The 56,522-nt window shown below is 68.2% G+C and carries 47 protein-coding genes and 1 pseudogene (1 of these 48 running past the window's edge); 21 read left to right on the top strand and 27 right to left on the bottom strand.

Annotation, left to right across the window (positions count from 1 at the left end):
• The first annotated feature begins 29 nt into the window (after positions 1-29).
• From G4D83_RS46595 to G4D83_RS38400, 5 genes and pseudogenes are all read left to right on the top strand, one after another.
• Complete coding sequence (locus G4D83_RS46595) at positions 30-425, top strand: type VI immunity family protein (protein ID WP_275902417.1); 396 nt, start codon at positions 30-32, stop codon at positions 423-425.
• 405 nt (positions 426-830) lie between these two features.
• Positions 831-2,762, top strand: coding sequence for a P-loop NTPase family protein (locus G4D83_RS38385; protein ID WP_163869892.1), 1,932 nt, complete (start codon positions 831-833; stop codon positions 2,760-2,762).
• 98 nt (positions 2,763-2,860) lie between these two features.
• Positions 2,861-4,102: a hypothetical protein gene (locus tag G4D83_RS38390; RefSeq protein WP_205522820.1), complete on the top strand. Its 1,242-nt coding sequence runs from the start codon at positions 2,861-2,863 to the stop codon at positions 4,100-4,102.
• On the top strand, positions 4,089-4,979 hold the full coding sequence (locus G4D83_RS38395; RefSeq protein ID WP_163869894.1) for a hypothetical protein: 891 nt from the start codon (positions 4,089-4,091) through the stop codon (positions 4,977-4,979). The genes G4D83_RS38390 and G4D83_RS38395 overlap by 14 nt, the downstream gene beginning before the upstream one ends.
• A gap of 644 nt (positions 4,980-5,623) precedes the next feature.
• A pseudogene (locus G4D83_RS38400) lies at positions 5,624-5,872 on the top strand (YebC/PmpR family DNA-binding transcriptional regulator); the annotation flags it as partial.
• Positions 5,873-5,945: 73 nt separating this feature from the next.
• Here G4D83_RS38400 and G4D83_RS38405 read toward each other — a convergent pair.
• From G4D83_RS38405 to msrA, 5 genes are all read right to left on the bottom strand, one after another.
• Positions 5,946-6,434: a hypothetical protein gene (locus G4D83_RS38405; RefSeq protein WP_163869895.1), complete on the bottom strand. Its 489-nt coding sequence runs from the start codon at positions 6,432-6,434 to the stop codon at positions 5,946-5,948.
• Positions 6,435-6,650: 216 nt separating this feature from the next.
• Positions 6,651-7,823, bottom strand: coding sequence for a hypothetical protein (locus G4D83_RS38410; protein ID WP_163869896.1), 1,173 nt, complete (start codon positions 7,821-7,823; stop codon positions 6,651-6,653).
• Between the two features lie 215 nt (positions 7,824-8,038).
• Positions 8,039-12,502, bottom strand: coding sequence for a galactose-binding domain-containing protein (locus tag G4D83_RS38415; protein ID WP_205522821.1), 4,464 nt, complete (start codon positions 12,500-12,502; stop codon positions 8,039-8,041).
• Positions 12,503-12,939: 437 nt separating this feature from the next.
• On the bottom strand, positions 12,940-13,131 hold the full coding sequence (locus G4D83_RS38420) for a hypothetical protein (protein ID WP_205522822.1): 192 nt from the start codon (positions 13,129-13,131) through the stop codon (positions 12,940-12,942).
• A 208-nt stretch (positions 13,132-13,339) separates the two neighbouring features.
• Entirely contained in the window at positions 13,340-13,996 is a 657-nt protein-coding gene (msrA, locus tag G4D83_RS38425) for a peptide-methionine (S)-S-oxide reductase MsrA (RefSeq protein ID WP_163869898.1), read from the bottom strand.
• 133 nt (positions 13,997-14,129) lie between these two features.
• Here msrA and G4D83_RS38430 point away from each other — a divergent pair, with 133 nt between their 5' ends.
• Positions 14,130-15,731, top strand: coding sequence for a Sapep family Mn(2+)-dependent dipeptidase (locus G4D83_RS38430; protein ID WP_163869899.1), 1,602 nt, complete (start codon positions 14,130-14,132; stop codon positions 15,729-15,731).
• Positions 15,732-15,734: 3 nt separating this feature from the next.
• On the opposite strand, the gene G4D83_RS38435 is transcribed toward G4D83_RS38430, so the two are convergent.
• Positions 15,735-17,798: an ATP-binding protein gene (locus tag G4D83_RS38435; RefSeq protein WP_163869900.1), complete on the bottom strand. Its 2,064-nt coding sequence runs from the start codon at positions 17,796-17,798 to the stop codon at positions 15,735-15,737.
• 279 nt (positions 17,799-18,077) lie between these two features.
• On the opposite strand from G4D83_RS38435, the gene G4D83_RS38440 reads away from it, so the two are divergent.
• Complete coding sequence (locus G4D83_RS38440; RefSeq protein WP_163869901.1) at positions 18,078-19,040, top strand: ornithine cyclodeaminase family protein; 963 nt, start codon at positions 18,078-18,080, stop codon at positions 19,038-19,040.
• Entirely contained in the window at positions 19,037-20,404 is a 1,368-nt protein-coding gene (locus G4D83_RS38445; RefSeq protein WP_163869902.1) for an MFS transporter, read from the top strand. The genes G4D83_RS38440 and G4D83_RS38445 overlap by 4 nt, the downstream gene beginning before the upstream one ends.
• Before the next feature lie 8 nt (positions 20,405-20,412).
• On the opposite strand, the gene G4D83_RS38450 is transcribed toward G4D83_RS38445, so the two are convergent.
• Complete coding sequence (locus G4D83_RS38450) at positions 20,413-20,655, bottom strand: hypothetical protein (RefSeq protein ID WP_163869903.1); 243 nt, start codon at positions 20,653-20,655, stop codon at positions 20,413-20,415.
• 301 nt (positions 20,656-20,956) lie between these two features.
• On the opposite strand from G4D83_RS38450, the gene G4D83_RS38455 reads away from it, so the two are divergent.
• Together G4D83_RS38455 and G4D83_RS38460 are read left to right on the top strand one after the other, a co-directional pair.
• The gene (locus G4D83_RS38455; RefSeq protein ID WP_163869904.1) at positions 20,957-22,897 is read left to right on the top strand and encodes a glycoside hydrolase family 15 protein; all 1,941 of its coding nucleotides are present in this window, start codon (positions 20,957-20,959) and stop codon (positions 22,895-22,897) included.
• Positions 22,898-22,996: 99 nt separating this feature from the next.
• Positions 22,997-23,287, top strand: coding sequence for a hypothetical protein (locus tag G4D83_RS38460; RefSeq protein ID WP_240357063.1), 291 nt, complete (start codon positions 22,997-22,999; stop codon positions 23,285-23,287).
• A gap of 23 nt (positions 23,288-23,310) precedes the next feature.
• Here the strand turns inward: G4D83_RS38460 and G4D83_RS47025 are convergent, their stop codons facing one another.
• Together G4D83_RS47025 and G4D83_RS38470 are read right to left on the bottom strand one after the other, a co-directional pair.
• Positions 23,311-24,042, bottom strand: a complete 732-nt coding sequence (locus G4D83_RS47025; RefSeq protein ID WP_163869905.1) for a hypothetical protein — start codon at positions 24,040-24,042, stop codon at positions 23,311-23,313.
• Between the two features lie 95 nt (positions 24,043-24,137).
• Complete coding sequence (locus tag G4D83_RS38470) at positions 24,138-25,064, bottom strand: NmrA/HSCARG family protein (protein ID WP_163869906.1); 927 nt, start codon at positions 25,062-25,064, stop codon at positions 24,138-24,140.
• A 197-nt stretch (positions 25,065-25,261) separates the two neighbouring features.
• On the opposite strand from G4D83_RS38470, the gene G4D83_RS38475 reads away from it, so the two are divergent.
• Positions 25,262-25,867: a hypothetical protein gene (locus G4D83_RS38475; protein WP_163869907.1), complete on the top strand. Its 606-nt coding sequence runs from the start codon at positions 25,262-25,264 to the stop codon at positions 25,865-25,867.
• Between the two features lie 27 nt (positions 25,868-25,894).
• On the opposite strand, the gene G4D83_RS38480 is transcribed toward G4D83_RS38475, so the two are convergent.
• Both G4D83_RS38480 and G4D83_RS38485 read right to left on the bottom strand, forming a co-directional pair.
• Positions 25,895-26,296 (bottom strand): DUF2203 domain-containing protein, encoded by a 402-nt coding sequence (locus G4D83_RS38480; RefSeq protein ID WP_205522823.1) that lies wholly within the window; start codon positions 26,294-26,296, stop codon positions 25,895-25,897.
• Positions 26,297-26,399: 103 nt separating this feature from the next.
• Positions 26,400-27,266 (bottom strand): hypothetical protein, encoded by an 867-nt coding sequence (locus tag G4D83_RS38485; protein WP_240357064.1) that lies wholly within the window; start codon positions 27,264-27,266, stop codon positions 26,400-26,402.
• A 298-nt stretch (positions 27,267-27,564) separates the two neighbouring features.
• On the opposite strand from G4D83_RS38485, the gene G4D83_RS38490 reads away from it, so the two are divergent.
• Complete coding sequence (locus G4D83_RS38490; RefSeq protein WP_163869909.1) at positions 27,565-28,470, top strand: DUF6310 domain-containing protein; 906 nt, start codon at positions 27,565-27,567, stop codon at positions 28,468-28,470.
• Positions 28,467-29,222, top strand: coding sequence for a DUF5953 family protein (locus tag G4D83_RS38495; RefSeq protein ID WP_163869910.1), 756 nt, complete (start codon positions 28,467-28,469; stop codon positions 29,220-29,222). Before G4D83_RS38490 ends, G4D83_RS38495 begins: the two co-directional genes overlap by 4 nt.
• Positions 29,223-29,270: 48 nt before the next feature.
• Here G4D83_RS38495 and G4D83_RS38500 read toward each other — a convergent pair whose 3' ends face one another.
• The 8 genes from G4D83_RS38500 to G4D83_RS38535 all read right to left on the bottom strand — a co-directional run bounded on the left by G4D83_RS38500 (position 29,271) and on the right by G4D83_RS38535 (position 38,399).
• Positions 29,271-30,446 (bottom strand): alkaline phosphatase PhoX, encoded by a 1,176-nt coding sequence (locus G4D83_RS38500; protein ID WP_163869911.1) that lies wholly within the window; start codon positions 30,444-30,446, stop codon positions 29,271-29,273.
• A 100-nt stretch (positions 30,447-30,546) separates the two neighbouring features.
• The gene (locus G4D83_RS38505) at positions 30,547-32,463 is read right to left on the bottom strand and encodes a beta-propeller domain-containing protein (protein ID WP_163869912.1); all 1,917 of its coding nucleotides are present in this window, start codon (positions 32,461-32,463) and stop codon (positions 30,547-30,549) included.
• A 123-nt stretch (positions 32,464-32,586) separates the two neighbouring features.
• Positions 32,587-33,087, bottom strand: a complete 501-nt coding sequence (locus tag G4D83_RS38510; protein ID WP_275902416.1) for an endonuclease V — start codon at positions 33,085-33,087, stop codon at positions 32,587-32,589.
• Positions 33,088-33,151: 64 nt separating this feature from the next.
• A complete protein-coding gene (locus G4D83_RS38515) occupies positions 33,152-34,438 on the bottom strand; it encodes a DUF1444 family protein (RefSeq protein WP_163869914.1) in 1,287 nt (428 codons plus the stop codon).
• Positions 34,439-34,453: 15 nt separating this feature from the next.
• Positions 34,454-35,179 (bottom strand): c-type cytochrome, encoded by a 726-nt coding sequence (locus G4D83_RS38520; protein ID WP_163869915.1) that lies wholly within the window; start codon positions 35,177-35,179, stop codon positions 34,454-34,456.
• Entirely contained in the window at positions 35,176-36,417 is a 1,242-nt protein-coding gene (locus G4D83_RS38525) for a YncE family protein (protein WP_163869916.1), read from the bottom strand. Before G4D83_RS38525 ends, G4D83_RS38520 begins: the two co-directional genes overlap by 4 nt.
• Positions 36,414-37,040 carry a hypothetical protein gene (locus G4D83_RS38530; RefSeq protein WP_205522824.1) on the bottom strand — a complete coding sequence of 209 codons (627 nt, stop codon included), beginning with the start codon at positions 37,038-37,040 and terminating at the stop codon, positions 36,414-36,416. The genes G4D83_RS38525 and G4D83_RS38530 overlap by 4 nt, the downstream gene beginning before the upstream one ends.
• 12 nt (positions 37,041-37,052) lie before the next feature.
• Complete coding sequence (locus tag G4D83_RS38535) at positions 37,053-38,399, bottom strand: WD40/YVTN/BNR-like repeat-containing protein (RefSeq protein ID WP_163869917.1); 1,347 nt, start codon at positions 38,397-38,399, stop codon at positions 37,053-37,055.
• A 236-nt stretch (positions 38,400-38,635) separates the two neighbouring features.
• Between G4D83_RS38535 and G4D83_RS38540 the strand changes: the two genes are divergently transcribed.
• Positions 38,636-39,841, top strand: coding sequence for a cyclic nucleotide-binding domain-containing protein (locus G4D83_RS38540; protein ID WP_163869918.1), 1,206 nt, complete (start codon positions 38,636-38,638; stop codon positions 39,839-39,841).
• 27 nt (positions 39,842-39,868) lie between these two features.
• Entirely contained in the window at positions 39,869-41,047 is a 1,179-nt protein-coding gene (locus G4D83_RS38545) for a cyclic nucleotide-binding domain-containing protein (protein WP_163869919.1), read from the top strand.
• Between the two features lie 100 nt (positions 41,048-41,147).
• Here the strand turns inward: G4D83_RS38545 and G4D83_RS38550 are convergent, their stop codons facing one another.
• Positions 41,148-42,341 (bottom strand): OmpP1/FadL family transporter, encoded by a 1,194-nt coding sequence (locus tag G4D83_RS38550; protein ID WP_163869920.1) that lies wholly within the window; start codon positions 42,339-42,341, stop codon positions 41,148-41,150.
• A gap of 27 nt (positions 42,342-42,368) precedes the next feature.
• Positions 42,369-45,257, bottom strand: a complete 2,889-nt coding sequence (locus G4D83_RS38555) for a hypothetical protein (protein WP_205522825.1) — start codon at positions 45,255-45,257, stop codon at positions 42,369-42,371.
• Between the two features lie 192 nt (positions 45,258-45,449).
• Between G4D83_RS38555 and G4D83_RS38560 the strand changes: the two genes are divergently transcribed.
• Positions 45,450-45,974, top strand: a complete 525-nt coding sequence (locus G4D83_RS38560; protein ID WP_205522826.1) for a hypothetical protein — start codon at positions 45,450-45,452, stop codon at positions 45,972-45,974.
• Here the strand turns inward: G4D83_RS38560 and G4D83_RS38565 are convergent, their stop codons facing one another.
• Complete coding sequence (locus G4D83_RS38565) at positions 45,975-46,790, bottom strand: OmpA/MotB family protein (RefSeq protein WP_163869922.1); 816 nt, start codon at positions 46,788-46,790, stop codon at positions 45,975-45,977.
• Positions 46,791-46,921: 131 nt separating this feature from the next.
• Entirely contained in the window at positions 46,922-48,916 is a 1,995-nt protein-coding gene (locus G4D83_RS38570) for a patatin-like phospholipase family protein (protein ID WP_163869923.1), read from the bottom strand.
• Between the two features lie 178 nt (positions 48,917-49,094).
• Here G4D83_RS38570 and G4D83_RS38575 point away from each other — a divergent pair, with 178 nt between their 5' ends.
• Both G4D83_RS38575 and G4D83_RS38580 read left to right on the top strand, forming a co-directional pair.
• Positions 49,095-49,412 (top strand): CBS domain-containing protein, encoded by a 318-nt coding sequence (locus G4D83_RS38575; protein WP_163870023.1) that lies wholly within the window; start codon positions 49,095-49,097, stop codon positions 49,410-49,412.
• Between the two features lie 257 nt (positions 49,413-49,669).
• On the top strand, positions 49,670-50,365 hold the full coding sequence (locus tag G4D83_RS38580; protein WP_163869924.1) for a nucleotidyltransferase family protein: 696 nt from the start codon (positions 49,670-49,672) through the stop codon (positions 50,363-50,365).
• A gap of 52 nt (positions 50,366-50,417) precedes the next feature.
• On the opposite strand, the gene G4D83_RS38585 is transcribed toward G4D83_RS38580, so the two are convergent.
• A complete protein-coding gene (locus G4D83_RS38585) occupies positions 50,418-51,341 on the bottom strand; it encodes a hypothetical protein (protein WP_163869925.1) in 924 nt (307 codons plus the stop codon).
• Positions 51,342-51,681: 340 nt separating this feature from the next.
• Here G4D83_RS38585 and G4D83_RS38590 point away from each other — a divergent pair, with 340 nt between their 5' ends.
• Positions 51,682-52,092, top strand: coding sequence for a response regulator (locus G4D83_RS38590; protein WP_163869926.1), 411 nt, complete (start codon positions 51,682-51,684; stop codon positions 52,090-52,092).
• On the opposite strand, the gene G4D83_RS38595 is transcribed toward G4D83_RS38590, so the two are convergent.
• The 3 genes from G4D83_RS38595 to G4D83_RS38605 all read right to left on the bottom strand — a co-directional run bounded on the left by G4D83_RS38595 (position 52,082) and on the right by G4D83_RS38605 (position 55,230).
• Entirely contained in the window at positions 52,082-52,951 is an 870-nt protein-coding gene (locus tag G4D83_RS38595) for a hypothetical protein (protein ID WP_163869927.1), read from the bottom strand. The genes G4D83_RS38590 and G4D83_RS38595 overlap by 11 nt on opposite strands.
• A gap of 202 nt (positions 52,952-53,153) precedes the next feature.
• Entirely contained in the window at positions 53,154-54,656 is a 1,503-nt protein-coding gene (locus G4D83_RS38600; RefSeq protein ID WP_240357065.1) for a hypothetical protein, read from the bottom strand.
• Between the two features lie 193 nt (positions 54,657-54,849).
• The gene (locus tag G4D83_RS38605) at positions 54,850-55,230 is read right to left on the bottom strand and encodes a hypothetical protein (protein ID WP_163869928.1); all 381 of its coding nucleotides are present in this window, start codon (positions 55,228-55,230) and stop codon (positions 54,850-54,852) included.
• 178 nt (positions 55,231-55,408) lie between these two features.
• Here G4D83_RS38605 and G4D83_RS38610 point away from each other — a divergent pair, with 178 nt between their 5' ends.
• Both G4D83_RS38610 and G4D83_RS38615 read left to right on the top strand, forming a co-directional pair.
• The gene (locus G4D83_RS38610) at positions 55,409-56,257 is read left to right on the top strand and encodes an HAD family hydrolase (RefSeq protein ID WP_163869929.1); all 849 of its coding nucleotides are present in this window, start codon (positions 55,409-55,411) and stop codon (positions 56,255-56,257) included.
• A 98-nt stretch (positions 56,258-56,355) separates the two neighbouring features.
• Positions 56,356-56,522, top strand: the 5' portion of a protein-coding gene (locus G4D83_RS38615) for a hypothetical protein (RefSeq protein ID WP_163869930.1). It continues 376 nt past the right edge of the window; the window shows 167 of its 543 coding nt (coding positions 1-167); the start codon lies at positions 56,356-56,358; its stop codon lies off the right edge, out of view.

Here is a 56,522-nt window from a genome sequence, read left to right on the forward strand (position 1 = left end):
TCTCGGGTCGGGCGTGGCCACGTCCCTGTATTTCTAATCCGTCCTCGGTCCACGTCGAGCGGGGTGAGGCCCACCGTTCGCAGCCCAACTGGCCCCTCAGGCGTGCACCACCCCGTGAACGCTTACGTGGCGCCTACTGGCTGACCTTCCTGGGAGAGCCCTTGCTCACACAACTCGGAGGGCTTGAGGCCCTCCAGCAGCGGCTCGAAATGCCAGAGCTGTCCTTCCAGGTGATGGAATCTGAGCGCGTGCTGCTGACCTTGGGCGAGTGGCCTGATGCCATCGATACGGAGACCCAGTCCGTCCCGGTCCAGTACCGGGAGCTGGCGCGAGTTCTCGAACTCTTCCTCTGCGAAGAGGAATCCAGTTGGCCCCCGTTCGATACGGCGATGTGGCACCGCTGGCTTCGCAGGCTGTGCCCGTGACTCCAGCAGGGATGGCCGCGCGAACTTCGACCTGCTGCGTCGTCGAGTGCTTCTCGCTGTCTGAACTTTGGTGTTGGCGGTTTACGTTAAGTGCGGGAGAGCCACGAAACTGGGGCAGGCTCAATGGGTCAATATAACACCAAGGGTCCTGTATAACCCGTGTTGCTATTCCTGGGCTTTACGCCTCTTCGATTTGAGCGAGTGAGTCGTGCATGAAGCCTATAATGGCCCATGCCCTACGAGGGTCTAGTCTGCGGGTGCAGTCAACTGCCTCCAGAGCACGCGGAGCAGCAGGCTTGCCTGTCAACGAAGATGCAAGTTGAGTAACCGTGATTTCCGCAGAACATCTTGCCGGATTGGCTATAATAGCGAAAACCTTAGCGCAAATAGGAGTGTAGGCACCACATGCCCCACCCCAGAAAAAACAACCCAAAGTCGGACACCGTTGCAGAGAGAGCAGCGGTTAAGGCAGGTGGTGCACCTGCCTTGGATAGCATCGACTTTGTAGAAGCGCTCGCAAGAAAGCTGGAAAACAGGAAGTCAGGCAATAAGGCCTTGCTCACCATTCCAATTTGGGGGTGGACTGGTGATGGGAAGACCTGCTCGTTGCTGACGGCTATCCATTTTTGCGATCCAAATCAGCACCCTCTGGGATTCTTTCCTATTACGGATCGCGATGAACTTGTGTCGCTTGAAAATTCCGTTGAGGAGTACAAAGGGCTTAGCTTGGCCGCTACTGCTCAGGCTACTACTGAGAAGTTGAGAGCTTTGGGGGAGTTGTTCATAGACAATAACGAGTGGCCCCCTGGGACTGATGACCCGTCCGCCTATGTGTTGGCTGTGCGAAGTGTCAATTCGACGCTCGGCTATGCGCTGTTTCCAGATATCAAGGGAGGCAGTTTTCGGGAGTTGGATGAAACCGCCCGCGAAGTCCTACGTAATGCCCATGCCGCCATCTTGCTTGTGAATCCTGGATTGTATGTGAGAAATACGACGGATGGGAGGCGGTATAGGAATGAAATACTGGATCGGTTGCAGAAATTTAATGAGTCGCAAACGCCTGTTTGCGTGATGATTACGAAGGCGGATCTTAGTCAAGGGCCAAACGAGGCCACCGATACTACGCACCGACAGTTGTCAATGGCGGTTGATCGGCAGCCACATTTCAATGCCTTGGTGGCTAGGGTGTCGGTTGTTGGGTTAGACAAGAGGCTCGACGACAATAGGCTTCCTCCGGTTGATGAGCGAACGCCAGATGCACTGGTGAAAGCTTGGTTGTGGATTGCGACTCAGGCACTGTGTAGACCAGTTAATTTGAGTCGCGTCGTTCTTCCGCCTGTGAATATGCGTGCGATTGCTGCACGAGTGCCGATTGTTTCCCCTAAAGTTGTGCCCGAACTGCGTCAAGTCGGTGACTACAGTGATTCGCCAGGTGAGGTGTTGTGTGCGTGTGGTGATGATTCGCGTAGTGTTTCTTTTGCGTTTCTTTCGGGTGGTGGGGTGCTTCATGAAACTACGTTGAAGCCTGCAGTCGATGCAGAGCCGGCATTCAAGGAACTGGGGCGACTGGTTGATTGGCCATCTGATGGAGTTAAGGAGATTCAGTCGCACTATCTCAGTGGCGAATTCATGATTGGCCCGAGACAGGAGTGCAATTTTGTATGGCAAGGGGGCAGAGGAGGGCATCTCCCTAAGGTTCCACTGCCATTCGAACTGGCGACATGGGTGCCGGTAAGTCCACAGCGGCTCGTGGGGTTAGACAAGACAGGTCGATTGCATTCGCTTCGTCAACAGGCGGGGAAGTGGATGCAGGACGACTATATTGAGGGATTTATAGGGCAGACCGGTCTGCTTAGAGTGGCGTTTTCAGACGCAGGCTCTCATGTGGTGGCTTTTAATGGCAATGCGGTCGAGGGTATCCTACTCGATGGGAATGGGCGGTTCGGTGCACGGGTGGCCACGGGGCTTGTTTGTGAGTATGACACATATCCTGCGGTGACCAATAGGATGGGGCTTTGTTTGGCTACGACAGAGTCTGCGGAGGCTGTTTTGAGCGGTGTTTCAAGGCAACATCGGTTGGGAGGTGTTGATGGCGAGATGCTGGTGTCGGTTGCATTGGCACCCATGTCAGCTGTCGCTGCGGTTTTTGGTGTTGATAAGAGGTTGTCGGCAGCTGTTGTTGTGGGAATGGAGTTGAAAAAGACAGCCGATGAGTACTCGCCTGAGTTGCATTCTGCACCTGATAGCATGTCGTGGACAAGGAGCGGCGATGCGCTGGTTGCCACCTTTAGTGATGGGACTTGGCGAGTATTTCGGCCTCATGGCTTGACTAGCTAACTGGGGGATCGATGAATCGCGACCCAAGAAACGACCTTCTCTTAGAACTTCCAGCCGGAGAGTGGGCTGATGTGAGGGTTCAGAGTCAGCCCACTGGGATGATGGCCTCTCGCGAATGGGCTATTCTTGCTAAGGCAAGATGGCTTCGCAAGGGAGGGAAGTCTGCGTTTATTAAATTTATAATTCCGGCAGCACGCGGAGCTGGGCCGGACACTGAATGGATCACGGGAAATAGTCGACTCAAACAACTTGAGCAGCGGCTTCTTGCACTTCGTGAGTTGGGTGAGCGGATTCCGCTCGTGCCTCTACTTGAGGTTCGGCTTTCGGAGCGAGGCTTGTTGATCGCGATGGAAGAAATCACCCCACTGCAAGATAAGATCGAGCGAGGGGGGCAGCGCGAGCTGTCTTTGAAGGTCCTTGAATGTCTTGACCCCATGGCAGAGAGGGGCGCAGACTGGTTTCATTTCGACATCTGCCCTAATAATATTGGAGTGCTCCCGTCTGGGCGATGTGTGCTTATTGATGTTGAGAGCCTCTATCTGAGGGAAGATGCCTGTTTTAGTGTGACGGTCCCTGCATGGAAATCGTTCCGGGCACCATCTTTTCTGGCGAATGAGGTGGCTGACGCCCTTGCAGCTAGAGGCCGCCCAGCTTTGCCAGGATTTGATGTTGCGCTGGCGCAAAAGAAGACCTGCTATGAAGTCGCTCTTGCAGCAGCAGAATGCGTGCTTGGTCCGTTGAGGTTGGCTGAGCGGCATCTCAGTGAAAGTGGCCTAGCTCAATGGGTGGCTGATTCTGATGATTCCGACCCAGTCGTCTTGTTCTGGCGACAACAGCTGCATGGCCTGGTGACTGGTGCGCAGACCCCCTCTATTCAGGCTCTTGCTCAGGAAATGCGTCAGGTGCTGTCGTCGAATCGACAAGTTGTCCCGTCGCCGCGTAGTCGGCAGCAGGTAAATTTTCCAAACAATCGACTTGAGGTGCTGCCGCCGACGCAAGAGGTCGTTTCCGCTGTGCTGCCTCAGTCGCAAATGGATGGGTGGGAGGCTGAGTGGAAGCTCATTCAGCCCAGAGCTCGTGCTCTTAGAGCGGGAAGATTAGGCTATGCCGAGGTTGCGGATTATAAGTTAATGCTTGAACAATTGTCGGTTCGATACCCGGACCGAAGGGAGGTCTGGGATGAGTTGCTTCTGCTTTCGATTTCGTATTTGAAAGATCCTGCTGTGGCGGAATGGTTCGTCAAGTCTGCTCTTGAGAGAATCCCTGGTGACTTGGAGTTGGAGCGGCAGAAGACTATTATCCAAAACTGGGCGGCGGAGCGACGCAATGTCAATACATAGTGGCGGGACGGCCAAGATTGCCTCGCTTCAGATTTGGGGGAAGGGATATCGCGTTACCGCGGATTCAGAGGAGTTTCAAAGATACATCCCGCATCAACTCCCTCAAGCTCCATCGCTGGAGGCAGCGGCGAGTGGTCTGTCGTGGGGGAGGGTTCTGGAGTTGCTGTATCCGCTGACAGAACGAGAATTGGCTGGACAGAGATGTCTTTTGGTGGATCCTACAGGGCTCATAGCTTTCTCGTTCTCGCATTCCGAGGATAAGCATCGGCGGCCCAGTCTCGTTGTCACGGCTGCATTTGTTGCCATAAACTGGGAGGAGGATGACGGCCTGGGTGATATTGCGGCGAAGGCGGTTGCTCTTGCTCAGCGACTATCACTTGCGTATGCGGGCGTTTTTAAGGGGAATCCTGAAAATGTTAGCGTCCAATTGCGGCAGGGAGCGTTTTTGCCTTCCAGGTTTTTTGAGTTGATGGAGGAAGAAGCGGATCGAAGTGTTGACTGGCACAGTGTGTTTTCGGCTGTAAAACAGTGGCGTGGAGTTGTTGGGGTTGCGACGACGAAGTTGCTCCCCCTTGGGGCGAACATTGTGTTGGGTACACGCTTTGAGGCCGAGCGTGCGTTGCAGCAGTTTGCTGTTGATGGTTATTTTGATGTTCGGGAGAAGGAAATTCATCCGCTCTCCTCGGGTATTACGAAATGGAAGTCCCCCTCCTCGCGCGAGCCTGTGTCCTTACAGCAGTTGTCGCCGACTGTGACGTCGGTCTCTGATTTGCGCCCTGTGGTTGAGGCTCTTCAGAGTATTAATCGTAGCTTAGATAGGCTGGTTGATGTGGCGACTCAGATTGTTGATGTTTTTCGCGACAAGAGGAAAAAGTAGAGTGTGCGTTTTAGGGTTGCGTGGGTTGGTTCGGAGGTTTGGGCTGCCAAGCGTGGGTGTGGGATGTGTTGATTGCAGTTGAGGCGTGTTGAAATGGCGGTAGGTGTCTCAAGTTTGAGTGGTTCTCATGTCGATTTCGATGATGGGGCTCAGCTCTCTTGCGAGGCGCTGACTGTTTCCACGCCTGGATTAGTCTGCGAAGGAACTGGCGCGGTGCCCAATGCTCCGCCGTGTCAGATCCGCTGGAACCGACCGACGGCCGACGCTCTGAACTGGGGGGGGCCTGCCGGTTTACGCCGATAGGCGTAACCGACCGACGGCGGGCGTCCTGAACCGGGGTGGATGCGCCGGTTCATTCCATCATGCGGCGACCCAATCCGGATGAGTGGACGCAGTTGGTGAAGGAGCTCGAGGCGAGCGAGCTGACGTAAAAGGAATTCGCGGACAGGCACCAGGTCTCGCCCGAGGCCTTTCAGTGCTGGCTGTACAAGAAGTCGAGGGCCACGCCGGTTCGACGGTCCGAGACGGCGGGCAGCCCTCGGGCGGCGTTCCTTCTTGGACTCCCTCCGAAATGCACTCTCACGGCGCGGGAATTGAAGCGCAGCGGCCGACCCATCTCACGCGACATCTCCCTTGATGCTCACCGGTCGATGGGCGAGGGCACCGGCGAGAAGGGTGAGAAGCAGCTCATCATCCGCTGTGACTTCTCCGACTTCGGCAAGCTGCAGGCGGCGATTGAAGCCAAGGGCCTGACGCCCATCTCCGCCGACTCCGAGTACATCGCGGAGAACCTCATCGAGCTGCCCGAGGAGAAGGCCAACGAGGTCCTCGAGCTGGTGGACTCGCTGGAGCAGGACGAAGACGTGCAGCGCGTCTTCCACAACCTGGGCTGAGTGGGTTCGGGGCCCGGGACGGTGTGGGCGCTCCTCGTGAGCGTCCCCGTTGCCGGGCCTTGGCTGTCCCCGCTCACTTCACGTCGTAGACCTTGCGCAGCGGGGCTCCGTCGCGGTGCAGGTCCACCTCCAGCCGGCGGGCGGTCTTCAAGAGAGCGTAGGTCTCCAGCGCCTTCTCCGGCGTGTCGAGCGAGATGCCGTTGACGCGCTGGATGACGTCGCCGTTCTGGAAGCCCAGCTTGTCGTAGAGCGAGCCCTCCCGGATGGAGAAGAGCTTGAAGCCCTGGGACTTGCCATCCTTGAAGGCGGGGACGATGCGCGCCTGCATCGCCGCCTCCGAGTGATTCGCGTGCTTCGCGTGCAAGGAGTCGACGAGCGGATCCTTGCTGGTGATTTCGTAGGCGTTCTCACCCACGCTGCGGATGTCGACGCTGGAGTGGAAGTCGTTGAACGGGCGCCTGGTGAAGTGATGGAACGCGAACGCGGCGGCCACCGCCCCCGCCATGACGAGCAAGCCAGCCACGAACCAGACGGACTTCGGAAAGATGTCGAGCTTCATCATGTCCTGCCTCCTCCCCCTCAGGGGTGAACGGGACAAGAGCAAGCTCGATGCCAGGGCCGTGCGCGTGTCTGGCTTCACTCGGAGACGGCGTCGCGCCTGGGAGGGCCAGCGCCGTCATGCGGGCTCGAGAAGGCCACTCCTGTCACTCGGCGCGGATTCACGGGTGACAGGGTGTCGTGACAGGTTGTCACGCCGCGCGATGGGGACAGCGAACCGTCAGGGGGTGTACGCGAACGCGCCGAAGCCTTGGATGCGCGCGGCCATCGAAATCTGGCGGTCCGTGAGGGTCGTGTTGCACGTCACCGTGGGGGTCTGGTGACACTGGACGATTTCCCCCAGCACTCCCGTGTATTCGACGACGTAGTCATCGGGGTTCGTGGAGTAGCCTGTGGGCGGGCAGTCCTCGGGACCGTGGCAGATGCAGGTGTCGGGGATGGGCCCCTTCCCGCCAATCCGGCACGCCTGGCCGTTGATGCGGTTGATGAGGTTGACCAGGTTCTGCCGCGTCACGTGCATCCGGAAGAAGCGCAGGTCGGAGAACAGGGAGTTCGTCGTCAGCGCGCCCGTGTAGCGCACCGTCGACAGGTCCGTGTTGCAGAGTCCATTCCCCGTGAACCAGGCGCCCGCTGGATAGTCATAGCCGATGTTCCCCCAGCTCGAGGGGCACGGCGGCACGGCGTTGTTCGCATACACGCCCCCCAGCACTCCGATGGGCCTCAGCGTGGGGTGGGACGTGTCTCGCAAGTAGGCGAACATGCTCAGCTGCGCGGCGCCGGAGTTGAAGACATCCGTCGGGCCGGACGGGTTGCTGATGGCATTCCAGGGTGCACTGGCGTGGGCCTGGTTCCAGCCTGTCACCACGGGCACCGCCATGGTGCCCTGGAGGACCAGCTCCGTGGGCACTCGCACCGGGAGTTCACCCACCCACTTCAGCCGATTGAACGCACGGGGTCTGTTCGGCGGGCTCCAGGCGTAGCCATACATGTCATTGAAGCCGCCGCCTTCGACGAAAGTCCGGGGCGAAGTCCACGTGTTGAGCACCATACCCGCGTCGTGGCAGCTGACCTGCGCCGCCGCCGTCCCCAACGAACTCTCCGGCTGCTGCCCCCGCTGCCACGAGGAATAGGGAGCCGGGACGTTCAGCCCCGTGAAGGCCCCCACGTCGTACGAGACGGGGTCCGATGCGTTGATGCCCTGCCACCGCATCAGCATGGACCACGCGTCCTGCCGGACGCCGTTGTTCGGGTCCAGGTACTGGCCCCCCGTGGTGAACAGCGGCGCGACGTTGGTGTGACACGTCGCCGGCGTCAGCGGATGGAACTCTTCCGCAAGCGCGGGGGTGGAGACAAGGACCGCGAGCGCGGCGCGGGCGAACCAAGGCAACTGCATGACCGGGTGCTCCTGACGTGAATCGGCGGAATGCCAGGCACAGCATGCTCCCCGTGCCTGACAGGCCATGGCGTCCGACAAGACGCCACGGCATCGCGCCGTCAGGGATTGCCCAGCCGTGTTGTGAATGCCGGGGCCCATGTTGGCCCCGAGACTCGAAGGGAAGACGGCCGCGAGGTCAGCCGCCGTCTTCCCCTCTGCCCGGTGCGGGCGAACTACTTGGTGAAGGTGATGGGGCCGCTGGAGAGCGTGCTGTTGTTCGCTCCGTCGACCGCCCGCACCCGCCACGTGTGGCTGCCCGTGGCCAGGCCCGTCAGCGTCGTCTGCTCGGTCCCGACGCCGTACACCTCGAACTCCCACAGCGAGTACCCGTAGCCCGTGGCGCGCTGGATGCCCCGCATGCGCACGTAGCGACCCACGCCGCTCAGGTTGAGCAAGTCATCCTGCGCGCCGTTGCCGTTGGCCTCGGTGTACACGGCCCTCCACGTCGTTCCGTCCACGGAGGCCTCGATGGCGTACTGCCTTCCAAACGCCGCCTCCCAGTACAGGTTCACCCGCTTGATGGAGTACACCCCGCCCAGGTCCACGGTGATGGACTCCGTGTCGGGATTGGCCACGTCGTTGCGGCTGGACCAGCGCGTGGCGGTGATGTTGCCGTCCACCGCGTCGTTGGGGCTGCCGAACTCCGAGGACGTCGCGGAGACGTTCTTCCCCAGCGCCAGGTTCGTCGTCGGGCCCACGTAGGCCTTCGGCGTGACATCCGGCGTACGGTCCGCGCCGTCCACCACGAGCACGTACCTGGACACGCCCGCGCCCACGTCCGTCGTCTGCTCCCAGATGAACGTCGTGGACGCTCCCGGCACCGCCGCGCCCGCCGCGGGCACCAGTGCCGCGAAGGCCGCCGGAGGCGCCGTGTCATTCAGCGTGAAGGTCGCCGTGGCGGACTGCGTGACACCACCCGCCCAGTTGTAGGCCCTCACGAACCACGTGTGCGCGCCGTTGCCCAGCGCCGCGTTGATGACGGGCGCGGAGTTCGTGCGCGTCGTGGCGACGGGGAAGGGGCTGCCGTCCAGGAACACCTCGTAACGGTGGATGCCCGTCTGCGGGTCGCTGCTCGCCGTCCACGTGAAGTTCGGCCGCGTGGTGATGGTGGAGCCCGGCGCCGGCGTCAGCAACGTGAAGGCCGTGGGCGGCGTCGCGTCCGTCAACCCGAAGCCCTGGATGCCCGCGCCGTACTGGAACAGCGGGTTGCCGTAGATGGGAAGAATCGGCAGGCCCTGGGCAATGCGGGACTTGATGGTCGCCCGCTCGGCGGCGGTGGCGCCCAGGTCGAACGGCAGGTCCCACTGCTCCAACTGGTTGTTCTCCACGTCGGTGCCAATCTGGTCCATGCCTCGCGGCAACTGCCACGGCAGCTTGCCTCGCGGGAACACGTCGCCGAAGAGGATGTCCGCCACGGCCGGGCCTCCCGAGTCTCCAGGCCGGTACGCCGCCAGCAGCGCGTTGGTCTGCGGGACGACGTTGGTGAGGATGTACGGACGCGGCAGGATGAGCACCGTCGTCGTGGGGATGTTGCGCGCGCGGAAGCCGGTGATGAGGCCGTACTGGTTGCCCCACTTGGCATCATGCGCCGGGCCAATCGGGTCTCCCGGCAGGTAGGGCTTCTCCTTGTCCCACTCGGTGCCGTGGGTGAAGTAGCTCTCGCCCACCACGACGATGGCCGCGTTGGGCGTGACTCCCGCCGGAGCGTTGTCCTTGTAGACGGTGATGCCAGCCGCCTCGGCGCGCTGCTTGATGGCCTGGTAGATGGTCAGGTCCCCGAACTCCGTGCCGTGGAAGTCCGAACGCCACGTCACCATGCAGGGGCCCGAATCCGCGCAAGGCCCCGCGATGACGATGCTCGAGCCCGCGCCCAGCCGCAGCGGCAGCGCGCCGTCGTTCTTCAAGAGCGTCAGCGCGTTCTGCGCCGCGCGCCGCGCCAGCGCCTTGTGGTCCGCCGTGTGCCACTCGGACGTGCCCGCGAGGCCCCTGCGATACGGGTCCTCGAAGATGCCCAGGCGGAATTTGAGGTCGAGAATCCGGCGCACGGAGTCGTTGATGCGAGCGATGGGCACCGCCGTCTCGAAGTCGCCCATCTGCGCGGGGTTCGCCCCGCCCATGACGTCCGAGCCCGCCGTCGCCGAGCGAGTCCACGCACCCGACGGCAGCCAGTCCGAACAGATGACGCCCTGGTAGCCGAGATTCACGCGCAGGTAGTTGAGGATGCCCACGCTGTCACCGGCGCCGTAGCCCTCCGGGCCCAACAGCCAGCTCCCCGCGTAGCCGGGCATGATGCCGCTGGTGCCCGCCTCCAGCGCCGCGTGCCACGGACGCATGTGGTAGTGGATGGTGGTGCCGTCATAGGTGATGCCGGCCTCGCCGCCCGCGCCCTGGCCGGGCCAGTGCTTGGTGGTGACCCAGATGGAGTGCGGGTTCACCTCGGGGCCGCCCTGCAGGCCCGCGATGAGCGCGCGGGTGAGGCCCGCCGACAGGTCCGCGTCCTCGCCGTTGCCCTCCTGGATTCGCGGATAGAGGACCTTGGTGCCCACCTCCGCCAGCGGCGACAGGGTGCCTCGGCTGCCCACCGCGAGCTGCTCGCGGCGCTGCATGTCACCCAGCTCGTAGACGGTGTCCAAGTCGCGAGAGGCGGCCAGCGCCGGCTGCGTGGGCCAGCTCGTCTTGTAGCCGTGGATGGAGTCACCCGCGTCGACGTTGGGGATTCCCAGCCGCGTGCCCGCGGAGGCGCGCTGGAAGCTGACGATGTCCTCCGGGCTCAGGGGGCCCATGGTGAAGCCCGCCTCGGGGAACGTCTTGGCCTCGTAGAACATCTGGAGCGCCTTCTCGCGCGTCGTCATGCGAGCCATCAGGTCGTTGACGCGGGTGGCGATGGGGTTGTGCCAGTCCTCGTACGGGTCGATGACGCCGTTCTTGTTCAAGTCGCGCATGCCGTTGATGAGCGCGACGCCGTCCGCCGCCGTCTCGACTACCGGCAGGTACACGCTGAACTGGCGCAGGTCCGAGCGACTGGTGGCGCCGCTGCCCTGCGTGGCCACGACGTACCACTTGTACGTCCAGCGGTCCGGCAGGTCCTGCGTCAGGGTGAAGGACGTGCCCGTCGTCGTGGTCATCAGCGTGTAGCGGTCCAGCAGGCTGCCGGCGGCCATCCAGTCGTAGTCGACGCGGCTGATGTTCAGATACAGCTTGTAGTTGGCCGCGCCCGCGACGGCGGCCCACTGGAACGTGGGACGGCGGGTGTTCGTCACCATGGCGTTGTTGGCCGGAGCCACGACGGCGAACGCACCGGCGATGGCGGGAGGCGCGGGCGCCTGGTACGGGTCCGGGATGATGGTGCGGTCTCTGCCGTCCGGAGGCCCGCCCGTGGTGAAGATTTCGACCTTCCACTCGGCGCCCTGCACCGCGAGCGAGGTGACGCTCTGGCCGCGCAGCACCGTGCCGCTGGACGTCGTCACCGCCAGCCGGATGTCCGTGTTGGGCGCGGTGGGCGAGAACTGGTTCTTGGAGAGGGTAATCGTCGTGTTGGGCGCGAAGGTCAGGTTGTAGGTGAAGGGCCCGGGCGGGTTGCGCACCGACGGCGTGGTGTTGCCTTCCTCGGGCGTGGGCGTGACGCTGATGGGCGCGGGCGAGACATTGATTTTCGCGTACGCCAGCTCCGGGAACATCAGCTTGATGGTCTGGTTTGTCGTCTGCGGCGGCGGCTCCTGCGGTCCTTCACCGGGCGCGTACACCTCGAAGTCCCAGAGGGAGATTCCGTAGCCCGTGCCTCGGGTGATGCTCCGGATGCGCACGTAGCGAGCGGAGCCGGACACGGTGACTTCGCGTCGGCCCGGCGCGCCGTCGGTGACGTTCGTCGCGAGCGGAGACCAGGTGGAGTCATTCGTCGAGCCTTCAATCGCGTAGCTCGACGGATAGGCGCCTTCCCAGTTCAGCACCACCTTGCCGAGCGTCTTGGCCGAGCCCAGGTCCACGCGAATCCACTGGCCATCCAGCGGGTCCGAGGACCAGCGCGTCGTCGTGTTGCCGTCCACCGCGTAGCCCGGCGTGAGGTGGGCCGCGTTGCCCTCCACGGTGGAGGCCGTGGCGGGACGGTTCTTGGCCAGGTCGCCGGTGGCGGTCGTGCCGCTGTAGACGGCGAACTCCCACAGCGAATAGCCGTAGTCCACCGCGCCGCGCACCGTGCCGAGGATGCGGATGTAGCGACCGGTGCCAGATACCGTCAGGTCATCCACCCCGCCGTCACCGTCGGTGATGGTGCGGATGTCCGTCCAGGTCGCCGCGTCGGGTGACGTCTGGATTTTGTAGCCGATGGCGTACGCCGTCTCCCACGTGAGCACCACGCGACTGATGGTGGTGCTCGCGCCCAGGTCGACGTAGATCCACTCGTTCGCGGTGAAGAGGCTGCCCCACCGGGTGCCTCCATCTCCATCCACCGCGTAGTTGCCCGTGATGCCCTCCTGCGAGGAGGACGTCACTGTCGGCCGGTTGAGGGCGATGTTTCCGGCCTGGGCGTTCGCGTCCGAGCCGAACGCCATCACACCCACTGCTACTGCCACCGAGCACGCCCGCGTCAGGAGACTCCTGACACGGTGCGTGGCCTGCACAAGAGGGGTTGGTAATCGCATGGGGACGAAAAGCGGGCCGCTGGAGAAAGTAGGGGAGGGGGTGAGCCAGCGCATACCGAGACGGTGCTGCGTCCGAGCGGTCCTTTCCTTTCAAGTCACGATTCTATTTCTTCGGACGGCAAAGAAAGTCAAACCAAGGACCGATAACGCGGCAAGTCGTGGAAAGCGTGCGGGCGGTGCCTCGGGCGCCGTGTTGAAGTTTCATCAGGTTACGCGGGTGCCGCGTTGCGTTGTCGACATGGGGTGCTTCGAGCTGGGGCACGCGCGTGTCGTCGGATGCCTTCGCGTCGGTGAGCTCGCTGTCGCGGCGAGGGCTGCATCATCGGCATGGCAGCGCCATCGTGCAGCCCGGGCCGGCGCGTGCGCGCAGGAGATGCCGAGTCAGGATGCAGCGCCGCAGCGCCGCAGCTCACTCCTCAGCGAGCCAAAATCACTGCTCATCCGACCGAAGCGCGCCCGCCAAGAAATTCGCTGAACGAGTCAGCAATCTTGGGGCAGTAGACAGGGTCCGGGAACGCTTCATTGTAGCTGCCCCTGAGCGGATACCGGCCCTCGTGCTGCTCGCTCACGTCGAGCAGGAGGTTGTTCGCGTAGCACTGCTGATGGATGTCCGGCAGCTCCTGGTGCAAGTCGCGCTGGAGCGGGATGATGTTGTTCCAGTCAGCAGTGCGTCAGCCCAAAATGGCTTCCGGCTCGCACGATGGTGCCCTGGAAATTCATCTTCACGTCAGCCAGCCACATGCGGCCTTGAAGCGTGTGTCCGCGCTGTCCGGACGTGGTGACTGACCAGGAGGCACGCGAAGTGCCTCCCGGTGCTCTACGTCACGGCCCCGTGGCTCAGGCGCTGACGCCCACGCCGATGGGGCAGCTCACGCCGGTGCCACCCAGACCGCAGTACCCGCCGGGGTTCTTCTCCAGGTACTGCTGATGGTAGTCCTCGGCGAAGTAGTACTCGGGCGCCGGGATGATTTCGGTGGTGATGGTGTCCAGCCCCTTCGCGGTGAGCGCCTTCTGGTATGCGTCGCGGCTGGCCTCGGCGGTGCGCTTCTGGGCCTCGCTGGTGGTGTAGATGCCGGAGCGGTACTGCGTGCCCTCGTCATTGCCCTGGCGCATGCCCTGCGTCGGATTGTGGCTCTCCCAGAAGACGCGCAGCAGTTGCTCGTAGCTGAGCTTCTTCGGGTCGAACACCACGCGGACCACCTCGTTGTGGCCCGTCATCCCGCTGCACACCTCGCGGTACGTGGGGTTGGGCGTCAGGCCTCCCGCATAGCCCACGGACGTGCTGTAGACGCCGGGCGTCTGCCAGAACTTGCGCTCGGCGCCCCAGAAGCAGCCCAGGCCGAAGATGGCGACCTCGTGGCCCTCCGGAACAGGCCCCTTCAGCGGGGTGCCCAGCACCTCGTGCTTGGTGGGAACGGACATCTCCTCCGTACGGCCCGGCAGTGCCTCCGCCGGGGACGGCATCCGCTGCTTCTTGGTGGAGTTGAAGAACATGCCCCTAGGAATAGCCTCCCGCCCGTCTGGTTTCACCCCTAGAAGGAGCAGGCGGCCAAACAGGCGGTGTTGGGGCCACAGGCCCTCCGCCAGGGTAGGACCGCCTGCCCCGCTGAAATAGGGTCTCCCCCACATGTGCCTCCCCACCGCCACGGCCTTGCTGTGTCTCGTCCCCTCCCTCGCGCTCGCTGGAGCGGACTCCCGCTGCCGCCCCAGCCGCTTCTCCGAGCAGGAGCTGAAGGGCGCCTCCGCCCAGGCGCGTCATGCCGCGTATGTGCAGGCATGTGCGCTCGATGAGGTGGTGGAGCTGACCAAGCAACTGGTGCGCTTCAAGACGGTCAGCAGCGAGGTGCCGCCCGCGAAGAGCCCCGACATCGCCGCCATGGGCCGCTTCCTCCAGAAGTGGGCCAAGGCCCACGGAATGGCGTACCGCGCCGTGGGCGGCAACGACGTGTTCGAGATTGCCTGGGGCGAGGGCGCGCCCACGCTCGGCCTCGTCTTCCACGGTGACGTGGTCCCCGCACCCGCGCACGAGTGGAAGCGCCCGCCCTTCGAGCCCTATGTCCAGGACGGCCGCCTGTTCGGCCGGGGCGTGGAGGATGACAAGGGGCCGCTCGCCTCCGCGCTGGTGGCGCTCGACTTCGCGAAGAAGCTCGGGCTCAAGCCCCAGGGCAAGGTGCTGGTCATCGTCGGCAACGGCGAGGAGAGCGACTGGAACGGCATGACGAGGTACGCGGCCACCGAGCCCAAGCCCACGCACGTCATCTCCGTGGACTCGGGCTACCCCGTCGTCGCCGCGCAGTCCGGCTTCGTCGCGTGGAACCTCGTCGCGCCCGTGGGGCCGGCTGGGAAGTCCTCCAAGGTCGCGCTGCGGCCGGTGGACGTGAAGGCCGGCGAGTTCCTCACGCAGGTGCCCGGCACGGCCACGCTGAAGCTCCTGCCCGGTGAGGAGGGCTCGCTCGCCGTTGCCCTGGAGACCGTCCGGAGCGCCGTTGCCCATGAGCAGCAGACGCGCCCCGGGCTGAAGGCGGACGTGAAGGAGGAGGGTGGGGCGGTGGTGCTCACCGTCCACGGCAAGGCGGTGCATGCCTCCATCGCCGACGAGGGAAACAACGCGCTGTGGGGCCTGTCCGGTGTCGCGTCGTTGCTGCTCATGGAGGACAACGGCATCGCCGCCATGCTGCACGTCCTGGCCACGCGCTTCGACCACGACCACCACGGAGAGAAGCTGGGGCTCGTGTACTCGGATGACGGGCTGATGGGGACGCTCATCGTCGCGCCCACCGTGCTGCGCGTGGCGGATGGCAAGGTGAGCCTGGGCGTCAACATGCGCCGTCCCCGGGGGAAGGACGCGGTGGAGTTCAATGCCTCGCTGGACCATGCCGCGGCGCGCGTGAGCCAGGACTCCGGAGGCCGCGTGAAGGAGGCAGGCGAGCGCTACGTGGGAGACGCGCACGTGGCCGACACATCCGGGCCGCTCGTCACCACGCTCCTGGACATCTACAAGCGCCACAAGAACGTCCCGGACGCGAAGGCGACGTCCGTGCGCGGCGGCACCTACGCGCGCCTGTTCCCCAGGGCCGTGGACTTCGGCCCCGGCTTCCCGGGCGAGGAGTACACCGGCCACGCGCCCGACGAGTCCATCTCGCTGCAGAGCCTGGATTTGGGCACGCGCATGCTCGCGGAGGCCGTCCACACGCTGGCCCTCACGCCCGCCGCCAGCGCGGAGAAGTGACGGCTACGTCCGGAGTGCGCCCTTCGCGCGAGGCCAGTACACGCGGAACGTGGTGCCCTCTTCCTCCGAGGAGCGCACCTCCACGCGGCCCCCGTGCGCGCGGGCAATCTGGTGGACGATGAAGAGGCCCAGGCCCAGGCTGCGCTGCTTCTGGTACGTCGACGTGGACTCTGACGTCGCCACTGGCGTCTTGAACGGGTCGAAGATGCGCGGCAGCAGCTCCGGGGGAATGGGCTCGCCCCGGTTGTGGACCTCCAGCAACACGTCGTGCGCCTCTCCGCGCACGTGGGTGTGCACCGGCGTGTCGCCGCCGCCGTGCTGGAGGGCGTTGGACACGAGGTTCCCCAGCACCTGCGCCACCCGGTCCGGGTCCCAGTCGCCCGACGTGTCTCCCGAGGACTCGAACAGCAGCGGACGCCCCGGGTGGCTCACCTGGAGCTCCTCCAGCGTCGCCTGACACACGTCCGCCAGGTTCATCGGCTGGGGCGAGACGGGGATGCCCTCGCCCAGCTTGCTGCGCGCGAAGTCGAGGATGTCCGTAATCATGCGTCCCATGCGCCCGGCGGACTTGCGGATGCGCTCCACCGCGCGGCGCTCTGGCGCCTCCAGGTCCTCCGCGCGCGCGAGCTGGAAGGCGGATGCGCTGATGGCGTTGAGCGGATTGCGCAGGTCATGCCCCAGCACGGCGAGCAACTGCTCCCGGAAGTCCACCGCCCGCTGGAGCGCGGCCTCCGCCTGCTTGTGCTGGGTGATGTCCACCACGACGCAGCCCATGCCCAGCAACCCCGCGCCCGTGGGCTCACGCACCGGATAGAAGGTCACCTGCCAGATGTGCCGGCCCTTCTTGGGCACCAGCGCGGGCGGCGTGGCGAACTCGAAGGCCTGCAGGGGCTCGCCCGTCCGCAGCACCCGCCACAGCAGGGGCTCCATCAGGTCGGCGACCTCCGGGGGCTGCATCTGCCGGAAGGTCCGGCCCAGGTGGTCCTCGGGTGGGAAGCCATTGATGTCCGCCAGTGTCTGGTTGATGCGCAGGTAGCGCAGCTCGTGGTCCAGGTAGGCCATGCCCATGGGCGTGGCCTCCAGGAGCGCGTCCAAGAGCGCCAGCGAGCGCTGGGCCTCCACGCGCGCGGCGCGCTCCAGGTCCTGCAGCCGCGCCTGGAGGATGTACGCGCCGGCGCGCTGACACATGGTGCGAAACAACAGCAGGTCCGCGTCGGAGAAGCCGAAGGACGTGCGCGAGCCCAGATACGCCACGCCCAACAGCCGCGTGCCTTCCACCAGGGGAACGCCATAGACGGCGAGCAGGCCCACCTCGCGCAGCACCGGCAACACCACGCGCGCGTCGGTGGAGGCCGAGCGCACCCCCATCGCCTCGCGCTTCACGGCGACCTCGCCCACGAGGCCCTGGCCCAGGGCCACCGAGCTGCCCAGGGCCGTGTCGCCGCCCAGTCCCACCGCGGCGCGCACCACCAACTGAGTGCCCTCCAGCATCAACACGCCCGCGGCATCCACCGAGAGCGTCGACTCCATCACCACGTTGAGCAGGCGCGCGAGGAGCACGTCCACGGGAGGGCCGTCCAGCGTGGCCTGCGCCATGCGGTCCAGGGCCTGGAGGCTCCGCTGCCGCTCCTCCGCGAAGCGCTGCACCGTGCGCACCACCGTCCGGTCCAACACGCCTTCCAGGCGCTCCAGCTCTCCAGGAGCCAGGGGCTGGGGCCACGCCTCCAGTCGCCGGAGGACGCACTTGCGCAGGAGCGCGAACTCGGACACCACCTCGCCCAGGTCGAAGCCCTGGTCCAGCCTCACCAGCGCGTGCTCGTCCGCCAGCGCGAGGTCGGCGCCCTGGTCCCCCTGCTCCAGCGTGTCCGCCAGCGCGAGGAGCAGTCCTGGCATGTGGTCCAGGAGCCACGAGGGCTTCTCCCGCACGCCGATGTGCAGCGCATGCATCGCGTGCTCCCATTCCGTCAGGAGCTCCTCTCGATTCGCGCGCAGGAAGTCCGATGCCCTGAGCGGTGTTTCCCGCTCGGGCTCATCGCGCTTCGTGGAGCGTGTTTCCGGCTCCAGCATCACCGACCTCCTGAGGCCCCGCCCGCCCGTGCCGTCCCCGTCTTCAATGTGGGCACGTGGGCAGTTGTATGTATGTCCGAGCCTCCGATTTGGCGGGAGACGCGGACCCGAGGGCCACTCCGGACCCTCGTCGTCCGAGGGGACCGCGCGGCGCTCGCCGGAGTCGTTCGTCGCTCCCCGCTGGACGAGGTGGGCGTCCGTCCACCGCCAATCGCTTGGCCCCCGGGGGCGAAGTCGAGGGCTGGCGGAGCGCACGCGCTCGGTTAGGGTGGGCCGCAGATGCGCACCCTCCTGTTGACCCGCTCCGATGTGTCTCGCAACCTCCAGGCGCTCACCCTGTTGGAGGATTTGCGAGAGGCCTTCCGTACCGACGCCCTGGCTCGCACCGTGGCGCCTCAGCGCGTGCGCGCGCCGCTGCACGCCGAGGGCACCGCGCTGGCGATGCTCCCCGGCTGTCTGCCCGGCATCCCCGCGTACACGGTGAAGGTGCACGCGAAGTTCCCCGCGCGGACGCCCGCCATCCAGGGCGTGGTGCACCTGAACGACCTCGTCACTGGCGAGCTGCTGGCGGTGATGGACTCCGGACACCTGACGGCGGTGCGCACGGGGGTGATGGGCGCGCTGGCGGCGGACGTGCTGGCGCGGGAGGACGCGAGCCGCGTGGCCATCATCGGCGCGGGCGCGCAGGCGGTGATGCAACTCAAGTCGCTGCGACTGGTGCGCTCGCTGTCCCACGTGCGCGTCCACGACACGGACCCCACGCGCGCCTTCGCCTTCGCCACGCGGATGTATCAGGAGCTGAACCTGCCGGTGCGGCCCGCGGATTCGGTGGCGGAGGCGGTGGAGGACGCGGACATCGTCATCGCCGCGACGTGGAGCCGTCAGCCCTTCCTCCACGCCGGCATGGTGAGGCCGGGCACGCACATCACCACGCTGGGCGCGGACGAGCCGGGCAAGGCGGAGGTCTCCGCGGAGCTCTTGCGGCAGGCGCGCTTCATCTGCGACCACCGGGGCCTGTCCGTCGCGAGCGGCGCGGTGGGCAACGTGGGGCTGGGCGAGGACGCCATCCACGCGGAGCTGGGCGAGGTGCTCGCCGGACTGAAGCCGGGGAGGACCTCTCCGGACGAGGTGACGGTGTTCGGCGCGGTGGGGTTGCCCTTCCAGGACCTGGCCGCCGCGTGGCACGTGTTCCAAGCCGCGCAGGGAGATGACACCATCCACGGCATGGACTTCGGCGCATGAGGGTCTGGGACTCGCTCATGTCGCGGCTGGGGCTCACGCGGCCGGAGCTGCGCGCGTGGGCGATGTATGACTGGGCGAACTCCGCCTATGTCACCACCGTCATCGCGGTGGTGTTCCCCATCTATTACGCCTCCGTCGCGTCGAAGGGGCTGGAGCGCGAGGTGGCCACCAGCCGCTTCGCCGCCGTCACCGCCGTGGCGCTGGGCACTGTCGCGGTGCTGTCGCCGGTGCTGGGCGCGCTGAGCGACAGGGCGGGCCGGCTCAAGACGCTGCTGGGCGTGTTCCTGACGCTGGGGCTCTTGTCCACGCTGGGACTCGCGGGCGTGGGGCAGGGTGACTGGGTCTGGGCGCTGGTGTGCTTCGGCGTGGGCAACGTGGGGGTGACGGGCAGCATCGTCTTCTCCGACGCGCTGCTTCGCCACATCGCCAAGGACGAGGAGTTGGACCGGGTGTCCACCGCGGGCTACGCGCTGGGCTATCTGGGAGGCGGGCTGCTCCTGGCCGCGCAGCTCGTGTTGCTGGTGAAGCCCGGCTGGTTCGGACTGCCGAACGCGGCGGCGGCCTCGCGCGTGTCCTTCGTGACGGTGGCGCTGTGGTGGGGCGCGTTCTCGGTGCCGTTGTTCCTGCGCGTCCCCGAGCCTCGCCCCCAGAGTGGCGCGCCCCCGCCCCGGCTGTCGCTCACCGGTGTCTTCTCGCAGCTCGCGGAGACGCTGCGCACGCTGCGGAAGTACCGACAGGCGATGCTGCTGCTGGTGGCGTATCTGCTCTACAGCGACGGCATCGGCACCATCATCCGCCTGTCCACGCTGTATGGGACGGAGCTGGGAATCGGCCAGGGCGCGCTGATGGGGGCGCTCCTGCTGACGCAGGCGGTGGGCGTGCCGTGCGCGGTGCTGTTCGGCCGGGCGGCGTCGAAGGTCGGCGCGAAGCCGGCGCTGATGTTCGCGCTGGCGGTGTACGTGGTGGTGACGTTCCTGGGCTACTTCATGAGCTCGCCCGCGCACTTCTTCGCGCTCGCGCTGCTGGTGGGCATGGTGCAGGGCGGCAGCCAGGCGCTGAGCCGCTCGCTGTTCGCGCAGCTGATTCCCCGGCACCGCGCGGGGGAGATGTTCGGCCTGTTCAGCGTCTTCGAGAAGGTGACGGCGGTGGCGGGCCCGCTGGTGTTCGCGGCCACGGTGGAGTTGACGGGCTCCAGTCGCCTGGCGGTGCTGTCCCTGCTCGCCTTCTTCGGCGCGGGCGCGGCGGTGTTGTGGCGCGTGGACGTGGAGACAGGCCGGCGCGCGGCGCGCGACGCGGAGGCTCGCGCGGGCTGGAATGACGTCCCGCTGACGACCGCCGCTCCCGGGGCCGCGAGCGCGGAGTGACAGAGGGCTCAGTGCTCGACGGGGGGCACCTCGCGGGGCGCGGAGAAGAGGCTGTCGCGTCCATGGCGCAACACCACCTCCCCGTGGAGGACCTCTGTCACGTCGTCGAAGGACACCGCGAAGTCGTGTCGCCGAAGCAGGCCCTTCTCCACGATGAGCTCCTTCTCGGTGATGTCGATGATGCGGCCGATGGCGTGGCCATCATTGCCGCGGACCTTCATTCCCTTGTGAATCTCCGCTCGGCTGAACATGGGAGCTCCCTGGGGGCGCGCGTGGGAAAGGCCCCTCCGCGCGAAGCTGGGGAGTGAGTTCGTCTCCCGCAGCACCCGCACGGTGAAACGGCCCCTCGGGGACTTTGCGGGAGACGGCTGCCCCCGCGACTCGGCGCCCGGCCGTGCGGGTGATGACGCGCGCCGGAGGAGGCAGGCGACCGGCGCATCCCATGGGGAATGCGTCCGCTCGCGAGCCTCCGGTTGCGCTCGCGCTCGCCCGTCCCCATCGGTGAAGGGTGTTGGTTGAAACAGGATGAGCCTTCCCGGGGAGGGAGCGTGGATGCGACGCATCGCCGACTATGCCCTCCTGGGTGACTGTCATTCCGCGGCGCTGGTGGGACTGGATGGCTCCATCGACTGGGCCTGCTTCCCTCGCTTCGATGCGCCCTCGGTCTTCTGCCGCATCCTGGATGAGCAGCGGGGCGGCAGCTTCTGCCTGGCACCCGTGGGCCACTTCACCTCCACGCGCACCTACGTGGAGGACAGCAACGTCCTGGCCACCACCTTCACCACGCCGCGCGGAGTGCTGGAGGTCACCGACTGCATGCCCGTGTCGGCCAGCGGCGCCTCCAGCGGCACGAGCGTGAGTACACGGCATGCGTTGCTGCGACGTGTGCGCTGCCTCGCGGGCGAGGTCCACGTGCGCGTGGTGGTGGCTCCGCGCTTCGAGTATGGCTCCTTCACCCCTCGCGTGCGGCTGACGTCCTGGCGCACCGCTGAAGTCGTCGGTGGCGCGGACGCGCTGTGGGTGTCGTCCACGCGTCCCCTCATGGCGCAGGAGTCCTCCCTGCGCGCCCGCTGGTTGCTGCGCGCCGGAGACGAGGCGTGGATTGAAGCCGCGTGGACGCCGTCCTTCGTCGAGCGGGCGCCCGAGAAGGCGCCGGACCTCCACGACTTCCATCGCCGCCTGGAGGACACGCTCACCTTCTGGCGGCAGTGGATTGGCCGCTGCTCGTACCAGGGCGCGCACTTGAGGGCGGTGCGACGCTCGGCGCTCACGCTGAAGGCCCTCACGTACGCTCCCACCGGAGCGCTCGTGGCCGCGCCCACCACGTCGCTGCCCGAGCAGCTCGGAGGCACGCGCAACTGGGACTATCGCTTCACCTGGTTGCGGGACGCGTCACTGACGCTCATCTCGCTCCTGGTGACGGGCTACCGCGAAGAGGCGGATGCCTTCCGACACTGGTTGCGGCGCACCAGCGCGGGGCGCGCGGAGGACGTGCAAATCATGTACGGCATCCAGGGCCACCGCCTGCTGCCCGAGGTGGAGTTGAGCCACCTGGCCGGACACGCGGGCTCGCGGCCGGTGCGCATCGGCAATGGCGCGGCGAAACAACTCCAGCTCGACGTGTCGGGTGAACTCCTGGAGGCGAGCTGGCTGTACGCGCGCGCGGGCGGGCTGGTGACGCCCACCAACTGGGCCTTCCTCTCCGGACTGGTGGAGGAGGTGTGTCGGCGCTGGCGACAGCCGGACCAGGGGCTGTGGGAGATGCGGGACGAGCCTCGGCACTTCATCCACTCGAAGCTCCTGTGCTGGGTGGCGTTGGACAGGGGACTGCGCCTGGCGCGGGAGCGAAACCTGCCGGCGCCCTTGGTGCGCTGGGCTCGGGAGCGCGCGGAGTTGCGGCGCTACCTCATGGAGTGCGCGGTGGACGGGTGGTTTCCCCAGGCCCGGGGCTCCAGCGCGGCGGATGCGTCCACCTTGCTGGTTCCCGCGCTGGGTTTTCTTCCCCTGGGGCATCCGCTGGTGCGCGGCACGGTCCAGAAGGTGCGCGAGCGGCTGGAGTCGGGCGGGCTCCTGTATCGCTACCTCGCGCCGGATGGCCTGTCGGGAGGAGAGGGCGCCTTCCTGCTGTGCTCCTTCTGGTTGGTGGACGTGCTGGCCCATGAGGGGAAATGGGAGGAGGCGGAGGCGCTGCTGTCGCGGCTCCTGGGCCTCGCCAACGACGTGGGGCTGTACGCGGAGGAGGCCGTGCCCGTCACCGGTGAGGCGCTGGGCAACTTCCCCCAGGCCTTCACTCACATGGCGCTGGTGTCTTCGTGCGCGCAGCTCTCCGCGGTCCGCGCGCTGGAGCAGCGGCGTCCGCCCGAGGAGGCTCGCGACTTCGCGGCGGTCGCCCTGGAGTCCCTGCTGTCGTCACGACGACAGGGTGAGGCAGCGCGCGGGTCCGCGCAGGCCTCGCTCCCGTCCGTCGAGTCGGAGGCCCCGGCGCTCCACTGAGGAGGCGCCTGCCCGGGTGCTCGGCTGGCGTCCGGACAAAGAAGCCGGGCCAGTGGTCGCTCGCCGGAGCGTGTCCATCTTCGCCCTGGGGAGGTGCGCATGGTCGTCGGCTTCATGGCATCGCGAGCGGGACGTTGGCTGCGTATCGTGACGGGCTCCTGTCTGGTGTTGGGCGGGCTGCGTGCCGGGACCTCCCGGGGCGCCGCGGTGGCCCTGTTGGGACTGGGGCCCCTGGTCGCCGCGTCCCTGGACCTGGTGGTGCTGGGGCCGCTCTTCGGCCTCCCCATGCGCGGCTCGGAGGTTCGCCGACGGCTGGGTGTCCCCGAGGAGGCCTCGCTGCTCAACGGCCACCGGCGCGCGACTTCTCGCGCCGACATGTTGCTTCACTGACGAGCGGCCCGCGGCGAAGGCGCTCAGCCCTTTCCCACCTGGAAGGGGATGTCGAGCGTCCCCAGCGACTCGCCGCTGTTCGCGTCCACGGGGTTGGCCCGGAGCACGACGCCGTTCTCCCGGCCGGTGACGACCTGGAAGTAGATGAAGCCCTGCACGGTGCCACCGTCCGCCAGCGTGCCTTCGGGCAGCGCCTTCTGGAGCATGTCCCGCGTGGGCAGGGGCTCCTCGCATTGGTAGGTCGTGTAGGGCCCCGGGTAGCCCCCCCAGCCGTAGCCCGGGTAGAAGGGATTGCCCCACCCGCCGCGCGGCCCGTAGCCGTAGCCGTAGCCGGTGCGCCAGCCAGGTCCCGCGCCGATGTACACCGAGCCGCTTCCCGAGCCGCCCGTGCCCTCCAGCGTCCCTTGCGTCGACGAGGACGACACCATCGACTGTCGCAGGGTGAAGGGCGGCAGCGCGGAGTAGCTGAAGCGCGACTCGGTGCCGACGAGCGAGAAGTCCTCGTAGCGGATGCGCAGCGTCCTGCCGCTCTGGTTCTCCAGGCGGACGTAGACGGGCGTGAGGGTGCGCTCCAGGTTGGAAGGGCTGCCCTTCCACGCGGCGCCATCCGCCACCAGCGTCACCCCCGAGGACTTCGCGATGGCGGTGTCCTTGTCTCCCTGGAGGACCTGGGCGTCCAGGGAGGGTTTCAGCTTCGATTCAGTGACACAGCCTGCCGCCAGCAAAAGCGTGGCGACGGGCACGAGCGCGCGCATGAGAGGCCTCCTTCTGTTCGAAGGTAGGCAGCGGCAATGCGCGGGGTGCGGCGCAAGCGGCGCCACCCTGGGACGTCACCAGGGGGCGCGGGGCCTCACTGTCCGCCAGGCGGGGTGGGCTCGGCGGCGGCGTGCGGCCAGGCGGGAGAGGTGAGCGCGCTCCAGTCCTGTTTGCGCGCCCAGTCCTCGAACGTGTGCCAGTGCAGGTCCGGATAGCTGTGGCGAAGCGTGAGGATGTCCGCGTGGTAGCCCACCCTGTCCAGCCACTCGTACATGGCGGCCAGGTCCTCGCTGCGCTCGCGGATGAAGTCCAGCGGGAGCTGCTCGAAGTGGATGCGGTGGCCGCTCACCATCGACAGGAGGCCCGCCGCCTGCTGGCCCGTCACCTCGTCGGAGGCCACGTCGATGCGCAGGTCCTCGTGGCGCTCCGCGTCCTCCAGCACCCGGACCGCGAAGGCGGCCAGGTCGTTTATCGACACCAGTTGGAGCCCTCGCGAGGCGGGCAGTCCGAAGGCGAGCACTCCCGCCCTGAGGCCCTCCTCGAACATGGGGCTGGTGAGGTTCTCCATGAAGAACGTGGGGCCGAGGATGGTGAAGGGCAGGCCGCTGCGGCGCACGTGCAGCTCCACCCGGTGCTTGCTGTCGAAGTGGGGGATGCCCGTCAGCCGGTCCGCGCCCGCCACCGAGGTGTAGACGAGGTGCTTCACCTCGGCGAGCCGCGCGGCGTCCACCTGGTTCATGCCGTGGCGTATCTCCGCCTCCACGCCTGACTCGAAGGGCGTGGCCATGGCGTAGAACGCATCCACGCTCTCCGCGGCCCGGGCGAGCGCGTCCACGTCGTCGAAGTCACCCACGGCCAGCTCGGCGCCCAGCGACTCCAGCGAGCGCGCGGCGGGCGACTGGGGTTGGCGGACATAGGCGACGACGCGGTGCCCGCGGTGGAGGAGTTGGCGTGCCACGGCGCCGCCCTGGTTGCCGGTGGCGCCTGTGACGAGCACGGAGAGGGAGTGGGCCCTGGGCATGTGTGAACCTCGCGACAGAGGGGTCTGTGGGATGTCGGGAAGTTGGGGACGATGGGAGTCGCTGGCGAGCGCGGGAAAGGGGCCGCCCGTGCCCATGGCCGGGCCCGCCGGGCAGGAGGGCAGGCGGGCCCTGGATGTATCGCCCGTGAAGTCCTCGCCCCGTCGGCCCCTCGCGCGTGCCATGTTCCCGCCCGCCCATGAGCAAGCGAGACAAGCCGCAGGACTCCGCGCTGGTCGAGGCCGCCCGCTCCCTCGATGAGGGACTGGAGCGCTTCGAGGCCCTGGCGCAACAACTCCAGGACGCCCCCCTCCAGGCGGAGAAGCATCTGGAGCGCGCCTCTTCCACCCTGAAGGCCCTGGCCGACATGGACGAGCAGCTCCGCGCCCGCGTCTCCGCGCTGGTGGGAGCCATCTCCCAGGTGCGTGACAGGCAGCAGGCCCAGGCCGAGGCCGTGCACGTGCGCGCGCAGGAGCTCCAGGCGCGCACCGAGATTTTCAAGGACCTGCTCGTGCGCTACGGCGCGTTGGGGCAGAGCGCCGCCGAGCTGAACGTGCGGATGCAGGAGTTCGCCGCCCAGCGCCAGAGCGCGAAGACTCCGGAGGAGCAGGCCGCGCTGGGCGTGACGTTCCAGTCGCTCCAGGACCGCATGTCGGAGGTGGCCGACGAGGCGCAGTCGCTCTCCCAGGCGGCCGAGCAGAGCGAGTTCAACGACATCGCCCGGCAGGCGGACTCGCTGCGCCAGCAGTTGTTGTCCGCGCGCAACAAGCTGGCGCTGTTGCAGAAGAGCTTCACCGGAGGCTGAAGCGCGCGGGGGTGGTGGAGCGCGACTTCAGCTGAGGTAGGTGGGGGCGAACTCCTCCGGACTGTCGATGGGACGTCGCCCCGAGAAGCCGTCGTACATCCCGTGCCAGTGCGAGACGGCGGTTTCTCCGATGCGCCAGCACAGATAGACGGGTTCATCGCCGCGGTGGGCTCGGAAGTCGACGAGCCCCAGCGCGCCTTTGATTTCCAGGCCCATCTCGTGGAAGTGGTGCAGTTCCAGGCGGACCTTCTCGAGCAGGGCGTCGCGCTCCTCGCGCAGCGACTCCTGGTTCGACAGGGCCTTGCCCTCGGGGGTGCCGAGGGTCTCCACGAGTTGCTGCACGCGCTCCACCCAAGGGCGGATGTGCTCGAAGGTGCGGCTGAGCAGCGGCACCAGTCGGTTGGCTTCGTCCACGCTGAAGTAGCGCATGGCCGTGGAGCATGCAGTGCTCCGCCGTGTCGCCGCCATCGCTCGTTTTTCGGAGCGGGGACAACCGCACGGAGTGCGCGCGCGTGTGAAGACGGGACGACGCTCAGCCGCGCAGCAGGGAGGTGTGGTTGTCCTGCAGCCAGCGTTGGGCGGTGTCTCGCAGCGGGAAGGTGTCTTCACGCGCGAGGAACGCGGGCGAGTGGCCCGGAGCGCAGCGGCCCTCGCCGTCGAGGCTGGAGCCGCCCTCTTCGTGGAGGTCGGCGTGCAGCATGGAATGGAAGACGAGGTAGTCCACGACGAAGGCGGGGACGTGGGGGCGGTCCAGGGCGGGGTGGATGCGAATCTCGCGCAGTCGCGCGTCGTAGCCGCCCAGGTGGATGGTGCGCCGCCGTCCCTTGGTGGGGCGGCGTGCCCAGCCGATGTCCACGCCCACGCGGCCGTCGAACCAGTCCGTGTTGAGGCGCGCGTGTACGGCGCGCAGGTCGAAGCAGCGGCCCCGGGTGCGCAGCGCCTTGCCGGGCCTACGCTCGCGACGCACGAGGCCCTGGCGCTCGTGGGCGTAGGCTTCGAGCAGGGCACTGGAGCTGGCGTCGGACCGGACGGCATAGCGGGCGATGGCGCGCACGACGTCGTCAGGGGCTTCGAGGAAGAGGTGGTGCACGCGCAGCCGCAGGCCCTGGGCGACGCGGCGGAAGCTGACCAGCGTGGCTCGGTTGTCGGTGAGCCGCAGGTGGACGGGGGCGCCGAGTTCCAGGGCCAATCGGCGGGCGAGGCTCGCGGCCTGGAGCAGCGCTTCCTCACGCTCGGGCAGACGGCGCTCGGTGGTGGGCTCGTCGTGCTCGGTGGTGCGAGGCGCGGCGGAGGGCTCGTCGAGTTCGGCGATGCGATGCGCTGAAGCGGGCTCCTGTGACGCGGTCCGTTCGGTACGCACCGTGTCGAACAGCCCGAGCTGTGAGGGGGGAACGCCCATTGCCCCCGGAAGGTATGCCTCCAGAGGGGGCGGTTTCCAGGGGAACGCTCGCGAGCCCGGTCACCATCCGACAGGCGGGTGCCGAAGGCACGGGTGGAGCCACCCCTATTCGGGCAAACGGCTGTGGACGCCACGCACGCCGAACGCCACCTCGGAGCAGTGATGCTGCCCTGTGCGTGGTGGCCGCAACCAAGGCCATCGTCACCAGCGCGCGGCGTGACATAACCTGTTCGGCGCTCTTCGGAGAACCCCGCGGCCTTGACCCCGCAGCACCTTGCTTGCTTGAAATGACGTGGCCATGCGTTCCCGAACTTCCTGCGCACTCGTGCTCCTGCTGCTGCTCTCGGCCTGCGCAACGACAGAGTCGAGCCTCGGAGAGTTGGAGGCTCCGAATCCGAGATTCGCCAACCTTCAGCGGGCGGCGCAGTACCCCTGGACGGATGACGGGCATTGCGTGGTGCGGGAGGCGTCCAACGAGTGGCCTGTCCTGGCGGAGCGGTGCTTTCACGCTCTCGAACACGACAGGGTCCAGTTTCGCGATGTCACAGGAAGATGCGCTGTTGCCTATGCGGGTGCGGCTGCCGTGGGCGTGGGGCTCTGCATCTTTTTAGCACCGGAACTCGCCGTCGGTGCCGTGGTTGTTGTTGGCACGGTGATGGTGGCGGCCGCGATCCAGGAGGGGATTGATGCTTATCAACGGAACGCCTCCCGCGAGCGCGCGAAGCCCAAGACTCAAACGCAGCCGGCCAAAGAACCGTTAGCCAACCAGGCGCCTGCGTCAAAGGGTTCGAGCACCGGAGACATCTTCCCCCCACCGCCAGAAACCAATCCGCGCCGTCCGTCGTGCGAGCCCATTCCGGTGCGTCACGCGGGCGAAGATGTCCCGCATAACGAGTGCGCCGATAGGTTTCCGCCCAACCGTCACCCCGGCATGGACGTCTTCGTGGGCGGTGAGCGCTTCGATGCCCTGCAAGTCGGCGCGCGTGTGCTGTGGGAGATCAAAACCCATCGATTCGACACATATCCTGACTTCATCCGGAGGCGGGAGATTGAGAGTGAGTTGGAGCAAATACAAGGGGAGCGAACCGCCGCGGCGGCATGTGGATATGACTTCGTCATTGGGGTGAGCACCCAAGCGCATAAAGACGCGCTGATTGAAGCGGATTTCACACTGAATGTCGTCGTCACGGGGTGCAAGCGATGACCAAACGTCAGGTCCTCACCCTCATTGTCTACGCGCCTGCGCTCGCAGCCAAAGATGGCCGCACGCTCGCTGTCGTCCATGGGATGGAAAAGGCGCTCCCCGGCCTGCGCCTGGAGTGGGAAGTAGGCAAAGGAGGGCGCCCCATCGCATTGCCGCGGCGCGATGCGTGGCTCGTGGAAAGGACACAGGACGGAAGATTCCCTCTTCTGTGCAACGGGGACGAGCGTTACCCCGTGACGGTCAACGGGAGGGGAAGACCTGGACTCCTTAGTCCAGGCGGCCAATCTCTGTCTGAAGTGCATGCGGAGCTGCCACTGGACGAGCCCGTGAGCGCGGCAGCGGCTGCTTTGCTTGAGGGCGTGGCGGAGGGGGCGCGCTCATTCTGGGGGCATGCGTCGCCGTATGGTTACGGCTCGGAAGTCGCGCAGCAGTTTCGCCGTTCGGCTCATGGGCCCGAGAGCTCACCCCGTGGACTCTCCATGCTGAACCTGCCAGAAAAAATCCCCGCGCCTGAGATTCCCTGGTTCCTCGGGTGGCTGAACTATTGGTCCGCCGCTGCCGCGCAGGCCATTGGGTTCCCGGACCTGGCCCGGGATGCGGAGCTGCTTTCACGGGCGTGGCGCACGTCATCGGGCGGGTGGGTCGTGCAGCTCACGGACGCGCCGCTCGACCTGGACAATCCCGCCCACCTGGACGCGCTCCTGCGTGCCTACGCACGGTTCCCGGAGATCGGCGGACGTGCAACGCCTTGACGTGTGGATGGTCTCGACGAAGCGCTGATGCTTTGTCACGAATCGTCCCTAGCCGCGCCGGGTGCGGAAGGGGCCCTTCACTTCGTATGTGACACCGCGCCTGTCCGAGCCGCGCTGGGAGCTGAAGTAGAGCCGCTTGCCATCCGGGCTGAACGCCGCGCCCGCCAGCTCCGAGCCCGCGTGTCCCATCACCTGGAGGAACGGCGTCACCTTCTTGTCCTGCGTCAGCAGGCACATCTGCATGTCATCCCCGTCCTCGCAGATGAACAGCTCACGCGCCTGCGACACGGTGACGTTGTCCACGCCGCGCAGGGGCGCGTTCGGATACGTGGCCGCGTCGTACAGCACCTCCAGCCGGCCCGTCAGCGGCGTGAGCGCCCACACGCGGTTGTCGTGCTTCGTGGTGAAGTACACCACGCCGCCGTCGTACCAACAGCCCTCACCTCCAGGGAACGCCGTGGTCTCCCGCCCCGCCGCCTGCATCGCGGCCGGAGCTTGCGGCGACACGGGCACCCACTGCACCTTCAAGCCCGTGCGAGGGTCTCCCGTCACGCGAGCTGCCTCCAGCGTGCCCTCCTCGAGCGAGGGCCACTTCGCGGAAGTGAAGCGGTAGAACCGGCCCGTGGGCGTGTCCTCCGTGAGGTACAGCCGCCGGCCCATCGGGTCCACGGCCACCGCCTCGTGCGTGAAGGCCCCCAGCGCGGGTCGCGCGACGCCCTGTCCCGGCCGCGACGGCTCACACTCCCAGACGAGCCCCTTCGGGTGCTCCTCGCAGGACAGCCAGGTCCCCCACGGCGTGGGACCTCCCGCGCAGTTGACGTGCGTGCCAGAGAGGATGCGCCACGCGCCGGTGATGTTCCCCTTCGCGTCGAAGCGCACCGAGGACACGCCACCGTCCGGTGACGTCTCGCTGTTGCACGCATAAATCCAACCGCCGTCCGGCTGCGCGAAACAGGCCCCACCATCCGGGGCCATGTGCCACGCGTAATCCGACCCCGGCACCACGTCACCCGTGCGAGCGATGACGCGAGACGTGAAGCCACGCGGCAGCCGGAGCCCCTGGGCATCCGGGCTCTCCGCCATCGGTCCGTAGGGCCCGGTGACCGAGCCCGGCGTGCTCGGCATGGCCGGCGCGGCGTACACGTTGCGCCAGAAACCGAGGCTCCCCAGGGCCAGCGTGCTGCCCCCCAGGGCGGAGAATCGCAGGAAGTGACGGCGGTGCATGACCCGCTTTGTCTCGCAGGTCCCGCTCCAGGGGAAGCGCTTCGGAGTCACGAGCCGATGGACTTTGGCCCCGGCCTCCCTCCACTCCGAGCAACCGGGCTCAGCGGCCCGACCGCAGGTAGCTCACTCGGAAGGACTCCTCCACGGTGCTCCCGGTGACGTGGGCCTCCACCAACTCGTAGCCCATCAGCGCGAAGATGCGCTCCCGGTAGAAGATGGGGCGCGCGTTGCCGTACCAGTCCGTGCACGACTTCCTGCACGCGTCATCGCCCGTCTCCACTGAAGCGCCCAGCGAGCCCAGCGTCGTCAACTCCAGCGTCGGGTCCACCCGCATGAAGGACACCTCCGCGGAGCCGTAGCGCAGCGAGCTCCACTCCCCACCCTCGTACCGCAGCGGGAGCCCCATCACCCCGCCGCCCGCGCCATCCGGCTTGAAGAAGAAGCCATGGCTGCGCGACTCGCCTTGCGTCGCTCCGGCGCGCAGCAGCGTGCCCCTCAACTCCGGGCCTCCTTCTCCGAGCGCCACCGTGGTGAGCCGCAGGCCCGCCCTGTTCTCGCCCACCACCAATGCGCCGCCCGTGCCCAGCGGCTCCAGGCGCGTCACCGTGTGGCCCAGCGCCAGCCGATGTGAATCCAGCGGAGCCCGCACGTCCGTCACCCAGACGGCGCGCTCACCCCGATTGGAGTCGTCGTCGAACCCCTCGCCCGAGCCCCACAGCACGTGGTGGCCCACGAAGCGATTCTGGAGCGTGCCCTCGACGGGCCCGGGCAGCAGGGTGAAGTGCTCCGACCGCAGGCCCGTCAGCTCCGGAGAGAACGCGTCCAGCGGCGCGCGCAGCAGCGCGAAGCGGCCGTCACCCCGGGTCACCTCGGGGCCCCACATCGAATCCCCCTGGCCCGACGTCACGAGCAGCGCATCCAGGTGCCCGTCCTCGTTCTGCCGGAAGGAGAACTGGTCCACCGGACCGCCGCGCGCGCGCAGGGCCCCGGGCTCGCCACCGTCCAACGGCAGCCGGTACACCACCGAGTCACGCGGCTTCTTCGGGTCGTACTTCTCGCCCTCCACCGTCCACGACTCGTAGCCCGGGGAGACCCAGAGGTACACCGCGTCGCGCGACACGTAGAAGGTCCGCGCGGGCGGCGCCATCAGCGAGCGGGCCGTGCAGGTGAACTCCGGCGAGTCCAAATCACAGCGCACCACCGTGTGCAGCGCGGGCCACAGCGTCGTCTGCACGGGCTTGAAGACGTCCATGCGCGTGAGGATGGGCTGCCACGAGGTCGTCTCGTTGCCGCGCACCCAGTTGCGCGTGGACGGCAACGACAGCTCGCTCCCCGACAGGTGGTACGGCATGTAGAAGACGAGGGTGCCGCCCACCAGCCGGCTCGCGTAGTTGCGGCTGGAGTAGTAGTCGTTGGAGCGCAGGAAGTGGGTGCTCTCATGCGTCAGCGCTCCCGCGTCATCCATGCGGAACAGGCTGACCTCCGTCGCGCTCAAGTCGTAGCTGTAGCCGATGACGATGATGCGACGGCCATACACGAGCATCTCGTCGTACCAGGTGCCGTGCGTGAAGCCCGGCGCGTAGGCGTCCGCCTGCTCCACCGGTTCCAACGCACCCTGCACCTGGCGCACGGTGAAGAGGCGGCCCCGGCGCAGCACCACGAACCAGTCCCCCACGGCCTTGACGATGTCGCCCTCGTCAACGCCGGCCTCCTGGTTGTTGGTGATGGAGGGGTCCGCCGGTGCGGGCTCCTGCGGCGAAGGCTCGCCGTCCGCGCTGGTGCCACCGCAGCCGACCACGGGGCCGCCGCCGCTCGACAGGCTCTCGCGAATCGCCTGGAGCTGCTTCACGTGGGCGTCGAATGCCTGCTCCGACTCGAAGCGCTCCAGCCGCGTGAAGGTGATGGAGGCGACCTCCTCACGGGTGAGCGGACGGCGCTCCGGAGGGCACGCCGAGATGACGAGGATGAGCAGCAGACCCGTGAGGAGGTGATGGCGCTGGACGCGGGGTGGGCGCATGGGGTGGACCTTGAGAGCAAGGCCCGTACCAGGGGTATGGCCTCTGTCTTCAGAGGGAAGCGGACCCACGGGCGAGCCGGACACCCGCGCGAGCGCGACGCGCGTGTCAGGGGTGAGGAGGGCTCACGACTCGCGGCACAGCCGGTCCACGCGGCCCAGCAGGGTGGGCATGCGGGAGGGGCCGTGCATGCGCTGGATGTACTCGACGGCGGTGGGGGTGCTCAGGCCCACGGCGCTGACGAAGAGAGGGCGCTGGCTCTGGCCGCGCAGCACGGGGAGGGCCACGTCGCTGGAGTGGAAGGACGTCTTCGCCACACCGATGACGGGCACCGCGCGCCCGAGCGCCTCGTACAGGTGCGCACCCAGGCCGGGCTTGTCCTGGCCCAGCCACACATAGCCGTCGACGACGATGGCCTCCAACTGCTCCGGCACCAGTGCGAGCACGCGCAAGAGGTGTGGCAGCTCGCGGCGGTAGAACTGGCCGGGCTCATAGGCTGCCGCGGGAGGGCCCCGGTCCACGTGGTGCGCGGTCTCCGAGGCATCGGCCCAATCGCGAAACAGGACGCACGCGGCCACGGTGACGTCATCGCGGTAGTCCACGTCCACGCAGGCGAGCATCGTCATCTCCTCGGGAGAACGGCCCCCGGCTGACGCGGAGGCGTTCGGTCGGCTGACGTCGCGAAGGGTCTCAGTCGGCGTCGTACTCCGCCAGGTCCACCTGCGCGGCGCGCAATTGCTCCACCACCGCGTCCGACGGCCACCCGGTGGTGCGGTAGCGCGGCGGCCACAGCTCCGGCATCGGCGCGAGGTACGCGGAGGCCAGCCGCTTCACGTCCGGGAAGGCCACCATGAAGAAGTCCTCTTCGCCCGCCTGGATGGCCACGACCTCCGTCTCCGGCAGCATCGTGTCCACGTCCTTGCTCCAACTGGACCAGCTGATGGGGCGGCCGTCCTTCTCGCGGCCCATGGCGCCGAAGCTGGCGACGAACACGTCCACCTCCTCCGCTTCGTGCTGCGCCTCCAGCATCTGCTTCTGGGTGGCGTACTCACCCATGGCGCAGCGCAGGTGGCCCCGGCGCACCAACTGCGCGAGCTCGTCGTTGCCGGCGCGCCGGTACGGCACCACGCGCCCGGCGTCGTCCACGGTGTAGAGCGCGGGGGAGATGCCGCGCGTGCTGGCGTCGTGCTCGCGCTCGGCGAACTCGCACAGGCGTTTGAGCATGGCCGGGTCTCCATCACCCCCGATGAGGAGCGTGGAGCGCGTGGGAATGACGGCGATGGGGCGGCCCTTCACGCGGTCGGCGAAGGACGCGAGGAAGCCCGGGTGCAGCAGGCGCGAGGCCTCATAGGTGTCGTTGGAGTCCACGGACCAGAGTGGGCTCGGCTCCTCGTCTTGGAGCGCCACGCCAGACTCGTGGATGAGGTCCAGGTTGGCGAAGGCCGACTCGAAGGCCTCCTCCTCGGAGACGCCCCACTCCTGGAGGTGCTGCTGCTGCACGTACATGGTGGCGTCGGGCAGGTCCAACACCAGCAGCTCGCGCAGGAAGGGGATGGTGCGCCGCTCCACCATGGGGCGCGGGCGGGACTCTCCCGGTGGCGCAATCATTCCGAACGTCGCCGAGCGCACCACGGGAAGGAGCTTCTCCTGCGCCTCCTCCCACGACAGCTTGCCTCCGCTGTCCCCGGTGAAGGCCGCCAGGAAGCGGCGGATCTGCTGGGCGCGCTCGTCGGGAGACACCTCGCGCGTCTCCGCGAAGAGGTTGTCCAGGTACATCTGGACGACCTCCCCGTTCTTCAAGAACCGCAGGCCGTAGTCATCCGGCAACCGGGTGACTTCAGTCACCCGGGGGATGGACTTCAGCGCCGCCTCCACCTCGCGCCGCAGGTACTCGCGGGGGCTCACTGACTCAGGCGGGCTCGACGATGATTCCGAACCCGCCTTCTCCAGACCGAAAAGCTTCTTCCAGAAACCCATATGCGGGCTTCCTTACTACAGCCCCAGGTACGTGAGCAGCGCTCCCATGTCCGCGTCTGAGAGGGATTCCAGGCTGTAAGCGGGCATGTTGCCGCCGATGTGGAAGAACTGGCCGTGTCTCACCTTCTCGATGACGACGAGCGAGTGGGGGATTCCCGGAAACAGCTCATCGTAGTCCTGGGTCACTTCCGGGAGGATGGAGGCCATCTCCGTCAGCCGTCCCTCACCGGTGTGAATGGCGCCGTGGCACTCCTGACACGCGGCTTGATACACGGCCTGTCCTCGCTCCGTGCTTCCGCGAGGCACTTCCTGGATGTCCTTCACCACGGTGTACGGCAGCGCGGGGGCCGTGGCATCCGGGCTGATGCTCACCAGGTACTCATACAGCGCGCGACTCTGGGGCGAGTCCTCCGGCAGCTTCTGCACGCCGCGCATGAAGCTGACGTAGCAGAAGTTCACCGCGTCCAGCAGGTTCGTCTCGTAGCCGCCCCACCAGTTGGGCCGTGAGGCCACGTTGTAGAGCGTGTAGCCGGAGTCCATCCGCCCGTTGAGCGGCGTGGGCGTCGTCGCGTGGCACGTCGCGCAGGAGAAGTCGTTGAACTGGCTCTCCGAGAAGCGCGCGTCGCGGAACAGCAGCTCGCCGTACTCCGCCGCGCTCACCGGCTTCGCCTCGTCACCGCAGGCGGACGCGAGGGTGACGAGCGCCACGAAGGGCAGCACCTTCCAGGCCGCGTGGCTCATGGCTGCCCCCGGAGGATGCTCACCGAGTCGGGGAAGATGCCGACCCGCACCGTGTTCACCACCGTGCCCTGCGCCACGTTCACCGAGTGCAGTGTGCCCGGGCGCACGTGGTCACCCTCGCAGACCACGAGCACGTGGCTCTCGTCTGGAGTCAGCCTGGCCTGGTGCGCGTTGAGACAGCCCGAAGGCGCCAGGTCCACCTCGCGCCGGATGAAGCCCGTGGCCGCGTCGATGATGGCCAGCGCCTCCACGCCTTGATACGGCATGTACAACGTCGTCCCGTCCGCGCCGATGTCACCGAACATCGGTGAGCCCGCGAGGCGAATCCGCCGAGTCGCGTTCATGGTGTGCGTGCGCGCTTCGAGCACCTGCACCTCGCGGCTCGCCATCGAACTGACGAAGACATCTCCCGTGGTGGGCGACATCGTCAGCGCGTAGGGCTGGTGCCGGGGCGCCGTGGCGGTGCCCGGATTGGCGGCCACCTTCACGCGTTGAGCCTCCGTGGTGGGCGCCGAGAGGTCGACGATGGCCACCTCGTCCGACCAGCAGGCGATGTAGGCCGTGCGCTCGTCCGGAGACAGCCGGATGGCGTGCGGAGCGGGGCACACGTCCACCATGGCTTTGCGAACCATCGTCTTCGCGTCGATGATGGCCAGCCGCGCGAACATCTCCCGTTCGGTGCCGCCGCGACGCGCCACCTCGGCGATTTTCAGCGTGTCGAAGTGCGTCTGGTACAGCGTGTTCCCGTCCTTGCTGACGATGACGTCGCCGGGGTTCGGGTCCACTCGCACCGAGGACACCAGCCGGTTGTCGCGCGCATCCAGCTTCAGGCAGTAGCCATCATCGGCGCCGCTGCCGTGCGCGCCATGGGGCCCCGAGCCGCCGCCCGGCACGTAGTTGGAGATGCCGACGTAGTAGTGGCTCCCGTCCGGCGACACGGCGGTGTGGTGCGGTCCCTCCAGCTCCACCGGGTTGAGTCCCACCGGCACGCGCGCCAGCTCGCGCCAGCCCGCGCTCGTCGCGCCCTCCAGCTCCAGCAGGCTCAGCGTGTCGTCCAGGCTGTTGGTGATGAGGACGCGTCCACCAGGCCCGGGAGGCGGCACGCTCGAGCCCGCGCCCCACGGCTCCGGGTGCGCGTACTCGATGTCCGCGGGTGGCTTCACGCCGTCGAAGGGATTCGAGTCGTCACTACAGCCCGCGAAGACGAGCCCCAGCGCGCAGACCCACGCGTGTCTCATGGTGCCCCCTGGAGGCGGATGGTGACGGGCTGGGCCAGGGTGTAGGGACCCTCGGTGATGCGGTTCTGGAGCAGGTACGCGCTCACCACCTGGACGGAGAGGTCCTGTCCGGCGCTCGCCTTGAGGGTGTCCCACGTCGCGGCGTCGAGCTGCCACTCCAGATTGGACGTGAGCATCTCCACCGGGCACTCGCGGCCGGGCACCGTGACTTGCACCCAGTGGATGTCTCCGGTGAAGGGCGGCAGGTGCGCATGGGCCGTGGGCAGCACCCACTCGCCCACGCGCGCGAGCATGGAGCGGGCCGTGTCGAAGGGGCTCACCGGCGCGGGGCGCGGCTGCGCGCTCGCCAGGGTCGAGGTCCACGTCCACTTCGGCGGGGCGTCGTTGATGGAGTACGTGGTGCCCTGCGTGGGCAGCGCCAGATGCGCGGCCTCGGTGCTGTCCGTGGGCTTGCCCTTCGCGTCGACGAGCGCGCGCCAGGCCTCGTCGGTGGCGTCACCGCCGTAGAGGGGCTCGCCGCACTTCGACTCCGGCTCCTTGTCGTCGCCACAGGCCGTGGTCGTCAGGGAGAGCAGGGCGACGAGGGAGGTGGTCCAGAGCGTCTTTCGCGAGAGGGGCTTCATGGGGCGACCTGTTCAATTCTGGCGCCGCCGACCACGGCGCGGCAGGGTGAGGGTGGAGAGCAACAGCAGGACGGGCACCATGTTCCCACCCATGGCCTCACATCCGCCCGAGCCCTTGGGGGCAGGCAATGGTTGGGGAGTGGTGCCTGCGTCCTCGGCCGTACCGGCGTCCTCGGGACTGCCCGCGTCGGGGGTGCCCGCGTCCACGGGGGGCTCCTCGACGGGGCCGGCCGGATAGAGCGGCGCCCCGAGCTGCTCCGCGAGCTGCGGCCACTGGGCCGGGCAGAGTTCTCGCACGGGAGTGCCTCGGGGGCAGTGGTGCGCGCCCTGGATTTCGTAGAGGCCGAACAGGGGCTGCCAGGTGCTGCCCTCGTCGGTGCTGCGCGCCAGCGCCCAGTCATGCAGCCAGGTGGAGCCGCAGCCGTAGAGCGTCTGCCCGTCGCGCAGCACGCACGCGTTGCCCGTGGGCAGCGACAGCATCTCCAGCGGTCCGGTGGAAGGGCCCCGGAAGAAGTGGTTGAGCGTCCCCACCCACGCCTTCTTCCCATCCGCGGACAGCTCCATGTTGATGAAGACGTCGTTGATGGTGGAGACGATGTTCAGCGTCTGGCCCGCGTCGTCGCTGCGCAGCAGGTACGTGGCGCCCTGGGAGGACACGCGCGCCCACAGCACGTCCGCGGATACCGGGTCCGCCATCTCCACGAGCAAGTCGTACGGCAAGAGCAGCTCCGACAGCGGGTGGACCACCTCGGTCCACGTCTCGCCCGCGTCGTCGCTGCGCAGCAGGAGCAACCGGCTCTCCTCCTTGCCACTCACGTAGAGGCGCTGGGGGTTCGCCGGGGACACGCGCACCGCGTTGAGCACCAGGCCCTGGCGCATGAGAGGAGAAGGGGCCCACGTCTCGCCGCCGTCCAGGGAGCGATAGACGCCGTTGGGTTTGCCGTGCCGGGAGGTGACGACGTAGAGGATGCGGTCGTCGGTGGGATGCGCGGCCAGCCCCGACACCCAGGTGTCCTTGAAGAAGGGGTGGGTGTTCCAGGAGCAGCCGCCGTCGGGCGAGCGGAGCAGCGTGCTGCCGGTGGCCGCGAGGATGTCGCCCGCCTCACGCCACAGGTAGGCGTTGGGGTTCCAGCCGCCGTAGCCCATGGCCGTCGGGCATATCCACCGGAACGTCTTCCCGCTGTCGCGCGAAATCACCGCGCCGAACGTCGCGCCCAGGAAGTAATCCTCCGGGTGGCCTCGGCGCAGGGTGACGTTGGAGGTCTCTGGCAGGCCCGCGTGCGCTCGCGCCGTCCCTCCGACACCCAGGGCACACAGGGTGGCGACGAGGCTCCAGCGGCGCATGTGGCGAGTCGTCATGATTCGGGCTCCAGGGGGTGTGGGGGGCCGGCCCATCCCGGACGATAACGCCTGGACCGCCGACATATAGCGGCGAGCGTGGAAGCACGGGTGCGTTGCTTCGCCACATCCCGTGCGTGGAAGGTCATGCACCCACCACTTTCGTGTCGACGGGAGGAGGCGCGCGCGGAGGGCTCGCCTCCTGGCGGCCGGTCTGCTACGGACGTGGGAGACATTGCCGCAGGGGGGAGCACGACATGGCGGGGGCCGCGAAGGTGTCCGACCTCATTCCGGATGAGGGCGCCAAGGGGTGGGGTGTGCCCGTGGGAGCCCCCGGCCGCGCGGTGTGGGAGGCACTGATGCAGGGTGCGGTGGACGTGGCGGTGCGGTCCTACGAGGACCTGTCCCCGGTGCAGCGCGAGCGGGTGCTGGAGGAGTCCGGCAATGTGCCCGCGCAGGCGCGCTCGGCGCTGGTGGACGTGCTGCGGCGCGCGCGGGACTTCGCGGGCGCGGCCCGGCTCCTGGAAGCGCAGGGCGCGGACTCGGAAGCCGCGGCGCTGCATGAGCAGGCAGGCGCGCCGATGCTGGCGGCCGAGGCGTGGCTGCGCGCCGGAGAGCGGGCCCGCGCGGCTGCGGCCTTCGAGAGCGCGGGTGCGTTGGAGCGGGCCCTGGAGCTGTACCGCGCGCTGCATGCGCGCGAGTCCATGGCCCAGTGCCTCACGCGCTCGCAGCGCCCGCTGGAGGCCGCGGAGCTGTACCACGCGCTGGGCTATGCGCACGCGGAGCTGGAGGCGCTGCGCGGCGTGCCGCCCGAGCATCCCCGGCGTCGCGAGGCGGTGCTGCGCATGTGCGCGCTGCTCGACGAGCAGGGAGAGTCCTGGCGCGCGCTGGTGCTGCTGGCGGATGCGCGGCAGGAGTCGGCGGCCGCGCGCGAGGACGACGTGCTCCAGGCCGAGCACCTGCGCCTGTTGCGCCACCTGGGGCTGGGCGACGGCACGTCCGCGTTCCATGAGCCCGCGCCGGTGGCGAGCGCCGTGCCGGACGGGTACGAGTACCTCAAGGCCATCCCCATCTTCGGCGAGCTGGCGCTGGAGGATTTGAAGGACTTGTTCCGCATGGCGCAGCAGGTGGCCATCCCCGGGGACACCACGGTGCTGGAGAAGGGCGCGCGGGGCACGGGCCTGCTGGTGCTGCTGGAGGGCACGGTGGACGTATTCACCGGGCCGGGGCTGGACGCTCGCCAGCTCAACACGCTGGGGCCCGGCGCCTGGCTGGGTGAAATCTCCCTCATCCTGGATGGACCCACGTCCGCGCACGTGCGCTCACGCTCGTCCGTCCGCGCGCTGAGGGTGACGCGCGTGGACTTCCAGCATTACCTGGCCACGCACGAGGCTGCGGCCCTGCGCATCTACCGGCTGTTCACCCACAACCTCGCGGAGCGGGTGCGCGCGTTGAGCGCGTAGGACTCCATGTGGCGGTAGGATGGCGGCATGGCGGACATGCACGTCGTGGGGAAGGAGCGGGCGGTGACGCTCGCGAGCCAGGGGAAGCTGGAGGAGGCGCTGGCCGAGTACCAGGGCCTCTCGAAGTCCACCCCGGACGACGCGGACGTGCACCAGCGGGTGGCGGAGTTGCTGGAGTGGCTGGGCAGGAAGGCCGACGCCGCGGCGGCCCACGAGACGGCGGCGCTGGCGTGGGCGAAGGTGGATGAGCCCCTGCGCGCGGTGGCCGCGTGTGTCGCCCTCGCCCGGCTGGGCGCCACCGACGCCATGAGGCTGCGCTGCGCGCGGGCGCTGGCCGAGCGCTTCGCCCTGTGTCCTGGCGTCGTCGCGGAGCGCCCCGTGCCGCTGTTCTCCCGGCTGAGCCGCGAGGACTTCGTGGCCCTGGTGGGAGTGCTGGAGGTGCGCGCCTTCTTCCCGGGACAGGCGGTGGTGGAGGAGGGCGCGGCGGGCGCGTCCATGTTCGCGCTGGTGGAAGGCCGCGCGGAGGTGGTGCGCGCGCTGGAGGACGGCGAGCGCGGCGTGGTGGGCTCGGTGGTGCCCGGGGACTTCTTCGGCGAGCTGGCGCTGGTGTCGGAAGGGCCGCGCCTGGCCAGCGTCGTCGCCACCGAGCGCGCCGTGCTGCTGGAGTTGACGCGCGCGAGCCTGACGGCGGTGGCGGTGCGTCACCCTGGCGTGGGCGAGGTGCTGGAGGACTTCTACCGGCGCCGACTGGTGGACAACCTGCTCCGCAGCAACCCGCTGCTCAGTCGGCTGACGGCGGAGCAGAAGGCGGCGCTCTCCCTCGACTTCCGGCTGCGCGCCGTGGTGCCCGACGAGGTGCTGATGGCGCAGGGCCAGCCGGGGGATGCCTTCTACGTGTTGCTGCGTGGCAAGTGCACGCCGTGGTTGGAGCAGCCGGGTGGCAGACGCATGCCGCTGGCGGAGCTGCGCGAGGGGGACGTCTTCGGCGAAATCTCCCTCCTGTTGGACAAGCCGGTGTCCGCCACGGTGCGCGCCGACGTGAAGGGCGTGGTGCTGCAACTGCCGCGCGCCGCCTTCGAGAAGCACCTGCTCAGCCAGCCCGGCACGAAGGGCCTGCTCATGCGCATGGGCACGGAGCGGCTGCAGAACTCCGCGCGCGTGCTGGCCTCCGGCCGCGTGCTGCATGATGGAGATTTGCGCGTCTGAGCCGGACCCCTGAAACGACGACGCCCGGGCCCCCATGAGGGAGACCCGGGCGAAGAGGACATCCGACCCGCATGAATGCGGGCCGGACGTTTGACTGCGATTACATCGAGTAGCCGAGCGTCAGGCCGAACACGTGCGCGGAGCCGTTGTACGTGCCGGAGATGCCCGGCGCGGAGCTCTCGTTGTCGGCCAGGCTGACGAACTGGTAGCCGAAGTCAGCGCGCACCGAGCCGAAGCGGTAGCCCGCGCCCACGGAGACGCCGAAGCGGTCCGCGTCCGGGAGGTCCGGGGTCAGCGTGCCACCGGGACCCGGGGCCGGGTCCAGGATGAGGCCGGCGCGGACCTGGAGGGCGGGCGTCACGCCGTACTCGGCGCCCAGGTGGTAGTTCCACTTCGCGCGCCAGCGCTTGGGCAGCGGGTTGTTGATGGCCGGGTTCTCCGGGAACTCGATGGCGAGCTCCTGGAACGAGGACCAGTCCACCCAGTTGGCGTCGAAGGCGATTCGCAGGTTGTCCAACGGGGTGACGGCGATACCCCACGCCACCGTCGCGGGCAGCGTGACGTCACCCTCCACCGGACCGTCGGGCAGACGCGCCTGGAACTCCGCGGGCACGTTCTGGAAGTCCGCGTTGCCCTTGAAGGTCAGGTCCGCGGTGCTGCGGAAGTGCAGGCCCATGGTGACGTACTTGGGCAGCAGCACCGCCTGCACGCCCAGGTTGTAGCCGATGCCCCACGACGCGCCGCCCAGGTGCACCTGGCCTTCGCTTTCGACGAAGCCCAGCGCGCGCTTGAGCTCCAGCGTGCCGCGGTAGATGTCCAGACCCGCGCCGACGCGGAACCGCTCGTGGAGCTGGAACGCGGCGGTGGGGTTGATGTTGTAGACGGCCATGGCCGACTCCTGGGCCTTGAAGCGGCCCACGAAGTCATCCACCCAGCGGCTGTTCGCGCCGAACGGCGTGTACACGCCCACGCCCACCGCGAAGCGGTCGAAGGGCTTGTACACGGCGAACAGGTGCGGAGGCGGCGACAGCGTCGTCTTCTGGCCCTGCTCGGCGCCGTTCACCGGGGTGAACTTGATGCCGGGGAGGATGCCGGTGTCGCCAATCTGCACGTCCAGCTTGTTCACACCCAGGATGTTCGCGGCGTTCGAGTAGATGGCCGACGAGTCGTCCAGCCACGCGGCCGCCGCGTTGCCCATGCCCGTGGAGCGGGCGCTCTGGGTGTTGATCTGGAAGCCGGCGGCCTGGGAGGAGCCAGCGGCCAGCAGCGCTACGAGGGACAGTGTCTTCTTCATGTGAGTCATTCCCCTGAGTCCTGTCCGTTACGGAGTGGCCGCGGTGCCCGTGTTGAGGAAGCTGACGACCTGGGCCTGGGCCGTGTCGCGCACGGACTTCAGGAACGGGTTGCCCGGGTCGGACGGGTCGGCGATGAGGAGGAACACGTGCCGCGTCGACGTGGGCAGCAGGTCGACCTCGGCCATGTAGTTCTGCACCGTGCGGGTGCTGTCGCGGTTGGCCGCGGCGATGAGCCCCTGCGTCACCGGGTTCGGAATCACCTCGTCACCCTTGATGTACTGGATGAACGCCTCGCGCTCGGCGGGAGCACCCTCGAGGTTCTCCAGCTTCCAGGCGTAGTTGCGAGGAGCGGCCGGGTCCAGGATGGTGCGAGCCAGCACGATGAACTCGTCGAACGCCGGGGTGCCGGGGATGCGGCCCACGGTGCCCAGGAAGTTCAGGAAGCCATCGCGGCGGGCGATGAACGTCGGGTTGGCGGACGTCAGGAGCACGTCGACCAGATCGCCGCCCGGGACATTGAGGACGGTGCGGCGCACGCGGGTGTTGACGGACGCGGACAGCGCGCCCTGGAAGCCGCCCAGGCTCTGACCCACGTAGTCCACGGTGGCCGCGTTGAGCGTGGCGCCCGGGACGACGTTGCCCAGCTGCGTGCGCAGGCCGTCGCTGGCCAGCACGCGGGTGAACTGCGAGAAGTCCACCACGTGGTGGCGGAAGTTGTCGCGCGTGGCGAACAGGTTGGTGAGGTTGAGGAAGTTCCAGCTGGAGACGGCCGGCGGGGAGTTCGCGTTGGCGCGCAGGAAGTCGCCGCCCTCGCACTTGGCCGTCGTCACGCTGCACACGCCCTGGCCCATCGCCTGGCAGGACAGGTCGCCACCCGCCCCGGGGTTGCAGGCGCTGGCCGTCGCCGGAGCGACACAGCGGCCGTAGGTGGGGCTGTTGACCGTCACGTCACAGGTGGAGCCGGCGGCGCACGCCTGGTCCGGAGTGGTGATGGTGCCCAGGCCCGACGCGGCGGTGATGCCCGCGCAGCTGGTGCGCTCGCCGTGGAGCACGGTGTCCATGGCGGCCACCGCGTAGCCCGCCTCGTTGAGCTTGTTGACGATGGGGAGCACGGAGGTGCGGTTGCTGCCCAGGCCGTGACCGAAGACGACGACCTTGTAGCCGCCGGCCGGAGGCGCCGAGGCGGGCACGAACAGCCAGAACGGGACGTGGTCCAGGCGGGTGGGACGCGCGGGGTTGAGCGCGCCGTTGGTGTCATCCAGGAGGTTGGGCGTCAGGAACGCGCCGACGAGGGCCTTGCCCACGTTGGTGTGCTCCAGGCCGTTGGCCGTCATGGCGCCGGTGAGCTGGGGCGTCTGGTCCACCAGGTAAAGCGGCGTGGTCGGCACCGGGGCGGGCGCCTGGTTCAGCGCGCCGAGCACGGTGTGGGTGCTCTGCGTGGTGAAGACCCACGCCAGCAGCACGTCCTTGCGCGCGATGTGCTGGGCCTCCAGCGAGTCGAACAGGGGCTTCATGCCCGCGCGGATGGGCTCCAGCGCGACGGCGTTGCCGTCCGGGACGGCGGCGACCTGGCTCTTGCCGTCGATGGCCAGCGGCGCGGACAGACGCAGCAGGGCCTGGGGACCGGTGGGCGCGACGAAGTTGCCCTTCTCGTCCTTGGCGCCGCGCAGCAGCACCACCGCGTACTGGCTGGCGGGGTCGAGCGGAACCTCGGGGATGATCTGCAACTGCTGGGGCGCGGGGTCCGCCGGGGTGCCGTCGCGCTTGGTGCTGGAGGCGCAGTTGAGGCACACCTTGACCTTGGGCGTGGTGCCGCCTGGGGTCAGCTTGACGAACAGCAGCTCGCGGCCCAGCCGGACGGTGTTCATGTCCAGCTTCGCGTCATTGTCGATGACGCCGCGGGTGACGCTGTTCTCGGAGATGATGGGCGCCGTCGTGGACCAGCCATCCAGGGTGTTCAGGCCCTTGATGAGGTCCACCACCGTGCCAGTGCCGGCGGGCACGGGCAGGTTCAGGTGCGCGGGCGTCGTGCCCGTCGCGGCCACGCGCAGCAGGTCGTTGGGGAAGGGGATGGTGCTGGTGCCCGGGTCGAACGTCGCCTCCGGCTGGCCCATGATGGTGAAGGTCCACGCCAGGACGATGTCGTCGCGGTTGATGGAGAACTTCGCCGCCGCCAGGTCGAGGACGTCCTTGTAGCCCAGGCGCAGCTGCTCCAGGCGCTTGGCGCTGTTGAGCTGGTCCGCCAGGCGCTCGGCCGGGTCCGACTTGGTGGAGGGGATGAGCTCCGTGGCGAGGGTGCAGTTGGGGGACGTCAGGTCCTGGCCCGGACAGTTGACGAGCGGCAGGCGCGAGCTGGCGAGGGACCACGTGGCCGAGCCGATGATGGGCTTGTTGTTCGGCGCGGCCGTCTTCAGGCCGTTCTGGCCACCGACGAGGACCACCGCGTAGCGGCCGCCCTTGGGCCAGCCCTGCGGCTGCGGCGGGATGACGGTGATTTGATTGCTGGCCTCGCGGTAGCCGATGGTCGGCGTCACGGGCTTCGCCAGCGGGGTGCCTTCGTACAGGTCGATGAACTTGACCGTCGTCGCGTTGACGGTCTCCGCGTTCAGGCCCTTCACCGTCGTCGTCGAGATGGCGGACGTCGGGAAGCCGTTGAGCGTATTGAGATAGTCCCGAGTGAACTCCTGCTCGGCGGCAGGCGAATTCGGATTGATGGGCGCCGCGACGATGTTCGAGCCATCCGGCAACTTGGCGATGGCCAAGTCATTCGGAGACGGCACGACAGCCGGAGACGCCGAGGGGTCGAACTCCGCCACGACGACGTCCGCGGCATTCGGCGGGTCGTCCTGCATGATGTCCGGATCACACGCTACCGTGCCCAGGGCCAGAGCCCCGAGGAACAACGCCTTTTTCATGGGTACAACCCCCTCCGAGTCCAAGTTTGGACTTCAGGACTAGGTGACAGTCGCGTGGCGTACCACGTCCCTGGGTTGGCCGGAAGCGACGGGACTTGACGCGTTGTGTCACCCATGCTTCGGCGTACGCGCGAGTGGCACCGGCTGTCTTTGACACACTGCGCTGACGCCAATCACCGGTACGCTGAGCGGATGAACCGACTGCTGGGTGTGCTGGTGATGTGCATGGCGATGGCGGCGTCCGCGGAGGAGGCCGGAGGACTGGCGTGGACGGCGCCCGCGGAGTGGGCGGCGCAGGGTGAGCGACCGATGCGCGCGGCGACGTACAAGCTGCCGGCGGCGAAGGGGGACACGGAGGGCGGGGAGTTGGCGGTCTTCTACTTCGGGCAGGGGCAGGGCGGCGCGGTGGACGCCAACGTGAAGCGGTGGCTGGGCCAGTTCCAGACGGCGGATGGCAAGCCGGTGGACAAGGTCGCCAAGACGAAGGCGGAGAAGCTCAACGGGATGCCGGTGACGACGGTGGACGTGAAGGGCACGTACATGGGCGGCGGGCCGATGATGGGCCCCTCCACGCCGAAGCCCGGATTCCGTCTGCTGGGGGCGATTGTGGAGGGCCCCGAGGGCGCCCTCTTCTTCAAGCTGACGGGCCCGGAGAAGACGGTGGCGGCCTCGGAGAAGTCCTTCCGCAAGCTGCTGGAGTCGGTGAAGAAGAAGTAGCTAGCGCGTGTCCCGGGCCGTCTTGAGGGCGGCCTTCTTCGCGGGCAGCTCCGGAATCAGCAACACCTCGATGCGCCGGTTTCGCGCGCGGCCCTGAGGGGTGGCGTTGGCGGACACCGGCCGCGTCTCCCCGTAGCCGGCGGCGATCATCCTGCGAGAGCGCACGCCGCCCTGTTCCTCCAGGAAGCGCACCACGTTGACGGCGCGCGCCACGGACAGCTCCCAGTTGGTGGGGAAGGTGGCCTGAAGCTTCTGCGACGGCGGCGAGTCATCCGTGTGGCCCGACACCTGGATGGCCTTGTCGTCGACCTTGGCCAGCACGCCGCCCAGCCGCTTGAGGACCTCCTGGCCGCGCTTGCTGATGCTCGCGTCGCCGGAGTCGAAGAGCACCTTGTCCACCAGGTCCACCTGGATGCGACCCTTGGCTTGAGACAGCTTGATGGCGCCCTCGGCAATCTCGGCCTTCATCTTGTCCTGCAGGTCGTCGTAGGTGTCCTTGAGCTTGGCCAGCTCCGCCTCCTGCTCCTGCACCGTCTGGGAGAGCTGCTCCTTCTCCGTGCTGAGCTGCTCCTTCTCCGAGGACAGCTTCGCGTGCTCCGCCTCCAGCGCGGCGTACTTCTCCTCCAGTTGCTTGCGCGCGGCCTCCGCGTCACGCGTGCGCGCCGTGGCCTCGTCCGCCAGCTTGCGTGCTTCCTCCGCCTGGGCCTGCGCCTGCGCCGAGCCCCGGTGCGCCAGGTACAGCACTCCGCCCGCGAGCAGCACCACCAGCACCGTCACCAGCCAGGGCACCCAGGCCCGCCCTCGCTCCGCTTGCATCAAGACCTCCCAGGGGGATGTATGCGAGCCACCGTAACGACGACACCCGGGTGCGCCTCAAGGCGTCCCGGGTGCGTGAAGGTGTCTGGAGGTTCAACCTTGCAGCGGGGGCGCAAGCCCCGCACGGTGTGTCAGAAAGGGAACCAGGAAGGACGCACGCTGCGCACGTCACTCAGCGTGTGAGACAGCTGGGCGCCGAAGTCGTTGAACGCCTGGCCATCCAGCCAGATGGACTCAATCTGTTTCTGGCCGAGCTTCACTTCGTGACGTTTGCCATTGGCGGCGGTGGCGACGACGGTGTCTCCGCCGTTGTACGTGACCTGGAACTTCTCGCCCCAGATTTCGACGGGCTCGCTGAACTTCAGGTCCTTGGGGACCTGCGTCACCATGTTGGTGCCGCGCGAGCCGGGGACCTTCATGTCGTCCATGAACTCGCGGAGGAAGTCGCGCGTCACTTCGCGCGTCTGTCCATCCAGGATGGGGTCCACCTTGTTGTCGTAGCCGAAGCCCAGCACGCTGTTGGACTGCTTGGGGTTGTCCAGGTTCCACGTGGGGACGCTGAGCATGAACTGGTTGGCGCCCGGCTTCGCCTTGTCGCGCCAGTCCTGGGCCTCGGTGGCGTTGTCCTTGAGCAGGGCCAGGCCGTTGAAGCCGTTCCACACCACGTCATCCGTGTCGAGCTGGCCGGTGGGCAGGGGCTTGGGCTGGGCGGTGCCGTTGGACGGGTGCGTGCCGCCGCGCGTCTGGAGCGACGCGCCAATCTGCGGCAGGTCGTTCTTGTTGTAGCCCATGGGCAGGTTGTCCAGCGTGCCGCCGTCCACCAGGTGCATCTGCCGACCGGTGACGGGGTCCACCAGTTGCACGGGCTCGAAGACGCCGGGGATGGCCATGGAGGCGCGCATGGCGAGCGCCACGGGCGTGTCCGGCGTCGTCTCCTGGCTGAAGACGAAGATGCGGTCCTGCGCGCTCTTGAAGCCGCCGTTGGGGACGGCGCTGTCGTAGGCCTTGGCGGCGACGAGCTGGAGGGGAATCTTGAGGTCGGCGAACGTGACGGGCCGGTCGGTGATTCCGGTCAGCTCGCGCAGCTTCTGGTCGAAGAGGTCATACGCGGCCTGGCCGTTGAGCAGGCCACCGTCGTTCATGTCCAGGTCGAGGTCATACAGCTTGCCCAGGCGCGGATCCTTGGCCACGTCCTCCACCTGCTTCGGCGTGGCGCCCGTGGCGGCGAACGCGGCGGCGATGGAGCCGGCGGACGTGCCCGTGAGGCTCACCGGCACCACGCCCATCTCGCGCATCTCCGTCAGCATGGCCGCGTAGCGCTTGCCCTTGCCGCCACCGCCCTCCAGGCTCAGGTGCACGCCCATGGGCTCGCCGCCCTGCACCGGCATGCCCGCCTCGGCGCGGTTCTGGGCGACGGAGGCGGTGTACTCGGCGGCCTTCTTCGCGTCGCCCCCCGCGACGATGTCCAGCGCCGCGGGCGGCTTCGTCACCGGCGTGCCCGTGGGGAAGCGGCTGGCGTGGACCTGGCCGTTGGGAAGCTCCTTCGCCAGGAACTGCGGGTCCAACCAGAGCGAGCCCGGGCGCGGCGCGGTGGCCTTCGTGTAGCCCGTCTGCTGCGTCAGCGCCCCTTCCGCCTTCTCCAGCGCCGCCTTCACCTGCGCGTAGCGCGGGTGCGTGGAGGGCAGCATGTCCAGCTGCGCCGACAGCGAGCGCACCTGGCCCAGCGTGTCGCGGAACTGCTGGGTCTGCTCGACGAGCTGCTTGCCCTGCTTGTCGTCAATCTTGGGGGGCAGGACGCGCTCGAGGACCTTGCGAAGGTCGCCCAGGTCCACGTCCAGCAGCTTGTTGAGCGGAATCTGGAGCGGCTTGCCGGTGAGGGTGATGCCCTCCCAGGGCTTGCCGCCGGTGCCGGCGAGCTGGGGCAGGCCCAGCTTGGAGAGGTCCGGCAGCTTCGCCTCGAAGCGGTCCACCACCTGGTTGGCCACGCGGGCGACGTTCTGCAGGCCCTGGCCCATCCGCTCAATCAGGTTGGGCTTGGGGGCCTCCACCTTCTGCGGCTGCACGGGCTCCGGGGCTCGACGCGGTGCGGCGGAAGGCGTGGAGGAAGGCGGGGTCTTGATGCTCATCGCGGAGGCTCCACGGGGGGCGCGTCGAGGGGGTGGCGGTCTGCCTGGGGATTATCGCGCGGAAGGCGCCCCGGGTTGTGTGTCGCCTTTCGGAAGTCGCATCGGCCCGGCAAGGCCCTTGCTTAGGGATGGATCAGAGGCGCCTGACGCCTGCTTTTTCTGGAGGCCTTCCGTGACGATGTGCCGCAGCCCTGAGTTCGAGATGCTCGTTGCCCATGCCGTGACGCTCTTTCCCGAGGACACCGTCCTCTCGGCGCTTCAGGTGATGCACCGCCACGGGGTGCACGCGCTCCCCGTGGTGGATGGCCACAACGGAGCGTGGTTGGGCGAGGTGTCCCAGCACGAGCTGCAGCGCCTGTCGGCCTTCGCGCCGCTGGCGCGGCTGGCTGAAATTCTGACCGCCAAGGCGCTGGCGAGCACGGAAGAAAAGACCGCCGTGTCCACGCCGGCCTCGGCGCTGCTGCTCCACGCGCCCGCGCAGCGGTGGCTGCATTGAGCCGCGCGCGAGCAGGTGGCCGGGGGACACAGGAGGCGAGCCTCCGGGGTGGTACGAACGAGCAGGCGGCCCGTGCTCCTTCCGGCACCGCTCGCGCGACCTCGCGCTCCTCTCAGGAGGCTCGCGAAGTGACTGGGGACCGGCTGACGGCTAGCACCGGGGGGTGGGCTCAAAAACCACCGGGGAGACCACAGCCTGTTCCCGGTGGCCCCGGGCCAGCTGGCACTCGATTCCCCGGGGGACGGAGGAGGCTTGGTATGAAGGCAGTGGCGATCATCCTCGCAGCGGGCGAGGCCCGGCGGATGGCCCACCCCAAGGCGCTCATCCTGCACGAAGGCGACAAGAGCTTCCTTCAGTCGCTGGCGTCGACCTTTGGCAAGGCGGGATGCAGTGTGCTGGGTGTGGTGGGGAAGGATGCTGAGGCCGTGCGCGAGCAGCATCCGGGGCTGGACCTGGTGGAGTCCGAGCAGTGGAAGGACAGCCAGATGGTCTCGGTGAAGGTGGGGTTGGACGCGGCGATGGAGGCCGGAGCGGACGTCGTGCTCCTGCATCCGGTGGACATGCCAGCGCTCCGCGCCACCACGGTGAAGTCGTTGCTCAAGTTGATGGGGGAAGCGGAGGAGGCGCTGCGTCCGGAGTTCGAAGGGGCACCTGGCTGGCCGGTGTTGCTGTCGCGCGCGGCGGCGGAGCGGCTGCGCGCTGAGTCGGGCGAGCAGCTCGAGGCGGTGCTGAAGAACATGAAGGTGCGCCGGGTGCCGCTGAAGGACCCGGGCGTGATTGTGAACATCAACGGGCCGGAGACGTACGAGCGGTTGTTCGGCTCGGAGCCGAAGCTGGCGCCGCCTCCCAAGCGCCGAGGCACCGGCAAGCGGCCGTCCTCGGGGCTCACCACGGTGGCGGACATTGGCGGTGGGGGCGGTTCGGTCCCCATGGCCGCGGCATCTGACGAGTAGAAGCTGGAGGGCCGGGGCTCCCTGTCGTGGGCGGCTCCGGCCCGCCGTGTTGCTAGAAGGTCAGGCCCAGGCCGAAGTACGGCCCGCCGAAGCCTTCCTCGTGTTCGACGCCGTCCACGTGTCCGGCGTCGTTGAGGTACAGCGCGCGCCAGCCGCCGCGCAGGTTGAAGGTGCCCAGGTGCAGGGCGAGGCCCGCCTGGGCGTCCACCTGGCGGTGCGGAAAGGGCGTGGCGTTCAGACGCGCCTCCAGGTCAATCGGCGAGGCGCCGATGCAGGCCTCCACGGACGCGCCGAAGCTGGGGCCCACGAAGATGATGTTGGCGGCGTGGGCGCTCGTCAGGCCCGCTTCCACGCGCATGCGTCCCCGGGAGCTGGCCCACAAGGCCGCCGTCACCCGCGCGCTCAGGAGCGTGATTCGGTCCACCTTGTCGGAGCCGTCGTCCGCGTCGAGCGTCATGCCGGTGATGCGGGTGTCCAACCCCATGCGCCGGCCCTCCATGGCCATGAAGACGCTCATGGCGCCTCCATCCTTGAGCCAGTCCGTCTGCGCGCCCAGGCGCACCAGCAGCGGCACGGGCTCATCTCGTCGGCGCTCGGCGCGGGCGGTGGCGTTCAGCCGGGACGAGGAGGCCGCGGCCCCCGCGATGCCCACGCCGACGATGCCCGTGCTCGAGGGCACGTGGGCCCGTCGCCGCCTCCGGGGCGCGTCGTCTTGTTGTGCGTCACGCTCCTTGCCGATGGCCGTGGCGGGGTGCTCGCGCGCCGTGCGCCCGGCGTTGGAGTCCTGACCGGCGGGCGAGGCGGGGTGCTCCCGGGGGGGTGCGTCCGGGCGGCTCGCGCTCCGCTCCGGGCGGGAGGGTCCTCCGCTGGAGGACGTGGGGGTGGAGCGCTTGCCGAAGCGGGCCTCGGCGGGGGCTGAGCCCAGCAGGAGGGTGGCGGTGAGCGCGGAGCCGAGCACGGCCTTCGATGAGGGCAAGGTCCACTCCTCTTCCTGGCGGGGGACAACGGGGGAGCGACATTCAAGGGTCGCCGGCCCCGCGCGGCCATGGCCCCCGGGGGTGGGCGGGCGTTGTCCAATCGCGCTTGTATGACTTCGGGCAGCGGGGCGCGCGTCGAGTGAGCACGGCCCGACACGTGGGAGGAATTGCCTTTCACCGGCCGACGCTCGCCATGCATCCCTGGCCTCGGCGCCCCATCTCTGCCTCCATGGGGGACCGGGCCTATGTGCCTGTCCGGGGCGGGCGGATGCTCACGGTTCGACAGTGAGCGGAAGCCCGGCGGCGTGACACGTGTCAGCGAGCGACGGAGGCACTAGGGTGGCAATCGTGACCCATGTGGTGATGCAACCAACCGTGCTCCTGGTGGAGGACGACCCGGACCTGCGGGGGGTGATGGCGGAAGCGCTCCAGGACGAAGGCTACGAGGTGGCCATGGCCATCAACAGCCGTGAGGCCCTGCGCGTGCTCGTGTCGCTGGAGGTGCCGTGTCTGGTGTTGGTGGACCTGGAGACGCCGCGCGTGCAGGGGCTGGGCCTGCTTGAGACCTTGGGCAAGGATTCGCGCTTCGCGCAGTCGCGCGTGGTGGTCATGTGCGCGGAGTCGAGACCCTGTCCGGAGGGCGTGGTGGCGATGTTGCGCAAGCCGGTGCGGCTCAAGGACCTGCTGGCCGCGGTCCAGGCGCACTGCCCGGGGCCCCAGCCTGAGGTGTCCCGAAGGGTCAGTAGGTGAGGCCCAGGCCGAAGTAGGGGCCGTGGAAGCTGTCGCGGTGGGCGACGCCGTCCACGTGGCCCGCGTCGTCCAGCAGCATGCCCCGGTAGCCGCCGCGCAGCACCAGCGCGCCCAGGTGCAGCGCCAGCGCGGCGCTCGCGTCCACCTGGCGGTAGGGGAAGGGCGTCACCTGCGTGCGCGCCTCGAAGTCCAGCGGGCCGGCCAGGCACGCCTCGAACGACATGCCCAGGCTGGGGCCCACGAAGGAGATGTCCGGCGCGCTCGCGGTGCTCACACCGGCTTCCGCGCGCAGGCGGACGCGCTCCAGGGAGACGAGCGCCCAGGTGAGGTGCGCCTCGAACAGGGTGATGCTGTCCGAATCAGAGGAGCCGTCGTCGGCGTCCACGCTGATGCCGGTGACGCGCGCGTCCACGCCGAAGCGCCGGCCCTCCAGGCCGATGAAGAGGTCACCCGCGCCGCCGCTGTTGACGGGGCCGGCCTGGAAGCCGACGCGGAAGGACAGGGGCGCCGCGTGACGCTCCTGCCGCACCTCACCCCGGTGCCGGGGCTCGTCCACCACCATCAACCGGTGGTTGCCGCCGGTGAGCACGAAGGCGAGGAAGCCGATGCCGTCCGCGACGTCCGACGCGACATGACGGCTGTTGTTGTTGCGGCGCCGGCGTGGCCGGTCGTCGTCATCGTCGGAGTCCGACTGGCCCACCGGCGTGGCCTCGTGCGTGTCGTCCTTCTTGTCGTCGTCCTTCTTCGAATCGCTCTGCGAAGGACGGGAACGCTTGCCGAAGCGCGCCTCGGCGGACGTCGAGCCCAGCATCAATCCCAGGGCAAGCACGGCGCTCAGGACGGAACGGAAAGGGAACACGGTGGACTCCTCGGCGGGGTGGCCGGAACCAGGCAACGCGAGTCAGGACGACTGACCGCCTGCTTTATTCATACACCCGGGGTGTACGGGATGCGCACCGCCCCCCTGGCCGGACGCCTTCCTCGCGGGCCCACCGCGCCCAGGTGCCCGGGAGGTTCAAACCGACACCCCCGGGCCCGGCTTGGAGCCTGGAGCGGGGCTCCTACTTCCTGTAGCAGAGCTTGGGGTTCTTCACGCAAGCCACGGCCAGGCACTCGCTGGCGGAGCGCTGGGCGCAGCCCTTCTTGCACTTGCCGGGCGTGGTGCTGAAGTCGCAGGTCGGGTCGTCGCACGTGTTGCGCTCGGCCACGGTCAGCGCGTCGCAGGGACTGTTGAGGTAGGTGCTGATGGGCTCGGGGTGGGACACGCCGTCGTCGTCGCTGCAGGCCTCGAAGTCGCCGTCGCCCTGGACGAGGGGGCCATCATTCACGGCGCAGCGGGGCGCCTGGGCGCTGGAGCTGCCGGGCTCACAGGGGCCCACGGTGCGGGCCAGACAGCCATAGGCCCTCACCCCGCTGACGACGGCGTTGGCGCAGATGCGCGAGGCCAGGTGCTCGTCCCCGGCAATCCAGTCCTTGGCGAAGCAGGCGTGGACGTTCTGGTACGGGTAGCCGGTGAAGTTCGGCTTGGTGAGCTGGGGCAGGTAGGTGTCCATGTTGATGAAGACCTCCACGGCCAGGGCCTTCATGTCGAAGAGGTTCCCGAAGAAGGCGCCCTCTCTGAAGGTGAACGCGCCGAAGGACGCGGCGGGGTAGCGGCCGAGCGTCGCGGCGGGGCTCACCCACGAGCCCGGCGCGGACGTGCGGTCATAGGGCGCGGACATGACGCTGTACTTGCCGTTCCGGGGGCAGGTGAACGTCGCGCTGGGGGCGTCTCCGCCGCAGTCGTTCTTCTCCGCCGCGGCCAGGGCGCGGCTGGCCTCGCAGCCGTAGAGCTCCTTGCACACGCGCAGCACGCGGCGGCCCGAGCCGGAGCCGAGCGCTCCAGTGCAGGTGCCCGGCCTCGGCGCGCCCCCGCCCACCGTCACCTGCGTGCCCGCGGCGCAGCTACCCACGCCCTCGCCCACCCAGCCACACTCCTCATTCAGCCCGGAGCCGCTCCTGTCACAGGGCAGGAACATGGGGTGCCACTGCTTGGGGTCACCGGTGGGGTTGAAGGTCCGGTCGTCCCGGGGGTCCTCTCCGCGCAGGGAGATTTCCACCGTGTGGCCATAGGCGTTGTTGCGAGCCAGCAGGCACGCGCTCACGTAGCCCAGGCACTCCTTGCTGGGGGCCTGGTACTCCCACTCCGAGCACAGCCCCGCGCCTCCGGTGAAGGTGTACACGTCGCCCCGGCGGTCCTTCCACTCCACCACGGACGTCGCGGGCAGCGCGCATTCGACCAGGTAGTGCATGACGTTGCGCGCGGCCGGGTCCTCGAGCTGGTACCGGAGGCGCGCGTCACTGGCGAAGGAGCGCGAGGTCAGCGGCTCCGAGGTGAGCGCCTCGATGGAGCGCGCGTTGGTGGTGAGCGCGTTGAAGGCCAGGTCCGCGGTGGAGAGCGAGTTGAGGATGCGGATGCCCGGCTCGGCGTCGGCGCGGGACAGCGGCAGCAGCGCGGCCAGGCACACGAGGGCGGCCAGCACGGGCCGGAAGGGGGCTCGGAGTGACATGCGGAAGGAAGACATGGGGAAGGACCTCGCGCGGAAGAAGACTCGAGGGACGCGAGGTAGCACACGCCGGGCCGACGCTCATGCCGCAGTATTTCCGTGAGGTTGCGCGTGGCGGGCCCGGTGCCCTGTTGCCCCCAGGTCCACAGGTGCCGGGACAGGTGTGGACGTGGAGGCCACGCCGGAGCGGGGGCCCGGGGCTCCCGGCCCGTCAGCGGCGCGTGCCCTTCTTGCCCTTGGCCGAGCCCGCGCGTCGCGGCTCCGAGCGTCCCTGGCTCTGGGGTGGCTCGGCGGGGGCCACGGAGCAGGCCGCCGCGGCATTCAGGGCCTCCGCCCGGGCGCTCTGGTGTTGCTGCTCCAGCACGCGCAGCCGCCGGGACATGGCCTCGCGCAGGGCCTGCAGCTCCGCCACGCGGGCCTCGGACTCGGCAGCCTCGCGCTCCAACTGGGCGCCGCGCTCGGCCAGCGCGGACACAGAGCGGGTACTGGCCCAGGTCGCCGTTCCACCCAGCAGGCACACGCCCGCGAGCAGACCCCAGGGCAGCCACGCCCGGCGCCACCGCGCCGCCTCGTTTCGCCGCGTCGCTTCCATGCCCGCCCAAGGCTAGCGAGCCACCCGCTGTAGGCCTCAAGGCGACGGCCCTGCCACTTGGGGATTTACAGGGCGGCCTCAAGTTTACAGGGCGGAAATGAAGTCACGGGCTTGATTCGGACGCCCGGCCGGGGCGTCATCCGGCCCCTTTCCTCCAACTTCGGGAGTCGGTGGGCTGATGGCGATTGCTTGCGTGGTGCTGGACTTCGACGGGACCTTCACGGACGTGGCGACGGAGAGCGCGCCCTTCTTGAAACACTTTCGTGACGGACTGGTCCGCGCACTGGGGCAGGGGGTGGAGCAGGCCTGGGAGGAGGAGGTCTCAGCGCTGCGAGCGGGAGCCGACCTCCTGGGGTGGAACCTGGGCGGCAAGGTGGTGGCGCCCGCGACGGCGGACCCGTACCTGACGGCCACGACGGCGGCGCACCGCATCTTCCAGCGCCTCTCCGTGGGCACCGACGAGGCGACGCGCTCGGAGGCCGTGCAGACGATGTATCGCGAGTCCTACGTGCACTCGGCCACGGCCTTCAAGCCGGAGGCGAAGGAGGTGCTGGAGGCGCTGCTCGCCACGGGCCTGCCCGTCACCGTGGTGACGAACGCGCACACGGAGCTGGTGGAGAAGAAGCTGGACACCCTGGCGCCCAAGGGCCGCGAGCGGCTGAAGGTCTCCGGCGACGCCCGCAAGTTCCTGTTGGACCCGCCGGACGTGCCTGACGCGCGCTTCGACCCGCTGCCGGAGACGCAGGTGCTGGAAGGCGTGCTGCGCCGGCCCATCTACCTGCGCCGGGGTCGCTACTTCGAGGCCCTCAAGCACATCTGGGACACCACCGGCACGCGGCCCGAGGACACGCTGGTGGCCGGCGACATCTATGAATTGGACCTGGCGCTGCCGGCCGCGCTGGGCGCGCACGTGCAGCTCGTCGCCCGCGACAACGTGTTGCCGTACGAGCTGAAGGCCATCGACGCGCTGGGGGCTCGCGGTGGCGTGGACAAGAGCCTGCTCGCGCTCCTGCCGCGCCTGCGCTGAAGCAGCCCCCGGCGATATGCGCCCCAGCGGCGCGGCGTTGACGAGGCTGTCGTCCGCCGCGCCCTTTTCGTTGGGGCCTGAATGCCTGGGAGCCCGCCATGTCCGTCCGCCGCTCGCTGTCGTCATGCCTCCTGGCCGCCTGCGTGTCCGCCTGCGCGACGTCTCGACAGGTGGCTCCGGAGGCGCCTCCCGTCGTCGTCCAGAGACTGGCGAGGGAGCCCGGCTGCGCGTTCGAGGTCTTCGAGGAGCGTGAGCCCCCGCGTCC

It is taken from the genome of Myxococcus eversor (assembly GCF_010894455.1).
Classification (GTDB): Bacteria; Myxococcota; Myxococcia; order Myxococcales; family Myxococcaceae; genus Myxococcus; species Myxococcus eversor.

Bases quoted from the DNA above. Each gene is read 5' to 3' on its own strand.
- G4D83_RS38385 (WP_163869892.1), top strand. From the start codon at position 831: ATGCCCCACCCCAGAAAAAACAACCCAAAGTCGGACACCGTTGCAGAG.
- G4D83_RS38390 (WP_205522820.1), top strand. From the start codon at position 2,861: ATGATGGCCTCTCGCGAATGGGCTATTCTTGCTAAGGCAAGATGGCTT.
- G4D83_RS38395 (WP_163869894.1), top strand. From the start codon at position 4,089: ATGTCAATACATAGTGGCGGGACGGCCAAGATTGCCTCGCTTCAGATT.
- G4D83_RS38405 (WP_163869895.1), bottom strand. From the start codon at position 6,434: ATGATGAAGCTCGACATCTTTCCGAAGTCCGTCTGGTTCGTGGCTGGC.
- G4D83_RS38410 (WP_163869896.1), bottom strand. From the start codon at position 7,823: ATGCAGTTGCCTTGGTTCGCCCGCGCCGCGCTCGCGGTCCTTGTCTCC.
- G4D83_RS38415 (WP_205522821.1), bottom strand. From the start codon at position 12,502: ATGCGATTACCAACCCCTCTTGTGCAGGCCACGCACCGTGTCAGGAGT.
- msrA (WP_163869898.1), bottom strand. From the start codon at position 13,996: ATGTTCTTCAACTCCACCAAGAAGCAGCGGATGCCGTCCCCGGCGGAG.
- G4D83_RS38430 (WP_163869899.1), top strand. From the start codon at position 14,130: ATGTGCCTCCCCACCGCCACGGCCTTGCTGTGTCTCGTCCCCTCCCTC.
- G4D83_RS38435 (WP_163869900.1), bottom strand. From the start codon at position 17,798: ATGCTGGAGCCGGAAACACGCTCCACGAAGCGCGATGAGCCCGAGCGG.
- G4D83_RS38440 (WP_163869901.1), top strand. From the start codon at position 18,078: ATGCGCACCCTCCTGTTGACCCGCTCCGATGTGTCTCGCAACCTCCAG.
- G4D83_RS38445 (WP_163869902.1), top strand. From the start codon at position 19,037: ATGAGGGTCTGGGACTCGCTCATGTCGCGGCTGGGGCTCACGCGGCCG.
- G4D83_RS38450 (WP_163869903.1), bottom strand. From the start codon at position 20,655: ATGTTCAGCCGAGCGGAGATTCACAAGGGAATGAAGGTCCGCGGCAAT.
- G4D83_RS38455 (WP_163869904.1), top strand. From the start codon at position 20,957: ATGCGACGCATCGCCGACTATGCCCTCCTGGGTGACTGTCATTCCGCG.
- G4D83_RS38460 (WP_240357063.1), top strand. From the start codon at position 22,997: ATGGTCGTCGGCTTCATGGCATCGCGAGCGGGACGTTGGCTGCGTATC.
- G4D83_RS47025 (WP_163869905.1), bottom strand. From the start codon at position 24,042: ATGCGCGCGCTCGTGCCCGTCGCCACGCTTTTGCTGGCGGCAGGCTGT.
- G4D83_RS38470 (WP_163869906.1), bottom strand. From the start codon at position 25,064: ATGCCCAGGGCCCACTCCCTCTCCGTGCTCGTCACAGGCGCCACCGGC.
- G4D83_RS38475 (WP_163869907.1), top strand. From the start codon at position 25,262: ATGAGCAAGCGAGACAAGCCGCAGGACTCCGCGCTGGTCGAGGCCGCC.
- G4D83_RS38480 (WP_205522823.1), bottom strand. From the start codon at position 26,296: ATGCGCTACTTCAGCGTGGACGAAGCCAACCGACTGGTGCCGCTGCTC.
- G4D83_RS38485 (WP_240357064.1), bottom strand. From the start codon at position 27,266: ATGGGCGTTCCCCCCTCACAGCTCGGGCTGTTCGACACGGTGCGTACC.
- G4D83_RS38490 (WP_163869909.1), top strand. From the start codon at position 27,565: ATGCGTTCCCGAACTTCCTGCGCACTCGTGCTCCTGCTGCTGCTCTCG.
- G4D83_RS38495 (WP_163869910.1), top strand. From the start codon at position 28,467: ATGACCAAACGTCAGGTCCTCACCCTCATTGTCTACGCGCCTGCGCTC.
- G4D83_RS38500 (WP_163869911.1), bottom strand. From the start codon at position 30,446: ATGCACCGCCGTCACTTCCTGCGATTCTCCGCCCTGGGGGGCAGCACG.
- G4D83_RS38505 (WP_163869912.1), bottom strand. From the start codon at position 32,463: ATGCGCCCACCCCGCGTCCAGCGCCATCACCTCCTCACGGGTCTGCTG.
- G4D83_RS38510 (WP_275902416.1), bottom strand. From the start codon at position 33,087: ATGACGATGCTCGCCTGCGTGGACGTGGACTACCGCGATGACGTCACC.
- G4D83_RS38515 (WP_163869914.1), bottom strand. From the start codon at position 34,438: ATGGGTTTCTGGAAGAAGCTTTTCGGTCTGGAGAAGGCGGGTTCGGAA.
- G4D83_RS38520 (WP_163869915.1), bottom strand. From the start codon at position 35,179: ATGAGCCACGCGGCCTGGAAGGTGCTGCCCTTCGTGGCGCTCGTCACC.
- G4D83_RS38525 (WP_163869916.1), bottom strand. From the start codon at position 36,417: ATGAGACACGCGTGGGTCTGCGCGCTGGGGCTCGTCTTCGCGGGCTGT.
- G4D83_RS38530 (WP_205522824.1), bottom strand. From the start codon at position 37,040: ATGAAGCCCCTCTCGCGAAAGACGCTCTGGACCACCTCCCTCGTCGCC.
- G4D83_RS38535 (WP_163869917.1), bottom strand. From the start codon at position 38,399: ATGACGACTCGCCACATGCGCCGCTGGAGCCTCGTCGCCACCCTGTGT.
- G4D83_RS38540 (WP_163869918.1), top strand. From the start codon at position 38,636: ATGGCGGGGGCCGCGAAGGTGTCCGACCTCATTCCGGATGAGGGCGCC.
- G4D83_RS38545 (WP_163869919.1), top strand. From the start codon at position 39,869: ATGGCGGACATGCACGTCGTGGGGAAGGAGCGGGCGGTGACGCTCGCG.
- G4D83_RS38550 (WP_163869920.1), bottom strand. From the start codon at position 42,341: ATGAAGAAGACACTGTCCCTCGTAGCGCTGCTGGCCGCTGGCTCCTCC.
- G4D83_RS38555 (WP_205522825.1), bottom strand. From the start codon at position 45,257: ATGAAAAAGGCGTTGTTCCTCGGGGCTCTGGCCCTGGGCACGGTAGCG.
- G4D83_RS38560 (WP_205522826.1), top strand. From the start codon at position 45,450: ATGAACCGACTGCTGGGTGTGCTGGTGATGTGCATGGCGATGGCGGCG.
- G4D83_RS38565 (WP_163869922.1), bottom strand. From the start codon at position 46,790: ATGCAAGCGGAGCGAGGGCGGGCCTGGGTGCCCTGGCTGGTGACGGTG.
- G4D83_RS38570 (WP_163869923.1), bottom strand. From the start codon at position 48,916: ATGAGCATCAAGACCCCGCCTTCCTCCACGCCTTCCGCCGCACCGCGT.
- G4D83_RS38575 (WP_163870023.1), top strand. From the start codon at position 49,095: ATGTGCCGCAGCCCTGAGTTCGAGATGCTCGTTGCCCATGCCGTGACG.
- G4D83_RS38580 (WP_163869924.1), top strand. From the start codon at position 49,670: ATGAAGGCAGTGGCGATCATCCTCGCAGCGGGCGAGGCCCGGCGGATG.
- G4D83_RS38600 (WP_240357065.1), bottom strand. From the start codon at position 54,656: ATGTCTTCCTTCCGCATGTCACTCCGAGCCCCCTTCCGGCCCGTGCTG.
- G4D83_RS38605 (WP_163869928.1), bottom strand. From the start codon at position 55,230: ATGGAAGCGACGCGGCGAAACGAGGCGGCGCGGTGGCGCCGGGCGTGG.
- G4D83_RS38610 (WP_163869929.1), top strand. From the start codon at position 55,409: ATGGCGATTGCTTGCGTGGTGCTGGACTTCGACGGGACCTTCACGGAC.